Annotated in this window: 34 protein-coding genes; 10 read left to right on the forward strand and 24 right to left on the reverse strand. The window is 56.1% G+C overall.

Features of this window, described 5'->3' with window-relative positions; translation table 11 throughout:
- Positions 1-279 precede the first annotated feature (279 nt).
- The 5 genes from HMPREF3178_RS21675 to cysJ form a co-directional block, all read right to left on the reverse strand.
- The gene (locus HMPREF3178_RS21675) at positions 280-579 is read right to left on the reverse strand and encodes a hypothetical protein (protein ID WP_004104991.1); all 300 of its coding nucleotides are present in this window, start codon (positions 577-579) and stop codon (positions 280-282) included.
- A 132-nt stretch (positions 580-711) separates the two neighbouring features.
- Complete coding sequence (locus HMPREF3178_RS21680; RefSeq protein WP_017145481.1) at positions 712-1,098, reverse strand: hypothetical protein; 387 nt, start codon at positions 1,096-1,098, stop codon at positions 712-714.
- Positions 1,099-1,746: 648 nt separating this feature from the next.
- The gene (gene cysH, locus HMPREF3178_RS21685) at positions 1,747-2,481 is read right to left on the reverse strand and encodes a phosphoadenosine phosphosulfate reductase (RefSeq protein WP_004104993.1); all 735 of its coding nucleotides are present in this window, start codon (positions 2,479-2,481) and stop codon (positions 1,747-1,749) included.
- A 95-nt stretch (positions 2,482-2,576) separates the two neighbouring features.
- Positions 2,577-4,289 carry an assimilatory sulfite reductase (NADPH) hemoprotein subunit gene (gene cysI, locus HMPREF3178_RS21690; RefSeq protein WP_004104995.1) on the reverse strand — a complete coding sequence of 571 codons (1,713 nt, stop codon included), beginning with the start codon at positions 4,287-4,289 and terminating at the stop codon, positions 2,577-2,579.
- On the reverse strand, positions 4,289-6,088 hold the full coding sequence (cysJ, locus tag HMPREF3178_RS21695; RefSeq protein ID WP_017145480.1) for an NADPH-dependent assimilatory sulfite reductase flavoprotein subunit: 1,800 nt from the start codon (positions 6,086-6,088) through the stop codon (positions 4,289-4,291). The genes cysI and cysJ overlap by 1 nt, the downstream gene beginning before the upstream one ends.
- A 318-nt stretch (positions 6,089-6,406) precedes the next feature.
- Here cysJ and queD point away from each other — a divergent pair, with 318 nt between their 5' ends.
- The gene (gene queD, locus HMPREF3178_RS21700) at positions 6,407-6,769 is read left to right on the forward strand and encodes a 6-carboxytetrahydropterin synthase QueD (RefSeq protein WP_004104999.1); all 363 of its coding nucleotides are present in this window, start codon (positions 6,407-6,409) and stop codon (positions 6,767-6,769) included.
- Between the two features lie 90 nt (positions 6,770-6,859).
- Here the strand turns inward: queD and HMPREF3178_RS21705 are convergent, their stop codons facing one another.
- Together HMPREF3178_RS21705 and queE are read right to left on the reverse strand one after the other, a co-directional pair.
- Positions 6,860-7,648, reverse strand: coding sequence for an SDR family oxidoreductase (locus tag HMPREF3178_RS21705; protein ID WP_017145479.1), 789 nt, complete (start codon positions 7,646-7,648; stop codon positions 6,860-6,862).
- 188 nt (positions 7,649-7,836) lie between these two features.
- Positions 7,837-8,508: a 7-carboxy-7-deazaguanine synthase QueE gene (gene queE / locus HMPREF3178_RS21710; protein WP_004105003.1), complete on the reverse strand. Its 672-nt coding sequence runs from the start codon at positions 8,506-8,508 to the stop codon at positions 7,837-7,839.
- A gap of 460 nt (positions 8,509-8,968) precedes the next feature.
- Between queE and HMPREF3178_RS21715 the strand changes: the two genes are divergently transcribed.
- Positions 8,969-10,078 carry an SDR family oxidoreductase gene (locus HMPREF3178_RS21715; RefSeq protein ID WP_017145477.1) on the forward strand — a complete coding sequence of 370 codons (1,110 nt, stop codon included), beginning with the start codon at positions 8,969-8,971 and terminating at the stop codon, positions 10,076-10,078.
- 66 nt (positions 10,079-10,144) lie between these two features.
- Here the strand turns inward: HMPREF3178_RS21715 and eno are convergent, their stop codons facing one another.
- The 6 genes from eno to rlmD all read right to left on the reverse strand — a co-directional run bounded on the left by eno (position 10,145) and on the right by rlmD (position 18,327).
- Complete coding sequence (gene eno / locus HMPREF3178_RS21720; RefSeq protein WP_004105008.1) at positions 10,145-11,443, reverse strand: phosphopyruvate hydratase; 1,299 nt, start codon at positions 11,441-11,443, stop codon at positions 10,145-10,147.
- Between the two features lie 80 nt (positions 11,444-11,523).
- The gene (pyrG, locus tag HMPREF3178_RS21725; protein ID WP_004105009.1) at positions 11,524-13,161 is read right to left on the reverse strand and encodes a glutamine hydrolyzing CTP synthase; all 1,638 of its coding nucleotides are present in this window, start codon (positions 13,159-13,161) and stop codon (positions 11,524-11,526) included.
- Positions 13,162-13,388: 227 nt separating this feature from the next.
- Complete coding sequence (gene mazG, locus HMPREF3178_RS21730) at positions 13,389-14,189, reverse strand: nucleoside triphosphate pyrophosphohydrolase (RefSeq protein WP_004105011.1); 801 nt, start codon at positions 14,187-14,189, stop codon at positions 13,389-13,391.
- Positions 14,190-14,217: 28 nt separating this feature from the next.
- Entirely contained in the window at positions 14,218-14,550 is a 333-nt protein-coding gene (locus tag HMPREF3178_RS21735; RefSeq protein WP_004105013.1) for a hypothetical protein, read from the reverse strand.
- A gap of 98 nt (positions 14,551-14,648) precedes the next feature.
- The gene (gene relA / locus HMPREF3178_RS21740) at positions 14,649-16,886 is read right to left on the reverse strand and encodes a GTP diphosphokinase (RefSeq protein WP_004105015.1); all 2,238 of its coding nucleotides are present in this window, start codon (positions 16,884-16,886) and stop codon (positions 14,649-14,651) included.
- Positions 16,887-16,983: 97 nt separating this feature from the next.
- A complete protein-coding gene (rlmD, locus tag HMPREF3178_RS21745) occupies positions 16,984-18,327 on the reverse strand; it encodes a 23S rRNA (uracil(1939)-C(5))-methyltransferase RlmD (RefSeq protein ID WP_017145476.1) in 1,344 nt (447 codons plus the stop codon).
- Positions 18,328-18,451: 124 nt separating this feature from the next.
- Here rlmD and barA point away from each other — a divergent pair, with 124 nt between their 5' ends.
- Positions 18,452-21,205, forward strand: coding sequence for a two-component sensor histidine kinase BarA (gene barA, locus HMPREF3178_RS21750; protein WP_004105019.1), 2,754 nt, complete (start codon positions 18,452-18,454; stop codon positions 21,203-21,205).
- 40 nt (positions 21,206-21,245) lie between these two features.
- Here the strand turns inward: barA and HMPREF3178_RS21755 are convergent, their stop codons facing one another.
- The 8 genes from HMPREF3178_RS21755 to syd form a co-directional block, all read right to left on the reverse strand.
- Positions 21,246-22,385, reverse strand: a complete 1,140-nt coding sequence (locus tag HMPREF3178_RS21755) for a glycerate kinase (RefSeq protein ID WP_004105021.1) — start codon at positions 22,383-22,385, stop codon at positions 21,246-21,248.
- 71 nt (positions 22,386-22,456) lie between these two features.
- Positions 22,457-23,797: a glucarate dehydratase gene (gudD, locus tag HMPREF3178_RS21760; protein WP_016807599.1), complete on the reverse strand. Its 1,341-nt coding sequence runs from the start codon at positions 23,795-23,797 to the stop codon at positions 22,457-22,459.
- A 19-nt stretch (positions 23,798-23,816) separates the two neighbouring features.
- Positions 23,817-25,157: an enolase C-terminal domain-like protein gene (locus HMPREF3178_RS21765; RefSeq protein WP_017145475.1), complete on the reverse strand. Its 1,341-nt coding sequence runs from the start codon at positions 25,155-25,157 to the stop codon at positions 23,817-23,819.
- Positions 25,154-26,512, reverse strand: coding sequence for a galactarate/glucarate/glycerate transporter GudP (gene gudP / locus HMPREF3178_RS21770; RefSeq protein ID WP_004105031.1), 1,359 nt, complete (start codon positions 26,510-26,512; stop codon positions 25,154-25,156). The genes HMPREF3178_RS21765 and gudP overlap by 4 nt, the downstream gene beginning before the upstream one ends.
- Positions 26,513-27,090: 578 nt before the next feature.
- Positions 27,091-27,534: a flavodoxin gene (locus HMPREF3178_RS21775; protein WP_004105033.1), complete on the reverse strand. Its 444-nt coding sequence runs from the start codon at positions 27,532-27,534 to the stop codon at positions 27,091-27,093.
- Positions 27,535-27,536: 2 nt separating this feature from the next.
- Positions 27,537-28,331: a tRNA pseudouridine(65) synthase TruC gene (truC, locus tag HMPREF3178_RS21780; protein ID WP_016807600.1), complete on the reverse strand. Its 795-nt coding sequence runs from the start codon at positions 28,329-28,331 to the stop codon at positions 27,537-27,539.
- A complete protein-coding gene (locus HMPREF3178_RS21785) occupies positions 28,331-28,660 on the reverse strand; it encodes a YqcC family protein (protein ID WP_017145474.1) in 330 nt (109 codons plus the stop codon). The genes truC and HMPREF3178_RS21785 overlap by 1 nt, the downstream gene beginning before the upstream one ends.
- A 631-nt stretch (positions 28,661-29,291) precedes the next feature.
- A complete protein-coding gene (syd, locus tag HMPREF3178_RS21790) occupies positions 29,292-29,837 on the reverse strand; it encodes a SecY-interacting protein (protein ID WP_004105039.1) in 546 nt (181 codons plus the stop codon).
- A 69-nt stretch (positions 29,838-29,906) separates the two neighbouring features.
- Between syd and queF the strand changes: the two genes are divergently transcribed.
- The 5 genes from queF to HMPREF3178_RS21815 all read left to right on the forward strand — a co-directional run bounded on the left by queF (position 29,907) and on the right by HMPREF3178_RS21815 (position 36,568).
- On the forward strand, positions 29,907-30,752 hold the full coding sequence (gene queF / locus HMPREF3178_RS21795) for an NADPH-dependent 7-cyano-7-deazaguanine reductase QueF (RefSeq protein WP_004114939.1): 846 nt from the start codon (positions 29,907-29,909) through the stop codon (positions 30,750-30,752).
- Between the two features lie 111 nt (positions 30,753-30,863).
- A complete protein-coding gene (ppnN, locus tag HMPREF3178_RS21800) occupies positions 30,864-32,231 on the forward strand; it encodes a nucleotide 5'-monophosphate nucleosidase PpnN (RefSeq protein ID WP_004105045.1) in 1,368 nt (455 codons plus the stop codon).
- A gap of 541 nt (positions 32,232-32,772) precedes the next feature.
- Positions 32,773-34,062, forward strand: coding sequence for an HAAAP family serine/threonine permease (locus tag HMPREF3178_RS21805; RefSeq protein WP_004105047.1), 1,290 nt, complete (start codon positions 32,773-32,775; stop codon positions 34,060-34,062).
- Between the two features lie 50 nt (positions 34,063-34,112).
- A complete protein-coding gene (locus HMPREF3178_RS21810) occupies positions 34,113-35,480 on the forward strand; it encodes an L-serine ammonia-lyase (RefSeq protein WP_004105050.1) in 1,368 nt (455 codons plus the stop codon).
- 146 nt (positions 35,481-35,626) lie between these two features.
- Positions 35,627-36,568, forward strand: a complete 942-nt coding sequence (locus HMPREF3178_RS21815; protein WP_016809760.1) for a sulfonate ABC transporter substrate-binding protein — start codon at positions 35,627-35,629, stop codon at positions 36,566-36,568.
- A 164-nt stretch (positions 36,569-36,732) separates the two neighbouring features.
- Here the strand turns inward: HMPREF3178_RS21815 and HMPREF3178_RS21820 are convergent, their stop codons facing one another.
- The 3 genes from HMPREF3178_RS21820 to ssuD all read right to left on the reverse strand — a co-directional run bounded on the left by HMPREF3178_RS21820 (position 36,733) and on the right by ssuD (position 40,826).
- Positions 36,733-38,139, reverse strand: a complete 1,407-nt coding sequence (locus HMPREF3178_RS21820) for an LLM class flavin-dependent oxidoreductase (protein WP_004105053.1) — start codon at positions 38,137-38,139, stop codon at positions 36,733-36,735.
- A 75-nt stretch (positions 38,140-38,214) separates the two neighbouring features.
- Positions 38,215-39,612 carry an FAD/NAD(P)-binding protein gene (locus tag HMPREF3178_RS21825; protein ID WP_053064387.1) on the reverse strand — a complete coding sequence of 466 codons (1,398 nt, stop codon included), beginning with the start codon at positions 39,610-39,612 and terminating at the stop codon, positions 38,215-38,217.
- A 41-nt stretch (positions 39,613-39,653) separates the two neighbouring features.
- Positions 39,654-40,826 (reverse strand): FMNH2-dependent alkanesulfonate monooxygenase, encoded by a 1,173-nt coding sequence (gene ssuD / locus HMPREF3178_RS21830; protein WP_053064388.1) that lies wholly within the window; start codon positions 40,824-40,826, stop codon positions 39,654-39,656.
- A 271-nt stretch (positions 40,827-41,097) separates the two neighbouring features.
- On the opposite strand from ssuD, the gene HMPREF3178_RS21835 reads away from it, so the two are divergent.
- Together HMPREF3178_RS21835 and xni are read left to right on the forward strand one after the other, a co-directional pair.
- Positions 41,098-43,041: a sigma-54-dependent Fis family transcriptional regulator gene (locus HMPREF3178_RS21835; RefSeq protein ID WP_023329995.1), complete on the forward strand. Its 1,944-nt coding sequence runs from the start codon at positions 41,098-41,100 to the stop codon at positions 43,039-43,041.
- 244 nt (positions 43,042-43,285) lie between these two features.
- Complete coding sequence (xni, locus tag HMPREF3178_RS21840) at positions 43,286-44,041, forward strand: flap endonuclease Xni (RefSeq protein ID WP_004105061.1); 756 nt, start codon at positions 43,286-43,288, stop codon at positions 44,039-44,041.
- Positions 44,042-44,098: the final 57 nt, after the last annotated feature.

Raw genomic sequence — 44,098 nt, forward strand, 5'->3', positions numbered from 1 at the left:
TAAAAAACATAACAGCGGCACTGCTTTAACTATTTCCTGCATAGTACGAACTCCGTTTCATGTCATACCTATCCCGTGTGTATCCTTTACCGTCTCCACGGCTTACATCCGCCAGAAAAGATCCTTCTGCCATTGCAGAAGCGCCAGTCATAATTGCGCTTGCTGGCCAACCTGCAGGTGAGAAAGGGCATTTACTGTCCCTCTGGCAGGGCTGCGTACCCTTCTCTGGCCAATGAAAGCACGCCACGACAATCCACGTAACCGATCCGGTGGGTTTTGTTAGTACGATTCGAAAAAATCTTTAGATATGCCCGGAAAGCTCATCCCTGACAGTATCCACCCCGCCGCCGAAAATAACATGCGCAGCAAACGTTTTACGCAATAACCAGAGAGCAAATAGCTCGGAAAAACCGGATGCAGATGGTAAATCAATAAAACGCGCGCAGGCATTGTATGCCGCTGGAAATGCGTCTGGAACCAAAACGCAGTGACGGTAGAGCGAACTGCAGAAGCGGTGATAGTTGTAGCGTGATGGTTCAGGTAAATCATATTTATATCCATTTCCTGTGAGGCAGCCATACGATCTGCCTGGGTAGTCGATATCGCACTGCGTTCCATTTTTAATAATCAGTAACCTTTCCGCGCTATTCTTAAGTTTCTCGTTTATGTTTTCGACGGCCCAATTTTTCCTGGTTCACTCGTAAATAATCATTAATTTATCGCGTATGATGAGAGAACATTCCTTCTTAATCCCTTCAATTTACGCAGAAAATTGTTCTGTCGTTTGCTTTTCTGATGTCTTCTCGGTTGAGGGAAAGTGCTGCTTTCTTGAGAACAGGCAGTTCCCGGTTCATCTACCAGAATGCCGCAAAAAAGTTTGAAAATTCTTTGATATTTACTGATAAGGTTTGTTCTGAAAGAAACTGCATCAGATAGTGTGTCGAATGCAAACTCGTCCGTACCAGATTGCTGAATGAAATGTTCATCTTCGAGATATATACATCGTTTACCGGCACTTTTGGCGTAACAGCGTTCAATTAACCCTTCAAGGGAGATATAATAATTGTCTTTTGTAACTATTTCCTTTTCAAAGAACATGACGCTACCTTGCGCTTTATTTAAGATAAATATCCCCAGCAGACATAAATACAGAGAGGCATAAGCAAGGCGTTCAGAAAAACATTACGGTATTCATATGGTGCAAGAAAATGTGAAATTTATTCGTTCTGTATTCGCCCTGAAGGAAAAAATATAAATATAATTCGTAGTCTGTGTCAAGCCGGGAAGAAACAAGAAATTAGCGCGTAGCGGATAATTATTAGATAAGCTCGTAATAAAACATGAATCACTTACGTTGTTCATCCATGCCGGCTACACAACTAACAATAAGAATATATGAATCAATAATGAATTCATAAAATGAGATTCTTAGTTGCAGCAAAACCCAGGAAAGCCCAGGCTTGTGTTGAACACGGGCCGCAGAAAATTGAGTCGAATCCCGGCAGCTTATCTTTCGGCCTTCCCATGCCAGTTTCAGCACCCGGTTGTGTTGAAGGAGCTACGGTTATGCCTAAAATACGGTGCTGCTCAGCCGATTAAGCGATCGCAGCACCATCTTACTGTTGATTTTTCGGGATGGCAGAAGCCAGGAGCGTGATGGCCATCATGCCCTGGCCACCGCTAAACAGAGCTCTGCTATTTTACCCCGCTTTTATGGGAATACGCAGGGCAGCGCCGGGACTCATATTAACCTTCGTGCAACCCGCACTCTCTTTTCAGGCCAAAGAAGCGCGTTTCTTCCTCCGCCATCCCCGGCTCCCATTTGCGCGTGGTGTGGGTATCTCCTACCGACAAATAGCCCTGATCCCAAAGCGGATGATATTTCAGGCCGTGCTTTTGCAGATACTGGTAAACCGTGCGGTTATCCCAGTCGATGATCGGCAGCACCTTAAACACGCCACGCTGGATCGCCAGCACCGGTAAGTGGGCGCGACTGCCGGATTGCTCGCGGCGCAGGCCCGCAAACCAGGTTTGCGCGTTCAGCTCTTGCAGTGCCCGGTTCATCGGCTCAACCTTGTTGATGTCATTATATTTTTCAATGCCCTCAACGCCCTGCTCCCACAGTTTACCGTAGCGCGCTTCCTGCCAGGCGGAGCTCTCCTTCGCCCGATAGACCTTCAGGTTCAGGTTGAGTTTGTCCGTTAACTCATCGATAAACTGGTAGGTTTCGGGGAACAGATAGCCGGTATCGGTCAGAATAACCGGGATATCCGGGCGCACCTGATTGACCAGATGCAGGCTCACCGCCGCCTGAATACCAAAGCTCGAAGAGAGCACGTATTCCCCCGGCAGATTTTCCAGCGCCCACGCAACGCGCGCTTCCGCGCTCAGCTTTTCCAGCTGACTATTGGTTTCCGCTAGCTGTAAAACGCGATCGACCTTCGGTAATGCGTTCAGCGCGTTTAAATCGAGTACGGACATAAGAACCTCATTTGCCTGTTTTTGCCGGGGCCCTGCGTTTACCCGGTCGACAAGACCGCAGGCCCGGTAAGCGAAACGCCACCGGGCAGCGGGTGTTATTCCCAGAAATCCCGGGCTGGATCGAGCACCGGACGAATAATGCCCGCACGCACCGTAAAGTCGCCGAAGCCTTCACCCGCTTCGCGCTCTTTCGCCCAGCGCCCTACCAGTTCGTCGATTGAATCGAGAATTTCCGACTCGGTAATGTTTTCCCGGTACATGCGCGGAATCCGCGTCCCGCTACGGTTGCCGCCAAGGTGCAGGTTGTAGCGGCCCGGCGCTTTACCCACCAGGCCCACTTCCGCCAGCATCGCGCGACCGCAGCCGTTCGGGCAACCGGTGACACGGGTAACGATATGCTCGTCGCCAACGCCATGTTTGCTCATCACCGCCTCGACTTTATCGATGAATGACGGGAGGAAGCGCTCGGCTTCCGCCATCGCCAGCGGGCAGGTCGGGAATGAGACGCAAGCCATCGAATTTTCGCGCTGCGGCGTAACGGCGTTCATCAGGCCGTGCTCGCGGGCCAGCTTCTCGATCTTCGCCTTCTGATCTTCCGGTACGCTGGCAATAATCAGATTCTGATTTGCCGTAATACGGAATTCGCCCTTATGGATCTTCGCGATCTTCAGCAGACCCGTTTTCAGCGGGCGGCCCGGATAATCAAGGATACGTCCGTTTTCAATAAACAGCGTCAGATGCCAGTTATTGTCGATACCTTTCACCCAGCCGATACGATCGCCGCGGCCGGTGAACTCGTATGGACGAATCGGTTCAAACTTGATGCCCGCCCGACGCTCCACTTCTGCTTTAAAGGTCTCAACGCCAACGCGCTCCAGGGTGTATTTGGTTTTCGCATTTTTACGGTCGGTACGGTTGCCCCAGTCGCGCTGGGTCGTCACCACCGCTTCCGCTACCGCCAGGGTATGCTCCAGCGGCAGATAGCCAAACTCGCTCGCCGTACGAGCGTAGGTTTTCTTATTGCCGTGCTCAATCGATAAACCGCCGCCCACCAGCAGATTAAAGCCCACCAGCTTGCCGTTTTCAGCAATAGCCACGAAGTTCATATCGTTCGCGTGCAGATCGATATCGTTCTGCGGCGGGATCACCACGGTCGTTTTAAACTTACGCGGCAGATAGGTCTGGCCGAGGATCGGTTCTTCATCGGTGGTGGCGACTTTCTTTTGATCCAGCCAGATCTCGGCATAGGCGCGAGTGCGCGGCAGCAGGTGCTCGGAGATCTTCTTCGCCCATTCATAAGCTTCGGCGTGCAGCTGAGACTCGTTCGGGTTGGACGTACAGAGCACGTTACGGTTCATGTCATTAGCGGTGGCCAACGCATCCAGTCCGACCGAATGCAGCATCTGGTGCACCGGCTTGACGTTCTTCTTCAGAATGCCGTGAAACTGGAAGGTCTGACGGTTGGTCAGACGGATACTGCCGTAGATGGTGTTATCGGCGGCGAATTTATCGATCGCCTGCCACTGTTTGGTGGTGATCACCCCGCCCGGCAGGCGGCAGCGCAGCAGCATCGCGTGACGCGGCTCCAGCTTCTGCGCCGCACGTTCGGCGCGGATATCGCGGTCATCCTGCTGATACATACCGTGAAAACGGATCAGCAGAAAGTTATCGCCTTTAAAACCGCCGGTCAGGCCGTCATTCAAATCTTCCGCAATGGTGCCGCGCAGGTAGTTGCTTTCGAGCTTCATGCGCTCGGCGTCAGTCAGTTTACCTTCGACCACCAGCGGGCCTGGATGTTTTTCGCTCATTAGTAGACATCTCGCTGATAACGGCGCTCTACGCGCAGCTCACTTAAAAATTCGTCCGCCGCTTCGGCGTCCATCGCGCCGTATTCGGCAATCACTTCCAGTAACGTCTGCTCAACGTCTTTTGCCATACGATTGGCATCGCCGCAGACATAAATATGGGCACCGTCGTTAATCCAGCGCCACAGTTCGGCTCCCTGCTCGCGCAGTTTGTCCTGAACGTAGACTTTTTGTTGTTGATCGCGGGACCAGGCCAGGTCGATGCGGCTCAGCACGCCTTCTTTGACGTAGCTCTGCCACTCCACCTGATAGAGGAAATCTTCAGTAAAGTGCGGGTTGCCGAAGAACAGCCAGTTCTTACCCTCTGCGCCTTCCGCCGCGCGCTGCTGCATAAACGCGCGGAAAGGCGCGATGCCGGTACCGGGACCAATCATGATCACCGGCGTTTCCGGGTTCGCAGGCAAACGGAAGTTATCGTTATGCTCGATAAAAACGCGAACTTCGCCGTCTTCTTCGACGCGGTCGGCCAGGAAACTGGAAGCGCCGCCGGCACGAGCGCGACCTTCAATATCATAACGCACTACGCCAACGGTGACGTGGACTTCGCTTTCCACTTCCGCCTGCGAAGAGGCGATCGAGTAGAGCCGCGGCGTCAACGGGCGCAGCAGGTCAACCAGCGCCTGGGCATCCAGCTGCGCCGGCGAGAAACGCACCATGTCGACGATCGGCGTGGTTGCGGCGTAGTGCTGAAGCTGTGCCTTATCGCCCACCAGCGGCAGTAAAGACTCGCTGCGGGTTAAGGTGGCGTAGTTTTCCACGATATTGGCGGTGTTGACCGTCAGCTCAAAATGCCATTCCAGCGCTTCAGCAAGCGGTAGCGTTTTGCCGTCGACCGTGACCGGTTCCGTACCTGTTAGCCAGAGCAGCTCCACCAGCTCCTTCACCAGCGCCGGATCGTTCTGATACCAGACGCCCAGCGCATCGCCCGGCTGATAGCGCAGGCCGGAGTCGCCGAGGTCGATTTCAATATGGCGCACATCCTTTTCTGAATCACGGCCGGTGATTTTCTGATTCACCGCCAGCGTCGCAGTCAGAGGCGCCTCTTTGGTATACGGGCTGGTGTGGATTTCATTCACCGCCCCGCTGGTAACCAGCTGAGACGGAGAAGCAGCGGGCGCGCGCGCTTTCAGCACCTCAACCACGCGGGCGCGCCATTCGGCAGCGGCGCTCTGATACTCCACATCAGCGTCAACCCGATCCAGCAGGCGTTCACCGCCCAGCTCGGCCAGCTTGTTATCAAAATCCTTGCCGGACTGGCAGAAGAATTCATAGGAGGTATCACCGAGGCCAAACACGGCAAATGCCGTATCGGTTAGCTTCGGCGCTTTCTTCGAGAACAGGAACTTATGCAGTGCGACGGCTTCTTCCGGCGGCTCACCCTCGCCTTGTGTTGACGTCACGACGACCAGCAGTTTCTCGGCGGCAATTTGTTTAAATTTATAGTCGCCTGCGTTAATCAGCTTCACATTCAGCTGCGCCGCCTGTAGATCGTCACGCAGCGCTTCAGCGATGCGGCGGGCATTGCCGGTTTGCGAGGCCGAAATCAGCGTGATGGACGGCACTTCAGCCGCCTGGGCTGGCGCAACAACCGCCGCGCCGGGCTGCTGATTCAGCATCCCCCAAAAATAGCCGGAAACCCAGGCTAGCTGGGTAGGCGTGAAGTCAGTCGTGGCCGCCTGAAGGCGCGCCATTTGCTCCGGACTCAGCGGTAGCAAATTGGAAGGTGGGGCCTGTGTCGTCATGCGTCGTTATGTTCCAGTAAGCAAAGCTGTGATTCACGCCCTGTCAACGTGATAAAACAGAAGAGAATAGAAGGTTAACGGCGCAGATAGTAACAATTAAAGAAGGGATGGAAATAACAAATAACCAAATGGACTAACCTGTTTTAGTTATAGTTATTAACAACAAAATCGATTAAATAAGTTGCTGTAATATAAAGATATAATTCCCATAAACCGCATGGATATGTCCATTTTGTGTTCAGGACCGTTTTAGTTAATGATAAAAAATGTACTTTCCGGTACCCTACGGCGGTTTTTTTGCCATATTGAGAATAAAAGATGTCCACCACGCTGTTTAAAGATTTCACTTTCGAAGCCGCTCACCGCCTGCCGCACGTACCGGAAGGCCACAAGTGCGGACGCCTGCACGGTCACTCTTTTATGGTACGCCTGGAGATTACCGGTGAAGTCGATCCCCATACCGGGTGGATCATGGATTTCGCCGAGCTGAAAGCCGCATTCAAACCCACCTACGATCGCCTGGATCACTACTATCTGAACGATATTCCGGGACTTTCCAATCCTACCAGCGAAGTCCTGGCAAAATGGATCTGGGAGCAGATGAAGCCTTTGGTTCCGCTACTCAGCGCGGTGATGATCAAAGAAACCTGCACGGCGGGCTGCGTCTATCGCGGCGAGTGATCCCTTTCGCCATCGCGTAGGTCGCCTGTTAGCGGCGCGATGGCCTTTTCACCTCTCGCCGTTTCCCGCCTCGCCTGGGCTAGTTCGCGGCTAGCGCACCAGATAACCGCCATCTACCGCCAGGATATGGCCATTCACGTAATCCGAGGCCCGGCTGGCCAGGAAGACGACTGCGCCCATCAGATCCTGCGCCTCACCCCAGCGGCCGGCCGGAATATGCGCCAGGACGCGCCTGTTTTCCTTAGGCGTGTTGCGGACGATCGCCGTCATGTCGGTCTCATAATAGCCGGGGGCAATACCGTTAACCTGAATGTTATATGGAGCGAGCTCTTCACAATAGGCTTTGGTTAACCCCGCGAGGGCATGTTTGGTTGCTGCATAAGCCGGCGACCAGCTGCCGCCTAAATAAGAAAACACCGAACAGATATTGATGATTTTGCCACAGCGGCGGGGAACCATTATTTTCGCCGCCTCATGGCTGAGCTCGAAAGCCGCCGTCAAGTTGGTCTCAATCATCGGGTCCCAGTCGGCGCGGCCAAAGCGCAGGACCTTATTCAAACGACAAATACCGGCATTGTTCACCAGGATATCGACCGTGCCGAAACGCTGGCAGCAGGCGGCGATAATGCGCTGCGGCATGCCGTTGTCGGTAATATCCGCCAGCATGAACTCCACTTCAGCGCCCTGCTGCTCAATGCGTTCACAGGTTTGGGCATTATCGACGCGTCGTCCGGGAATAAACAGATTGGCTCCCGCCGTGGCCAGAGCAAGGGCAAGAGCCTGCCCCAGTCCGCTATTCCCCCCGGTGACAATGGCGGTTTTCCCTTTGAGGGAGAAGAACTCCATAGAAAAAGCATGGGATGGCTCAATTGGCTGCATGTTTAACTCGATCCTTAAGTCAACATATCGACAGCGCGCCGGGGCGGCTGATGTACGAATCGATTATACCACCGCAGGTATGAGCGGGAATCTTAACTAGTACGCTGAAGCGAGGGGGCTTGATGAATTCATATATGAATAAAGTGCTTGCCGGACAGCTATCAGCCAGCCCGGCAAAAAAGAAGGGATCAGGCGATGTTCAGATACTTATGCGTCTGCATAGATAAACGCCAGTTGCGCGCGATGCAGGTTTCGATGCACAGGCGCGTCGCGTCCTCTTTCTGGCTAATTGGCTGCAGCGCGATGATGCGCGGCTTGTCGTCAGCCAGCGTCTCCAGCAGTTCATCGAGCGCTTCGATATCGCGCACGCGTCCAACAGGATGTTTTATTTCATCAGCTCGCTGCAGCGCCTGAGAAAGGACATCATAGCCGCCGCGCATATTCACCTTCGGCGATACCGTCACCCAGGTATGAGGCGTACAGCGAACTTCGTGAGTGCCGCTGGTTTCAATCTGGCAGCTAAAGCCGTTTTGCTCCAGCAGCGAGGTCAGCGGCGTTAAATCATGAATACAGGGCTCGCCACCGGTAATCACCACGTGTCGAGCAGTCCAGCCCTGACGCCCGATGATGGCCAGCAGATCTTCGCTACTTGCCGGGCCCCATTTATCGCTCTCTTTGGTTTTTGCCAGAATGCTGAACAGAGAGACTTCTCGATCGGCAAGTTTATCCCAGGTATGTTTGGTATCGCACCAGGCGCAACCAACCGGGCATCCCTGTAAACGAATAAAAATGGCGGGAACGCCGGTGAAGTAACCTTCGCCTTGCAAGGTCTGGAACATCTCGTTAATCGGGTACTGCATAATCATCTCTGTATTGGGTTAAGAGCGCGCATTATCGCAGATTTACTCGCGCAGATCTTGTCCTGCGCTGCGCCGCGTGGTGGCTAAGCCTAATCCTTATTGATAAAGGTCCGTCAGTTGGTCGATATCCCTATCCAGGGGCGGCTGATTTAACTAGCCTGATAATAATAAGGCTACTATTAAGCAGCATAGCTGAAATTTTTGGTGTAACAAAACATGTATCACCCTGAAAGCCAAAAATAAAAATAACAAATTTAAAAATAATAAATTTCAATGATGTACAAATGGATACACGAAATAATGAATTTATTGCCATAGCGAAGGGTCAAATTCGATCCACGACGTAAAACAACCTTAAAATAACCTTAATAAACCGTACGTTATGATCTTCACCCATTTAATATCCGTTTAATTTTTCGCGCCTAGAATCCAGTCCACCAACCATAATGAGACTGCATTCATGAATACATTATTAATTACTGGCGCGACCGGATTTCTCGGTGGAGCAGTGTTAGAAAGCATTCTGAATAAAAAGAATGCGCCTAATCTATTACTGTTAGTTCGTGCAGATAATAGTGTAGCTGCCGTAGAGCGGGTAAAGGAAAATCTGCGAAAATTCAATATTAGCGAAGAGAGACTAACGCCCCTGACGCCAGGCAACATTCTGCTGGGGGATCTGGCCAATCCGCAGCCCTTTCTCGACGACCCGCGCCTGAATCAGGTTACCCACGTGCTCAACTGCGCTGCCGTCGCCTCATTTGGTAACAACCCGCTTATCTGGAAGGTCAACGTCGAAGGTACGCTGCAGTTTGCCCGGCGGATGGCTCAGGTCAGCCGCCTTGAGCGCTTTCTGCACGTCGGCACCGCGATGTCCTGCTCGCCAGATCCCGATTCTCTGGTAGCGGAAAGCACAGCGTTTCGTGAACGCGCTGCGCATCTGGTCGAGTACACGCACTCTAAATCAATGATTGAGCGTCTCATGCGGCAGGAATGCTCAACCCTACCGCTGGCGATCGCCCGTCCCTCTATTGTTGTTGGCCACACTCATCACGGCTGTCAGCCCTCCAGCAGTATTTTCTGGGTATTCAGCATGGGGCTGATGCTGCAAAAATTTATGTGTTCGATGGAAGACCGCATTGATGTGATCCCCGTCGATTACTGTGCCGATGCGCTGCTGATGCTGCTTGTCAGCCCGCTGGCGCGCGGAGAAGTGGTGCATATTTCTGCGGGGGAAGAAAACAGCGTAAGGTTTGCGGATATCGATAACGCAATGGCCTCCGCCCTCGAACAGGCGCCGGTCGGCGATAAATACGCGCAGGTCAGCTATGAAACGCTGGTCAAAATGCGTCGTGAGCTGAAGGCTATTTTTGGCCCCTGCAACGAACGGCTGATGCTAAAAGCCATGCGCCTTTACGGCGCCTTCGCCACGCTCAACGTACGATTCAGCAACGACAAGCTGCTCAGCATGGGTATGCCAAAACCGCCGCGCTTTACCGATTACATTGACCGCTGCGTACAGACCACGCGCGGGCTTTCTATCCCGCAGCAAATGGCGGTAGATTTTAAGTAGCCACTTTTGTAGAGATAAAAAAAGCCAGCCCGTAGGCTGGCTTTTTCATATCAGATTAAGACAGGCTTATGCCTGACCTTTGATCTCTTTACGACCGTTGTACGGCGCTTTTTCACCCAGCGCTTCTTCGATACGAATCAGCTGGTTGTATTTAGCAACGCGGTCAGAACGGCTCATAGAACCAGTTTTGATCTGGCCTGCAGCGGTACCAACAGCCAGGTCAGCAATGGTAGCGTCTTCAGTTTCGCCAGAACGGTGAGAGATAACGGCAGTGTAGCCAGCGTCTTTCGCCATTTTGATCGCAGCCAGAGTTTCGGTCAGAGAACCGATCTGGTTGAATTTGATCAGGATGGAGTTAACGATGCCTTTCTCGATACCTTCTTTCAGGATCTTGGTGTTGGTTACGAACAGATCGTCACCAACCAGCTGGATTTTGTCGCCCAGTACTTTAGTCTGGTATGCGAAACCGTCCCAATCAGATTCGTCCAGACCGTCTTCGATAGAAACGATCGGGTACTGTTTGGTCAGCTCTTCCAGGAAGTGAGTGAACTCTTCGGAAGTGAACGCTTTGTTGCCTTCGCCGGCCAGAACGTATTTACCGTCTTTGTAGAATTCAGAAGCCGCGCAGTCCATCGCCAGAGTGATGTCTTTGCCCAGCTCGTAGCCAGCGGCTTTAACGGCTTCAGCGATAACAGCCAGCGCTTCAGCGTTGGAACCCAGGTTCGGCGCGTAGCCACCTTCGTCACCAACAGCAGTGTTCATGCCTTTAGCTTTCAGAACTTTAGCCAGGTTGTGGAACACTTCAGAACCCATACGTACGGCTTCTTTCAGGGATTTAGCGCCTACCGGCTGAATCATAAATTCCTGGATGTCGACGTTGTTGTCAGCGTGCTCGCCGCCGTTGATGATGTTCATCATCGGAACCGGCATGGAGTATTTGCCCGGGGTGCCGTTCAGCTCAGCGATGTGCTCGTACAGCGGCTGACCTTTAGAAGCAGCGGCAGCTTTGGCGTTAGCCAGAGAGACGGCCAGGATAGCGTTCGCACCGAAGTTAGATTTGTTTTCAGTACCGTCCAGGTCGATCATGATTTTGTCGATGCCAGCCTGATCTTTGGCATCTTTGCCCAGGATTGCCTGAGCGATCGGGCCGTTTACCGCAGCAACAGCTTTCAGTACGCCTTTACCCATGAAACGGGACTTGTCGCCATCGCGCAGTTCCAGCGCTTCGCGGGAGCCAGTAGAAGCACCTGACGGAGCAGCTGCCATACCGACGAAACCACCTTCCAGGTGTACTTCGGCTTCAACAGTCGGGTTACCACGGGAGTCGATGATTTCACGACCGATGACTTTAACGATTTTGGACATTAGGTTTTCCTCAGTACAAGTTAAACTAAAACTCCAGACAAACAATGCACCCGGATGGGTGCATTGCCGTTCTAACTCTTTTACTTCGCCTGACGCTTCTGGTACTCGCCAGCGGCTTTCACAAAGCCGGCAAACAGCGGGTGACCATCACGCGGCGTCGAAGTAAACTCCGGATGGAACTGACAGGCGACGAACCACGGATGGTTAGGCACCTCGATGATCTCGACCAACTGATCATCCCCGGAACGGCCCGCAATGCGCAGGCCCGCATTTTCAATCGGCTTCAACAGCATGTTGTTGACTTCGTAGCGGTGACGATGGCGCTCAGTAATGGTTGGTTCGCCATACAGCTGGCGCACCAGGCTATCTTCAGCCAGCTGGCACTGCTGTGCGCCGAGGCGCATCGTGCCGCCGAGATCGCTCTTATCAGAGCGAACTTCGACATTACCGTCTTCATCACGCCATTCGGTAATCAGGGCCACGACCGGGTACTTACAGTCTGGCACAAATTCCGTTGAGTTGGCGTTTTCCATCCCCGCTACGTTGCGCGCAAACTCAATCAGCGCAACCTGCATACCCAGGCAAATACCCAGATATGGAATGTTGTTTTCACGCGCATAGCGCGCGGTAGCGATCTTACCTTCGACGCCGCGATAGCCGAAGCCGCCAGGAATCAGGATAGCGTCTAAATTCTTCAGAATTTCGACGCCGCGCGTTTCCACATCCTGCGAATCAATCAGCTTGATGTTGACGGTAACGCGATTTTTCAGACCGCCGTGTTTCAGCGCTTCAATCACTGATTTATAGGCATCCGGCAGTTCAATGTACTTGCCGACCATACCGATAGTGACTTCGCCTGCCGGGTTCGCTTCTTCGTAGATAACCTGTTCCCATTCGGCCAGGTTCGCTTCCGGACAGTTTAAGCTGAATCGTTTACAAATATAATCGTCCAGCCCCTGAGATTTCAACAGGCCCGGAATTTTATAAATGGAATCGACGTCTTTCATCGAAATAACGGCTTTTTCTGGCACATTGCAGAACAAAGCAATTTTGGCGCGTTCGTTCGCCGGAATGGCGCGATCGGAGCGGCAAACCAGAATGTCTGGCTGAATACCGATGGAGAGCAGCTCTTTTACGGAGTGCTGGGTCGGTTTGGTTTTGACTTCGCCCGCGGCGGCCATGTATGGCACCAGGGTCAAATGCATAAACAGGGCGTTTTCACGACCGATATCCACCGCCAGCTGCCGAATCGCTTCAAGGAACGGCAGCGACTCGATATCGCCTACGGTACCGCCGATTTCAACCAGCACCACATCATGACCTTCGCCGCCCGCCAGCACGCGCTCTTTAATCGCGTTGGTGATGTGCGGGATCACCTGCACGGTCGCGCCCAGATAGTCGCCACGACGCTCTTTGCGCAGGACATCAGAGTAGATACGGCCGGTGGTGAAGTTGTTGCGACGAGTCATCTTGGTGCGAATGAAGCGCTCGTAGTGACCTAAGTCCAGATCGGTTTCAGCGCCGTCTTCGGTAACGAACACTTCCCCGTGTTGGATTGGGCTCATGGTACCCGGATCGACGTTGATGTACGGATCCAGTTTCATCATGGTCACGTTAAGCCCACGGGCTTCAAGAATGGCTGCGAGGGAAGCTGCGGCAATGCCTTTACCCAGAGAGGATACGACCCCGCCGGTCACAAAAATATAGTTCGTTGTCATGCTGAACCTGAGAAGTTAGGTTTAAAAGACGATGGAATAACCAGGACGGGAAAGCAGTATACCCGATCATGACTGACGCCACAAACTTTCATTATCCCTCCTTTTCATCAGGCCCACACAAACGCGGGGAGTGAGAAAATAGCCGCTTTTGGCGAAATGTTTTTGACGTAAATCAAGCGCTTGTTATTTAAAAAATCACACAAATAGCGCTTGATCACGAAAACTCTTTAGAGATCAGTTTCCTGGCGTTTTACTTCCTGCCACACCTGCTCCATAGTATCGAGGTCGACGCCGGTCATTTCCAGGCCGCGCGCGGCGACAATCCGCTCAACTTCACGGAAGCGACGTTCAAATTTGAGATTGGCTTTTTGCAACGCAACCTCGGCTTTGACGCCTAAATGGCGGGATAAATTGACCGTTGCAAACAGCAGGTCGCCAACTTCCTCCTCCAGTTTAGCTTCATCCACCACGGCCTGCTGCGCTTCATGCATCACTTCATCTATTTCTTCATGAACTTTATCCAGCACCGGTCCGAGAGAGGTCCAGTCAAAACCCACCGCCGAGCAGCGTTTTTGGATTTTATGCGCGCGCATCAACGCCGGAAGGCTATGCGGAATATCGTCCAGCGCGGAGTGCTGGGACTTTTCCGCTCGCTCAGCGCTTTTGATCTGCTCCCAGCGGGCCAGCGCTTCGCTGCTGCTACCGGCGGAGGCATCGCCGAAAATATGTGGGTGGCGGCGCTCAAGCTTGTCGCTGATAGCGGCGCAGATATCGCTGAAATCAAAGCGCCCCTCTTCCTGCGCCATTTGAGCGTAGAAGACAACCTGGAACAGCAGATCGCCCAACTCGCCGCGCAAATCGTCAAAATCTTCGCGGGAGATGGCGTCGAGCACTTCATAGGTTTCTTCAAGCGTATAGGGAGCGATGGTGGCAAACGTCTGCTCTTTGTCCCACGGACAGCCGTTTTCCGGATCGCGTAGCCGCTGCATAATGCCGAGCAGCCGTTCCATCTCATTATTTGCCTTCATAGTTATTGATCCTGCACTTTTCATCATTTCAGTCACGCCATTCGCGTTTCGGTTTTGGCAAGCCGCCGCGTATTACAAAAACATAAACTATGCCGTGCAGCACGATAAATACCAACGCCAGCATGCGCACCGGGTCGTCAATATAGCGGATTTGCGACGAAAGCATGTTAAAAGGAAACTCCCCTTTCACCGTCACGCAAAGCTGCACAAACATGGCAAGGGCATTTGCAGCGCGGCATATCAGGTGTGAACTCAAGGATCCGTCTGGCGAATAAACGATAAAAAACAGCCAGATTTGCACAGCGATCAGCGTGAGGGATGAGAGGAGATAAAGAATAAAGAAACTTAAGCTCAAATCCATTGAAGCCTATCCAGTAAGCCAGCGCCCGTCGGGGAGCTCCATGGCTATCAGGGTAAAAACGCAGCTGTTAGCTGAGCTGCGTTTTTACCGTTTTCCTTTTACCCGCCGTGCAGGCGACGGGCGTCGATGACGTCCGGAACCTGATTCAGCTTGCCAAGTACCCGGCCCAGAACCTGCAGGTTGTAGATCTCAATGGTCATATCGATGGTTGCCATCTGCTGCTTCGTATCGCTGCGGCTGGCAACGCCCAGCACGTTGACCTTCTCATTGGCGAGAATAGTAGTGATATCGCGCAGCAGGCCGCTACGATCGTTGGCCTGGACCCGCACCACCAGCGAGTAGCCCGCCGAGTAGCTCTCTCCCCACACTGCGTCAACGATGCGCTCCGGAGCATGAGACTGTAGCTCCGCGAGCTGATCGCAATCCGCCCGGTGCACCGAGATCCCTCGGCCCTGGGTGATAAAGCCCACAATCTCGTCGCCGGGGATCGGCTGGCAGCAGCGCGCAATGTGGTGCATCAGATTGCCGACGCCTTCCACCACCACGCGACCATTGTCTTTGCTGCGATTCTGCGGAGTATAGGTTTTCTGCTGCAGCTGCTTAAGTGCTGCCGCATCCTGCTCCGCCGCGCTGGGCTTATTAAACTGCGCCTGCAGGAAATTAACCATCTGGTTGAGGCGAATATCGCCGCCGCCAATCGCCGCCAGCAGTTCGTCCTGCTCATTAAAGTTGTAGCGCGGCAGCAGATACTTTTCCGCATCCTTCAGGCTGATGCCCAGATGCTCCAGCTCATCATCGAGGATCTGCCGTCCGGCAAGAATATTCTTGTCGCGATCCTGCTTGCGGAACCAGGCATGAATTTTAGAACGCCCGCGGCTGGTAGTGACGTAGCCAAGGTTCGGATTCAGCCAGTCACGGCTTGGGTTAGGCTGCTTTTGAGTGATGATTTCAATCTGGTCGCCCATCTGCAGCTGATAGGTGAACGGCACAATACGTCCGCTGATTTTCGCCCCGATGCAGCGGTGACCGACATCGCTGTGAATATGGTAGGCAAAATCGAGCGGAGTCGAACCCGAAGGTAAATCCACTACGTCACCCTTCGGCGTAAAGACATAAACCCGGTCGTCAAAGACCTGGCTACGCACTTCATCCAGCATCTCGCCGGAATCGGCCATCTCTTCCTGCCAGGCGATCAGTTTACGCAGCCATGCAATGCGATCTTCATAGCCGCGTCCGCCGCTGGCCCCCGCGCTGGCGCCCTCTTTGTACTTCCAGTGCGCAGCCACGCCCAGCTCGGCATCTTCATGCATCTGGCGGGTACGGATCTGAATTTCGATCGTCTTGCCGCCGGGACCAAGCACGACGGTATGAATGGACTGGTAGCCATTGGGCTTAGGGTTGGCGACGTAATCATCAAACTCATCCGGCAGATGGCGGTAGTGAGTATGCACTATCCCCAGCGCGGCATAGCAGTCCTGCAGGCGCTCGGCGACAATCCGCACCGCCCGCACGTCAAACAGCTCGTCGAAAGCGAGATGTTTTTTCTGCATTTTGCGCCAGATGCTATAGATATGCTTAGGACGACCGTAAACCTCAGCCTTGACGCCCTCAGTTTTCATTTCCGTGCGTAAGTGGCTGACGAACTCGTCAATGTAATGTTCACGATCGATGCGCCGCTCGTGCAACAGCTTAGCGATGCGTTTATATTCCGCCGGGTGCAGATAGCGGAAGCAGTAATCTTCAAGCTCCCACTTAAGCTGGCCGATCCCCAGACGGTTGGCCAGCGGCGCGTAAATATTGGTGCACTCTTTCGCCGCCAGCACGCGCTCATCTTCCGGCGCATCTTTCACTTCACGCAGATGGGCAATACGCTCGGCGATTTTAATCACCACGCAGCGGAAGTCATCAACCATCGCCAGCAGCATGCGGCGAATGTTGTCCACCTGTTCAGAGGAGACCGAATCCGTATGGGTGGCTTTAAGCTGACGTATCGCGGCCATATCCCGCACGCCGTGGATCAGGGTGACGACGGATTTCCCGACGCTCTCCTGCATGATTTCTTCGCTGACGACGTTGCCATCCGCCAGCGGGAATAGCATCGCCGCTCGCAGCGTATCGATGTCCATACTGAGCATGGAGAGAATTTCTACCATCTCCACGCCGCGCCATAGCAGGAGATCGGCCTGCGGGTGTCCCTGCGTTTTCTCTCGACAATAATCCCAGGTTTCGGCTAAGCGTTCACACGACTGCTGGCTGGAAATTCCCAGACTCGCGATCCATTTCTTCGGGTCAAATTCACCAGCTTTATTTAAATGTGCACTTCTTACCGCAACCATTGTCCTCTCCTTAAGGGACCGCCTGCCGAAGTCGGCAAGCCTCAACTTTTACACTTCATCCTTCAAACCGCATCAACGTTGGCGTTCGTCTTTTATCTCAGTCGCCTGCGCCTGTGGATGCCGCTGCACTGCGATTTGAATGATTCTTGTGCTCAAACAACACCATTGATTCCAGATGACCGGTATGCGGGAACATATCCAGCATCGCCAGGCGTTGAATGGTATATCCCGCCTGCAATAAAACGTCGCTATCGCGCGCCAGAGTCGCCGGATTACAAGAAACATACACCACCCGACGCGGCGCTAATTTAATTATATGTAACATAACGCCCGCCGCACCGGCGCGCGCCGGGTCGAGCAGAACTTTATCAAAACCGTGCTTCGCCCACGCCTGGCGGGTGACGTCCTCTTCAAGATTTTCATGAAAGAACGTCACATTATGCAACGCGTTCAGCGCCGCGTTTTCTTGCCCCTTCGCCACCAGCGCCGGAACACCTTCAACCCCCACGACCTGCGCCGCGCGCTTTGCCAGCGGCAGGGTAAAGTTGCCCATGCCGCAAAAGAGATCCAGCACGCGATCCTGAGGCTGGATATCCAGCCATTCCAGCGCCGTATGCACCATGAGCTGGTTTACGCCGTCGTTGACCTGAATAAAGTCGCGCGGACTGAACACTAAGCGTAGACCGTCGGACGTATACCAGGGCGCTTCCCCGCGAATCTGTTCCAGTATCTCGCTTTGCGGGGCGAGATACAGTGAAAGACCGTGAGATTGCGAAAAACGTTCCAGCTTTTCTTTATCTGCAGCCGGAAGGGCCGCGGTATGGCGTAAAACCATCAGCGGGCCGTTGTCAGCCTGCACCAGCTCCACGTGGCCAAGCTGACGCAGCGATTGCAATCCGCTGAGACATTCTCGTACCGCGGGCAGTAGCGCACCAAGAGTGGGCACCAAAACAGGGCACTGCACCACATCAACAATTTCGCTGGAGTTGGCCTTCCGGAAGCCTATCTGTAATTGTTGGGTCTTTGGCTGATAATTCAAGCTCAGACGCGCCCGGCGGCGATAGCCCCACGGCGAAGCGGCTATAATGTCATCAACCTCGCGCTTCATTAACCGCGCGAGGGCGGCGCGTTTGCTCTGCTGCTGCAGCTCAACGCTGGCGTGCTGCTGCTGACATCCGCCGCAGATACCAAAATGCGGACAGCGCGGCGCCTGCCGCTGCGGGCTGTCGCTAAGACGGCGTTTAACCTGCGCGCGGGCATACTGTTTTTTATCCTCGACCAGGACCACTTCGGCCTGCTCCTGCGGTAATAAACCGCTAACAAACAGCGCCTTACCCTGGTGACGCGCAACGCCCTGCCCAAAGGGATCAAGGTCATTTACTGTAACGGTTATGATCTGGCGCGTCGTCACACGCCGTTTTGCAGAGTAGAATTGCGCCATCGTAGAGATTTGTCTCAATTAAATATACTGACTCTATACACGAGTTCTTTCAGGGTGAGCCAGCGTAACCAATGCCTCAGCAGCCTGTAAGGATGATGTATATATTCTCCCATAATGGAACCGCATGACCAACTACAGCCTTCGTGCCCGCATGATGATTCTTATTCTGGCGCCAACCGTTCTGATCGGTCTGCTGCTCAGTATATTCTTCGTCGCACACCGCTATAACGACCTACAGCGCCAGCTGGAAGATGCCGGAGCCAGTATCATCGAACCGCTGGCGGTCTCCAGTGAATATGGCATGAATTTGCAAAACCGCGAGTCAATCGGGCAGCTGATCAGCGTGCTGCATCGCCGCCATTCCGATATTGTGCGCGCCATTTCCATCTATGACTCGCACAACAGGCTGTTTGTCACCTCCAACTTTCAGCTCGATCCCGGCGAACTTCAGCTACCAAAAGGGGCGCCTTTTCCCCGCCGTTTAAGCGTGATTCGTCACGGCGATTTGATGATTTTGCGCACCCCAATTATTTCAGAAAGCTATTCACCGGATGAATCACCGGGAAGCGATGCCAAGATGCCGGACAATATGCTGGGCTACGTGGCGCTGGAGCTGGATCTCAAATCGGTGCGGCTGCAGCAGTACAAAGAGATCTTCATCTCCAGCGTGATGATGCTGTTCTGCATCGGCATCGCGCTGATCTTTGGCTGGCGACTGATGCGCGACGTGACCGGGCCGATTCGCAACATGGTGAATACCGTTGACCGCATCCGCCGGGGCCAGCTTGATAGCCGCGTGGAAGGTTTTATGCTCGGCGAACTGGATATGCTGAAAAACGGGATCAACTCCATGGCGATGTCGTTGGCGGCGTATCATGAAGAGATGCAGCATAACGTCGATCAGGCCACCTCCGACCTGCGTGAAACGCTTGAACAGATGGAAATCCAGAACGTTGAGCTGGACCTGGCGAAAAAACGCGCGCAGGAAGCGGCGCGAATCAAATCCGAATTCCTCGCCAATATGTCCCACGAGCTGCGCACTCCGCTTAACGGCGTCATTGGCTTTACCCGCCTGACGCTGAAAACCGATTTAAATACCACCCAGCGCGATCATCTGACCACCATTGAGCGTTCAGCGAACAATCTGCTGGCCATCATTAATGATGTTCTGGACTTCTCTAAGCTCGAAGCCGGGAAGCTCATTCTGGAGAGCATTCCGTTCCTGCTGCGAAATTCGCTCGACGAGGTGGTCACGCTGTTGGCGCATTCGGCGCACGATAAGGGGCTGGAGCTGACCCTGAACATCAAAAACGATGTGCCGGATAACGTGATTGGCGACCCGCTGCGCCTGCAGCAAATTATTACTAACCTGATGGGCAACGCCATTAAATTCACCGAACATGGCAACATTGACGTGCTGGTGGAACAGCGCGCTATCAGCAATTCAAGAGTGCAAATCGAAGTTCAGATCCACGATACCGGCATCGGTATTCCCGAGCGCGACCAGTCGCGTCTGTTTCAGGCTTTCCGCCAGGCAGACGCCAGTATTTCCCGTCGCCACGGCGGAACCGGGCTGGGGCTGGTTATCACCCAGCGGCTGGTAAAAGAGATGGGCGGCGATATTTCCTTCCATAGCCAGCCTAATCGCGGCTCGACGTTCTGGTTCCATATCAGCCTCGATCTCAACCCTAACGCGGTACCCGACAGCGTACCGACCCAATGTCTGGCGGGTAAAAAGCTGGCCTACATTGAGGCTAACGCAGCGGCGGCGCAGTGCACCATGGAGCTGCTGGCGACAACGCCGCTGGAGGTGGTCTACAGTCCGACGATGACTGCCCTACCGGATGCCCATTACGATATCCTGCTGGCGGGCATTCCGGTGTCGATACGCGATCTGAACCAGCATCGCGATAAGCTGGCCAGAGCCCGTAAGCTTGCCGATCATCTGCTGCTGGCGCTACCGTGCCACGCCCAGGTGAGCGCCGAAACGCTTAAACACGACGGTATCGCAGCCTGTCTGCTTAAGCCTCTGACCTCAACGCGCTTGCTTCCGGCGCTGACGGCCACCTGCCAGACCCAGCCGACGCTCCTGCTGCCGCGCTCCGGTAGTACAAAGCTGCCCATGACGGTAATGGCCGTCGATGACAATCCGGCGAATCTTAAGCTCATCGGCGCTCTGCTTGAAGATTTAGTCCAGCATGTCATCCTCTGCGACAGCGGCCAGAACGCCGTCGAACGAGCCAGAGAAATGCAGCAGGATCTGATTCTGATGGATATTCAAATGCCGGAAATGGACGGCATCCGCGCCTGCGAATTGATCCATCAGCTCCCTCATCAACAGCAAACGCCGGTGATCGCCGTGACGGCCCATGCTCTGGAAGGGCAGCGAGAGAAATTGCTCAGCGCGGGGATGAACGATTATCTGGCGAAGCCCATTGAGGAAGATAAGCTCTACAATCTGCTGCTGCGCTACCAGCCGGGACAGGCCGCTGCGCCGCAGGCCGCGGCGGAGCCGGTTGACCTACCGGTTAACCATGACATCACCCTCGACTGGCAGCTGGCGCTACGCCAGGCGGCGATGAAACCGGATCTGGCGCGGGAAATGCTGCAGATGCTGCTCGCTTTTATGCCGGAAGTGCGTAACAAGGTGGAAGAACAGCTGGTGGGAGAGCAGCCGGAAGGCCTGCTGGATCTCATTCATAAGCTGCACGGCAGCTGTAGCTACAGCGGTGTGCCGCGCCTGAAGAAACTCTGCCACACTCTCGAGAGCCAGCTGCGCGCGGGCACCGCCGCCGAGGAGCTGGAGCCGGAGCTTCTGGAACTGCTGGATGAAATGGACAACGTCGCGCGGGAAGCCTGTAAGCTGCAGGGAATCTAAAACGCCTGCCCCGGCTCGCGCACTGCGACCGGGGGAGAATCTATAATACCTGGCCCATTTTCAGCACGGCGGCGACGTTTCTCGCCGTCATGCGCACATTTTCGGCGGCATTTTCCAGCGCCTCATCCAGGGTGCAAATGGAATAAATAACGCTGAATACCGCATCCAGCCCGTGCTCATGGACTACGCCGACGTCCGCCGTCAGGCTCCCGGCAATCGCGATAACCGGCAGATTATAGCGTTTTGCCACCCGCGCCACGCCAACCGGCACTTTGCCGTGAATCGTCTGGCTGTCGATGCGCCCTTCGCCGGTGATCACCAGATCCGCATCCGCCACGATATCGGCAAGATGCAAAGCGTCGGTCACGATCTCAATGCCCGGCCGCAGCTTAGCCCCGCAAAAGGCATACAGGCCCGCGCCCATGCCGCCCGCCGCGCCGCCGCCTTCAAGATGCAACACATCAAGCTCTAAGTCGCGATGGATAATCTCAGCAAAATGGGCCAGCGCCTTATCGAGGCTGGCGATCATCTCCGCCGTCGCCCCTTTCTGCGGGCCAAATACTGCCGTCGCGCCCTGCGGGCCCGTCAGCGGATTGGTGACATCGCAAGCGACGTCAATGCGGCATCCGGCGAGGCGCTTATCTAACTCGCTCACGTCGATGCGCACGAGGCTCTCCAGCGCTTGTCCGCCGGCGCCAATCTGCTGGTTATCCCGGGTCAGCAGTTTCGCCCCCAGCGCCTGCACCATCCCGGCGCCGCCATCGTTAGTCGCGCTGCCGCCGATGCCGATAATAATTTGCCTGACGCCCGCGTCCAGCGCATGGCGAATCAGCTCGCCGGTACCCCATGAAGTCGTCAGAAGAGGGTTACGTCGCGCCGGCGGTACGCTCTCCAGACCGCTTGCCGCCGCCATTTCAATAAACGCGCACTGCTTATCGCCCGAAAGACCAAAAAAAGCCTCTACGGGCTCGCCGAGCGGACCGGTGACGGTGACCGCTATCCGGCATCCCTGGGTCGCGGCAACCATGGCTTCAACGGTTCCTTCGCCACCGTCGGCGACCGGCAGTTTGACGTACTCCGCATCGGAATAAACTTCCCGAAAACCTTGCTCTATCGCGGTTGCAACATCCAGCGCACTCAGGCTCTCCTTGTATGAATCCGGTGCGATCACTATCTTCATATGCTGTCCTTAAAATGAACGATTACCCGACGCCGTGCAGGAAACCGGCCCCCGAAGGGACCGGCATCTCCTTAGCGCACCATGCACGGACGCTTGTTATCAAACGTCCAGTTCGGGATCAAATACTGCATTCCCATCGCATCATCGCGCGCGCCCAGACCGTGTTTCTGATACAGCTCATGGGCTTTCATCACCTGATCCATATCGAGCTCCACGCCCAGCCCCGGTTTCGCCGGTACCTGTACCATCCCGCCTTTAATTTCAAACGGTTCTTTGGTCAGGCGCTGGTTGCCTTCCTGCCAGATCCAGTGCGTATCAATAGCGGTAATTTTACCCGGCGCGGCTGCCGCCACGTGGGTAAACATCGCCAGCGAGATATCAAAGTGGTTGTTAGAGTGCGAGCCCCAGGTCAGGCCGAACTCGTGGCACATCTGCGCCACGCGGACGGAGCCCTGCATGGTCCAGAAGTGCGGATCCGCCAGCGGAATATCCACGGACTGCAGCGACAGCGTGTGGCCCATCTGACGCCAGTCGGTCGCGATCATATTGGTCGCCGTCGGCAGACCGGTGGCGCGGCGGAACTCCGCCATCACTTCACGCCCGGAGAAGCCCTGCTCGGCGCCGCACGGATCTTCCGCATAGGCCAGAGATCCTTTCAGGTATTTACCAATTTTGATCGCTTCATCCAGCGACCACGCGCCGTTCGGATCGAGGGTCACGCGCGCCTGCGGGAAGCGCTTAGCCAGCGCGACGATAGACTCTGCTTCCTCTTCCCCGGCCAGTACGCCGCCTTTCAGTTTAAAATCGTTAAAACCATATTTCTCATATGCGGCTTCCGCCAGACGCACCACCGCATCCGGGGTCATCGCCTCATCATGACGCAGGCGATACCAGTCGCACGGGTCATCCGGCTGGCTCTGATAAGGCAGCGGTGTAGCTTTACGATTGCCGACGAAGAACAGATAGCCCAGCATTTCCACTTCGCTGCGCTGCTGTCCATCGCCCAGCAGAGACGCCACGTTCACGCCCAGATGCTGGCCCAGCAGGTCAAGCATCGCCGCTTCGATCCCGGTCACTACGTGAATTGTGGTACGCAGATCGAAGGTCTGCAAACCGCGTCCGCCGGCATCCCGATCGGCGAAAGTATTGCGTACGGCGGTCAGCACGTTTTTATATTCACCCAGCGTTTTACCGACCACCAGCGGGATCGCGTCCTCAAGGGTCTTGCGGATTTTCTCTCCGCCGGGAATTTCGCCGACGCCGGTATGGCCGGAATTATCTTTGATTACCACGATATTACGCGTGAAGAACGGGGCGTGCGCGCCGCTCAGGTTCATCAGCATGCTGTCGTGACCCGCGACCGGAATGACCTGCATAGAAGAAACAACGGGGGTCGAAAATTGTGCGCTCATAATTTAGTCCTTATTCAAATCAGTGACGGCCGAAAACGGGGCGTTTACGGTCAAAAGTCCATCCGGGGATCAGGTACTGCATTGGGCCTGCGTCATTACGCGCGCCGCCGGGCAGCTTTTTATACGCCTCATGCGCTTTCTGCACCTGATCCCAGTCCAGCTCGACGCCGAGTCCAGGCGCGTCCGGAACAGCAATTTTTCCGTGCTTAATCTCCAGCGGATTTTTGGTCAGGCGGCAATCTCCCTCCTGCCAAATCCAGTGGGTATCGATGGCCGTGGGGTTACCCGGCGCCGCTGCGCCGACGTGGGTGAACATGGCCAGTGAAATATCAAAGTGGTTATTGGAATGGCAGCCCCAGGTCAGACCCCAGTCATCGCACAGCTGCGCCACGCGCACCGCGCCGGAAAGGGTCCAGAAGTGCGGATCGGCCAGCGGAATATCCACGGCATTCAGCATCACCGCGTGGCCCATTTCGCGCCAGTTAGTGGCGATCATATTGGTTGCCACCGGCAGACCCGTGGCGCGGCGAAACTCCGCCATCACTTCACGGCCAGAGAAGCCCTGTTCGGCGCCGCAGGGGTCTTCCGCGTAGGTCAGCACCTCGTTCAGCCCTTTACACAGGGCGATGGCTTCATCCAGCAGCCAGGCGCCGTTGGGATCAACCGTAATACGCGCATCGGGAAAACGCTTTTTCAACGCGCGGGCGGTTTCGATCTCCTGCTCGCCGGGCAGCACGCCGCCTTTCAGTTTAAAATCTTTAAAGCCGTAGCGGTCCTGTGAGGCCTCCGCCAGGCGCACCACCGCCTCGCTGTTCAGCGCTTCCTGATGGCGTAGACGATACCACTCATGGTTGCCTGGCGTGCTTTCCAGATAGGGCAGATCGGTTTTGGTGCGATCGCCCACGTAGAACAGATAGCCCAGCACGGTCACCTCATCGCGCTGCTTGCCCGGCCCCAGCAGCTCGCAAACCGGCACGTTGAGCGCCTTGCCCAGCAGATCCAGCAGCGCAGCCTCCAGCGCCGCCACCGCGTTCACCCGCAGCTCGAATGTCCAGGCGCCTTTACCAAAAGTATCAAAGTCCGCGGCCTGGTTGCCTTTATGCACCTGCTGAACCACTTTGTTCAGGCGGGCGACTTCCTGGCCTAATACCGTCGGGATGGCATCCACCAGCGTCTGATAAATCACTTCGCCGCCCGGTGCTTCGCCGACCCCGGTATTGCCGGCGTTATCGGTCAGCACCACAATATTGCGGGTAAAGTACGCATTATGCGCGCCGCCGATGTTAAGCAGCATACTGTCCTGCCCGGCCACCGGGATAACCTTCATATCGGTGATAATAGGGCTCGATTGCGTTGTCATGATGATTTTCCTGCGACAGGTTTCAGTTCGATACGTTTAATATCGCCCACCAGTACCAGATAGCTCAGCACCGCCACCAGCGCATGAACGCCCACATAAATCAGCGCGCCGTTAAACGAACCGGTGGTGCCAACGATGTAGCCGATAGCAATGGGCGTCACGATACCGGAGATATTGCCGAACATGTTGAACAGACCGCCGCTCAGGCCGCTGATCTCTTTCGGCGCCGTATCCGCCATAACCGCCCAGCCCAGCGCACCGATGCCTTTACCGAAGAAGGCCAGCGCCATGAAGCCGATAATCATCCACTCCACGTTGACGTAGTTACAGAACACCATCACCATCGACAGCAGCATCCCCATGACGATAGGCGTTTTACGTGCGATGTTCAGCGAGCCGGTACGACGCATCAGCCAGTCGGAAATAATCCCGCCGAGAACCCCGCCCGCGAAACCGCAGATCGCCGGAACCGACGCGACAAAACCGGCCTTCAGGATCGACATGCCGCGCGCCTGCACCAGATAAACCGGGAACCAGGTGATAAAGAAATAGGTCAAAGCGTTAATGCAGTACTGGCCGATATAGACGCCAATCATCATGCGAGAACCCAGCAGCTGCTTGATTTGCCCCCATTTTACGCTAAACGGCACCTTAGCTTTGGCCGCCGCCTGATCCATATTGATCAGCGCGCCGCCTGCGGCGATGTAATCGAGCTCTTTTTGGTTTACACCCGGATGCTGGTTAGGTTCATGAATCACCTTCAGCCAGACAAAGCTGATGATAATGCCGAGACCGCCCATAAAGAAGAACACGTGCGACCAGCCCACCTCATGCGTCAGCCAACCCATGATCGGCGCAAAAATAACGGTGGCAAAATATTGCGCGGAGTTAAAGATAGCCACCGCCGTGCCCCTCTCCTGCGCCGGGAACCACGCCGCGACGATCCGGCTGTTGCCGGGGAAGGAAGGCGCTTCGGCCAGGCCGACAAGAAAACGCAGGGTGAACAGCGCGACGATAATGCCGAAGCCGCTAAAAATATCGACGAAACCCTGCAGCAGGGTAAACATGGACCAGATAAAAATGGACCAGAAGTAGACGCGTTTAGAACCGAAGCGGTCAAGCAGCCAGCCGCCCGGGATCTGGCCGATCACGTAGGCCCAGGAGAACGCGGAAAAGACGTAGCCCATGCCAACGGCATCAAGACCAATATCTTTGGCCATCTCCGAACCGGCAATGGATAAGGTGGCGCGGTCGCCGTAGTTGAAGGATGTGACGATAAACAACATCACCACTATCCAGTAGCGAGCATTGGTGCGCTTTTCCGCGCCGCCTGCCGCCTGACTTAATGAACTCATTGTTGCACTCCTGAATCATAGCGTTAGCTACGTTCATTCTGAACAGCACAACCTGTAGGGTACTCAGAATGACGTGTTAGTGTTTTTCATAATTTTCGTTATATCTGGCACTGCATTTTTAACTGGCAGGAAAAGTATAAAAAGAGGGGCTGACGGGCTCACCGTGCAAATACACAGCTTTCGCCGCCTGAGTAAATCTGATTTATGGCTTATGCCTAATGAGATGGGGGATGGTTCACGGAAATGAAAAGCCGCGCCCGTTCATAGACGCAAAGCGCGGTGCAAAAGACAGGAGTGTGAATCAACTCTCTTGACCCCGTGAAATAGCCCGGTAAAGACCATGGCATTACACAGGTTTTAAGGCAAATGCCCGAAGCCGTGCGCCTGAAGAATTGCTACGATGATTTTGGCCGTTTATCTGGCCACTGGCATTTAACATCAGTAAAGAAAGGGGCGCCCTCTAGTGTAGGGAGAGGGCGAAACTTTTAGGAGCTGTGCCGCCAGGGTATTAGCCAAACAGTCTGAGCACCGCCCGAGGGCAAAATGGCAAACAAAATAGCCCTGATGGAATTAGGTTGTTAATCAAGCAGCGACGCCCACTGCGCTACCCATGGGTTAGCAACGCTTTCAGGTTCCGGATCTTCGCTGGCATCGATCGTCAGCATATCGCCAACGCGCGTGCCGCCCTGTTCCTGCAATAACGCATCAAACTTCAAACCGCCGCCGCAGAAGTTAGCGTAGGTGCTATCGCCCAGGGCAATAATTCCATAGCGCAAATGCGGCTGATACATATCTTTGATGCCTTCGTATAAAGGCACAATGCTGTCCGGTAAATCGCCCTGCCCGGTGGTCGATGTCACCACCAGCGCATATTTTCCGGTATACGACTCCCAGTCTTTGACTTCGGGATCTTCAAAGACTTTCGCCTGATGCCCCAGTCCGCTCAAAATAGCCTGCGCCTCTTCGGCGACCAGGAGCGAATTTCCATACATCGTACCGACAAAAATTCCGACTTCTGCCATGACTATCTCCCTGAAGTGACCTGTATCTCTTCATCCTGACCGCAGTCGTCGGCAAACTCAACCCTTTCATTTAACGGGAGAAGGCCGCGCCAGCCAAACTGCGACAGCGCGCGCATCCAGACGTCGTCAAGGCCAGCGCGAATAACCAGCGGTACACCGGTAAAAGGATGCGTTAACGATAGCTGGCTGGCATGAAGCATTAGCCGATCGCAGCCAAAGTGTTCGGCCGCGCTGCGATTCTGCCGCAGATCGCCGTGTTTACTGTCGCCGATAATCGGATGGCGAAGATGGGCAAGATGACGGCGCAGCTGGTGCTTACGTCCGGTTTTCGGTTCCAGCTCCACCAGGCTATAGCGGGTGGTAGGATAACGTCCGGTCGCCACCGGCATTTCTATCGTCGCCAGGCCGCGATAATGGGTGACCGCCGGCTGCGGATCTTTATTTTCGCGGGCGAACTTATCGGCAATTTTATCCAGCTCCTCAACCAGAGGATAATCAAGCTCCGCTTCTTCGCTCAACCAGCCGCGGGCTATCGCATGATAGCGTTTCTGCATTTGATGCTGCTCGAACTGCTGCGACAACAGTCTTCCCGCTTCGCTCGACAGTCCCATTAGCAGCACGCCGGAAGTCGGCCTGTCGAGGCGGTGAGCGGTGAACACGTGCTGGCCTATCTGGTCGCGCACGGTCTGCATCACCACCACTTTTTCATCACGATCCAGCCAGCTACGATGCACCAGCCAGCCCGAAGGCTTGTTCACCGCTACCAGCCACGGGTCCTGATATAAAATCTCCAGCATCAGGCGTCGCCGCCGGCAAACAGCGCATCCAGCAGAAGCAGCTCGGTAAGCACCCGCTCGCGCACGGGATGAGCATTATCCAGGGCCATCTCATAGTAGGGGGCAACGGCGAAATTTTGCGGCAGCGGCATGCCGCTTTCCAGAAGCTGATGCATGCGCGGTATTAATACCCACTGCAGCCATTCAAGCGGCTCCATGGTGTCGAGGCAAAACGGCTGTTCGCTGGCAAACGCGCGGCTGTCGGGAGCGCTATCCTGCCAGTGTTCCGTTTCGCGCAGCAGCGCTTCAATGGCGAGCAGGCGCTCGCGCACGCGATGGTCAAGAGTCATGGGAAACCTCGATGAGTTGAAAACCGGCGCAGAATAGCAAATTCAGAAGAGAAATAAAAAAAGGGAGCACTGTATAAACAGTGCTCCCGGTTCGTTTTGCAGCAATCCAGCTACATTGGTGCTCCCTGCTCGTCCTTGAAAACTTTTCCTGAGGTCTCCTGACCATGTTCATCCGTAAACTGTTGCATCCTGCTTTCACACCACCCCGATGTGAAATAACTCATCCGTAAGTCTATCCCGATCTTCCTGATCCACCGGGCATCCTGACCGGCTCTCTTTCTCCTTCCTGGAGGTGTCCTTTACGCAATCCTGCGCTATCCTGTGCTTCATCCTGAAGCCTGTCCTTGCGACGCCGTCCTGGCGGGTCCTCTCGAAGCGTCATCATCCTGATGTTCACTTCATTTATCGACTCCCTGTCGACGTGTATAGAATCCCTGATTCCGCCCCGTCTTACAACCCTTGTTAAGACAATATCTTAAGATTTATCGTCTTCATGATGAATCATAAAACCATTAACCATTTGAAATTAATGTATTTTATTGAAATAGTATTTGCAGGGGATCGCCTCAAATGATGACGATCTCTTACAGGTCTTGTAAGAGATCTCTCACAAAAGCTCAGGAACTTTAGATTACAGAACGGGCTTAAGGGAATTAAGGAAACTCGCAAGCGAGGGAGAAAGGGTCGTACGTTTACGGGTCCCGAGCGTTTCTTTGATCACTTCGCCGCTCATATTACAGACCGAAATGACGTCCAGTTCGCTGTCCAGCGTGGCGATAAACAGCGTGGGAGACAGCTTCAAACGCTTTTGCACCAGCAGATGGCCAATCAGATTTTCCTGCACCCGCTGGAAGTCGTCCGGACTCCAGGTTTGCAGCAGCGTCATGCTCTCATCGGCAAAACGTGCCTGCATATCGCCGGCAAACTGAGTGGTATAATAAGCATGAAGCGGTTGTTGTACCACAATCTCCAGCGCCCGTTCAACCGCGTTAATGTTTTGTTCTAAAGAAAACGGCTGCGGCTGCCAGAAAACGCCATCATCATCCGTGGCGCTGATGCACGGCGACGGAATGCCGTAAAGCTCTTCGCTACGCGGCAGGCTGGAGCGCTGCTGCTGCCACGCCTCACAATAACGTTGGGTAAATGCTTGTAGCGCTTCTGCGGTTTGCTGATCCACCGGTTTCTCTCTTCACGTTAGACAGGATACACTTGGCATATAGTGTAACCGCTTTAACTATGGTGAAACATGTCTTCTTACGATAACCACCAGGCGCTCGCCGGCCTGACGCTCGGTAAATCAACCGATTACCGCGATACTTACGACGCCAGCCTGCTTCAGGGCGTACCGCGCAGCCTGAACCGCGATCCGCTGGGCCTGCACGCCGATAGCCTGCCGTTTCACGGCGCCGATATCTGGACGCTGTATGAACTCTCCTGGCTGAATGCGAAAGGCCTGCCGCAGGTTGCCGTGGGCCACGTTGAGCTCAGCGACACGACCGTGAATCTGGTGGAATCAAAAAGCTTTAAGCTCTATCTCAATAGCTTTAACCAGACGCGTTTTGCCGACTGGCAGGAGGTCGAGGCGACGCTGGCGCGCGATCTCAGCGCCTGTGCGCAAGGGGAAGTCAAGGTGTCGCTGTATCGCCTCGATGAACTCGAAGGCCAGCCGGTGGCGCATCTGCACGGCACCTGTATTGACGATCAGGATATTGAAATTGATAACTATCAGTTCAGCGCTGATTACCTGCAGGATGCCGCTGGCGGTAAAGTGGTTGAAGAGACGCTGGTCAGCCATTTACTGAAATCCAACTGCCTGATTACCCACCAGCCCGACTGGGGTTCGGTACAGATCCGCTATCGCGGGGCAAAAATCGATCGCGAAAAGCTGCTGCGCTATCTGGTTTCGTTCCGCCATCACAACGAATTCCACGAACAGTGCGTAGAGCGCATCTTCAGCGATATTCAGCGTTTCTGCCAGCCGGAAGCCCTTTCCGTTTATGCGCGCTATACGCGGCGCGGCGGCCTGGACATCAACCCGTGGCGCAGCAACACCGATTTTGTTCCGGCCATCGGCCGCCTCGCTCGCCAATAGTAAACATTTTCACAATTTGCGTGCGTTAACCCGCGCGCAAGGTTGTGAAAACGCCATCAGCAGGGCTATTGTAATCACAGGAAGACGATAATCGTCCTGTAAGGAGTTCACTTGATTACACATGTTAGCCCGCTTGGTTCAATGGATATGCTGTCGCAGCTGGAAGTGGATATGCTTAAACGCACCGCCAGCAGTGACCTGTATCAACTCTTTCGTAACTGCTCGCTTGCTGTGCTCAACTCGGGGAGCCTGACCGATAACAGCAAGGAGCTCCTGTCTCGTTTTGAAAACTTCGATATTAACGTGCTGCGTCGCGAACGCGGCGTGAAGCTGGAACTGATTAACCCGCCGGAAGATGCTTTCGTTGACGGGCGTATTATCCGTTCCCTGCAGGCCAACCTGTTTGCCGTACTGCGCGATATCCTGTTTGTCTACGGCCAGATCCATAACACCGTCCGCTTCCCGAATCTCGATCTTGAAAGCTCGGTGCATATCACCAACCTGGTGTTCTCTATTTTGCGCAACGCCCGCGCCCTGCACGTCGGCGAAGCGCCAAATATGATTGTCTGCTGGGGCGGCCACTCGATTAACGAAAACGAATATCTCTACGCTCGCCGCGTCGGCACTCAGCTGGGCCTGCGTGAGCTGAATATCTGTACCGGCTGCGGGCCGGGCGCCATGGAAGCGCCGATGAAAGGCGCAGCCGTCGGCCACGCGCAGCAGCGCTACAGAGACAGCCGCTTTATCGGCATGACCGAGCCGTCCATTATCGCCGCCGAGCCGCCTAACCCGCTGGTCAACGAGCTGATCATCATGCCGGATATCGAGAAACGTCTGGAAGCCTTCGTGCGCATCGCTCACGGCATTATCATCTTCCCGGGCGGCGTAGGTACAGCGGAAGAGCTGCTCTATCTGCTGGGCATTTTGATGCATCCGTCGAACAAGTCGCAGGTTCTGCCGCTGATTCTTACCGGGCCAAAAGAGAGCGCCGATTATTTCCGCGTGCTGGATGAGTTTATCGTCCATACGCTGGGCGAATCCGCCCGTCGCCACTATCGCATTATCGTTGACGACGCCGCTGAAGTAGCCCGCCAGATGAAAAAAGCAATGCCGATGGTGAAAGAGAATCGTCGCGAGACCGGCGATGCTTACAGCTTCAACTGGTCGATGCGCATTGCTCCGGATCTGCAGATGCCGTTCGATCCTACCCATGAGAATATGGCCAATCTCAAACTCTATCCGGACCAGCCGGTAGAAGTGCTGGCAGCGGATCTCCGCCGCGCCTTCTCCGGTATCGTCGCTGGTAACGTCAAAGAGGTGGGCATCCAGGCTATCGAAAAATTCGGTCCGTATAAAATTCACGGCGACCCGGCAATGATGCGCCGCATGGACGATCTGCTGCAGGGCTTCGTCGCTCAGCATCGTATGAAGCTGCCGGGCGGCACCGCCTATATCCCCTGCTACGAAATCTGTTCCTGAGTTCTCTTCTGTTCTTCTCCCGGGCAGCGGTTCGCGCTCTGCCCGGGCAACGCTTCCTCGCCAGGCCACAGTACTGCTGCCTCGCTCATCACTCAGCGCGTATTATTTCCAAATGATTCATTTACTTTGTGAATTTTCCAGATGCATTTTTACAAAGCCAATCGTTTGCGTTTCCAAATACAGCAATAAATATCACCAGGAAAAACGCCTTTTAACGTAAAAATGTCGATAACATCGCATTTTTACAGTAAAAACCTCGTTATTACGTCACACCACTATTATCTCATATGCTGAAAATGATAGCCTCCGCACCACAATTCTCTGGCTGATCACCAGAAACAGGCTGTTGGACTAAAAATACGCACATTAAAAGTGGATTATTGCATTTGGGATCGCGATCACTGATGCATTCACCATATAAATGTATCTTCCCGCACCAATTGTTACGGAGAAAATGCCTAAAAAACCGTACACAAACGAATTTCATATTATTTAGTCGTTTTTTTTCATTAGATTTTGTTGCTTCCTCCAGGAGATACAGATGGAAACCACTCAAACCAGCACCATCGTTACGGATGCTACCCGTAGCGGTTGGCGTAAGACGGACACCATGTGGATGCTGGGCCTGTACGGCACGGCTATCGGCGCGGGCGTACTGTTCCTGCCGATCAACGCCGGCGTCGGCGGTATGATCCCGCTGATCATCATGGCGATTCTGGCCTTTCCGATGACCTTCTTCGCCCACCGCGGAATGACCCGTTTCGTGCTGTCCGGTAAGAACCCGGGCGAAGACATCACCGAAGTCGTCGAGGAGCACTTCGGCGTCGGCGCAGGTAAACTGATTACCCTGCTTTACTTTTTCGCCATCTACCCGATTCTGCTGGTATACAGCGTGGCGATCACCAATACCGTCGAAAGCTTTATGGCGCACCAGTTGCACATAACGCCGCCGCCGCGCGCCATTCTTTCCCTGATTCTGATTGTCGGCATGATGACTATCGTGCGCTTCGGCGAGCAGATGATCGTCAAAGCGATGAGCGTGCTGGTATTCCCGTTCGTGGTCGCGCTGATGATTCTGGCTCTGTACCTGATCCCGCAGTGGAACGGCGCGGCGCTGGAAACCCTCTCCCTGAGTAGCGCTACCGCCACCGGCAACGGCCTGTGGATGACCCTGTGGCTGGCAATACCGGTGATGGTATTCTCTTTTAACCACTCGCCGATCATCTCCTCCTTCGCCGTTGCTAAACGCGAAGAGTACGGCGAAGGCGCTGAGAAAAAATGCTCCAGCATTCTGGCCCGCGCGCACATTATGATGGTACTGACCGTTATGTTCTTCGTCTTCAGCTGCGTACTGAGCCTCTCCCCGGCGGATCTGGCGGCGGCAAAAGAGCAGAACATCTCGATTCTGTCTTACCTGGCGAACCACTTTAACGCGCCAATCATCGCCTGGATGGCGCCGATCATCGCGATGATCGCCATCACTAAATCCTTCCTCGGCCACTATCTGGGCGCTCGCGAAGGCTTTAACGGCATGGTGATTAAATCCCTGCGCGGTAAAGGCAAGTCCATCGAAATCAACAAACTGAACAAAATCACTGCCCTGTTCATGCTGGTCACCACCTGGATTGTGGCAACGCTGAACCCAAGCATCCTCGGGATGATCGAAACCCTGGGCGGCCCGATCATTGCGATGATTCTGTTTCTGATGCCGATGTACGCCATTCAGAAAGTCCCGGCTATGCGCAAATACAGCGGCCACGTCAGCAACGTTTTCGTGGTGATTATGGGCCTGATTGCTATCTCCGCGATTTTCTACTCTCTGTTTAGCTAATATCCCCGCGCCGCCTGACGGCGGCGCTCCCCGACAGCACTGGATGCATCATGATCAGCGTATTCGATATTTTTAAAATCGGCATTGGCCCTTCCAGCTCCCACACCGTTGGACCGATGAAAGCGGGCAAACAATTCACGGACGATCTTATTGAGCGCGGGCTGCTCTCCGAGGTGACCAAAGTCATCGTCGATGTCTACGGCTCCCTTTCCCTGACCGGTAAAGGCCACCATACCGACATCGCGATTATTATGGGCCTGGCGGGCAACCTGCCGGATACCGTCGACATTGACGCTATCCCCAGTTTTATCCAGGACGTCAACACCCATGGCCGCCTGATGCTGGCAAACGGCCAGCAGGAAGTGGCGTTCCCGGTCGATCAGTGCATGAATTTCCATGCCGACAATCTGTCGCTGCATGAGAACGGCATGCGAATTACCGCCCTCGCCGGCGACCAGGTTCTCTACAGCCAGACGTACTACTCCATCGGCGGCGGGTTTATCGTCGACGAAGCGCATTTCGGCGTCACCCGCGAAGCGCCGGTCGCCGTACCTTTTCCATATAAAAACGCCGCCGACCTCCAGCGCCACTGCCGTGAAAGCGGGCTGTCGCTTTCCGGTCTGATGATGCAAAACGAGCTGGCGCTGCACAGTAAAGAAGCGCTGGAACAGCACTTTGCCGCCGTCTGGGAAGTGATGAGCAGCGGCATTGAACGCGGCATCACCACCGAGGGCGTTCTGCCGGGCAAGCTGCGGGTTCCCCGCCGCGCCGCCGCGCTGCGCCGGATGCTGGTAAGCCAGGACAACACCAGCAGCGACCCGATGGCGGTCGTTGACTGGATTAATATGTTCGCCCTGGCGGTTAACGAAGAGAACGCCGCCGGCGGACGCGTCGTGACCGCACCAACCAACGGCGCCTGCGGCATCGTGCCTGCGGTACTGGCCTACTACGACAAATTTATCCGCAAAGTGAACGCCAACTCGCTGGCGCGCTATATGCTGGTCGCCAGCGCCATTGGCTCACTTTATAAGATGAACGCCTCGATTTCCGGCGCTGAAGTGGGCTGCCAGGGCGAAGTCGGCGTTGCCTGTTCAATGGCTGCAGCCGGACTGGCGGAACTGCTGGGCGGCAGCCCGGGCCAGGTGTGCATCGCCGCCGAAATCGGTATGGAGCACAACCTCGGTCTGACCTGCGACCCGGTCGCCGGTCAGGTGCAGGTGCCGTGCATCGAGCGTAACGCTATCGCTGCGGTTAAAGCGGTCAACGCCGCGCGCATGGCGCTGCGCCGCACCAGCGAGCCGCGGGTGTGCCTCGATAAAGTCATCGAGACCATGTACGAAACGGGCAAAGATATGAATGCCAAATATCGTGAAACCTCACGCGGCGGCCTGGCCATGAAGATTGTCGCCTGCGATTAACACCCCCTCCCGGTATGCTGCGGCATGCCGGGTTTCCTTCCCCTGCCCTCCCCCTTCATTTATGTTATATAAATGATAATTTAGTTATTTATTAGTTATAAAGACGATTTGTTACCTTACGGTAAACCGCTCAAGGAGAACAAATCATGCTCAGACTGTCTCGTCCGGCGCTGCTGCTCATGCTGGCTGGCGTATCCGCTTCCGCGCTGGCGAAAACGCCGGAAACCGTCAATATCGGCTATCAGAAAGCCAATATCTTCGCGCTGCTGAAATATCGCGGCACCCTCGATGAAACGTTTAAAAAGCAGGGCATCGCCGTGCGCTGGATTGAATTCCCCGCCGGGCCGCAAATGCTGGAAGGGCTGAACGTCGGCAGCATCGACCTCGCCGCAACCGGCGATGCGCCGCCGGCCTTTGCCCAGGCGGCGAAGGCAGATCTGGTCTACTTAGCCCACTCGCCGGCGAATCCAAAAACCGAGGCCATCGTAGTGGCGGAAAACTCGGCGATTAAGAGCGTGGCCGACCTTAAGGGCAAGCGCGTGGGGCTCAACAAAGGCTCCGACGTAAACTACCTGCTGGTGGCTGCGCTGGAGAAAGCCGGATTAAGCTATAAAGATATCACTCCGGTCTATTTGCCGCCTGCCGACGCCCGCGCCGCCTTCCAGCGCGGCGCGATTGACGCATGGGTTATCTGGGATCCGTTCCTCGCCGAGGTGGAAACAAACGCCAAAGCCCGACAGATCCGCAATGCCGAAGGGCTGGTACCGCACTATACCTTCTACCTGGCCAGCCGCAAATTTGCCGACGCTTATCCTGAAACCGCGAAGCAGGTGGTCGATGAACTGGGTAAACTGAGCGAATGGGCCAACAGCCATCAGGACGATGCCGCCGGGATCCTCTCGGCTTCTACCGGGCTGGATAAGGCTATCTGGCTGAAGACGCTGGCGCGCCTGCCCTATGGCGCCGAGCGGATGACGCCTGCAGTCTATAACGAGCAGCAGGCGCTGGCGGACACTTTCACCCGCATCGGTCTGCTACCGGTGAAGGTGGACGTCCGCAGCGCGACCTGGTCGCTGGATAAGCAGTAAGCTTTCCCTTCCCGGGTCCGGCGCCAGCGCCTTACCCGGGCTATCGATCCGCAGACATCGGTGGACCCGTAGCCCGGACAGGCGCGTCAAGCGCCGCCTCCGGGAAAAACCTACCGCCCCACAGTTCAGTCCCCCGCCCTTCGGGGAGAGGGGGACCAGCAAAATTAACTCACCTTCTCTTCGCTCCCGACCGCCACCCGCGCGCCGTGGCGATAGCCTGCACCCGGATGCGGCGCAGCCAGCCGCGGGCCGGCGCCGAACAGCTTCTCGCGCAGGGTTCCTTCGCGATACTCCTGCTTAAACACGCCGCGCTTTTGCAGCTCCGGGACCAGTAAATCCACCACGTCGCGGAAGGTTTCGTGGGTCACCGCATAGGCGAGATTAAACCCATCGACGTCGGTCTCTTCGACCCAGGACTGCAGCTCATCGGCGACCGTCTGTGGACTGCCGACCACCAGCGGCCCGAAGCCGCCAATCCCCGCCCAGTCCGCCAGCTTCTGCACGGTCCACTGGCTGTTCGGATCGGCAGTGGAAAACGCCTCCACCATCGACTGAATCGCATTGGTATGCAGATACTCCAGCACCTGGTCCGGCTGATACTGGCCAAGGTCGATACCGGTCCAGCCGGAGAGCAGCGCCAGCGCCCCTTCGTAGCTGACGTACGGTTTATACTCCTGCCATTTAGCCTGGGCTTCACGGTCGGTTTCGCCGACGATGACCGTCTGCATATTGAAGATCAGGATGCTGCGCGGATCGCGCCCGGCTTCCTCGGCGCGACGGCGAATATCCGCCACCGTCTTTTTCAGCAGTACCTTCGACGGCGCGCCGACAAATACGCACTCCGCGTGGCCGGCGGCGAACTGCTTGCCGCGGCTGGAGGCGCCCGCCTGATAGAGCACCGGCGTACGCTGCGGCGACGGCTCACAAAGGTGGATCCCCGGTACCGAGAAGAAGTTCCCCTGATGGTTGATCGGATGAATTTTTCGCGGATCGCTGAAGATCTTGCGCTCCCTGTCGCGCAGCACCGCGCCGTCTTCCCAGCTGCCTTCCAGCAGTTTATAGACCACCTCCAGGTATTCATCGGCGTAGTCGTAGCGGGCGTCATGGTCGGTCTGCGCTTTTTGCCCAATGTTCCGCGCCCCGCTCTCCAGATAGGAAGTCACGATATTCCAGCCCACCCGCCCCTTCGTCAGATGGTCGAGGGTCGAAAGACGGCGGGCGAACGGATAGGGATGCTCAAAGGAGAGCGAAGCGGTCAGGCCGAATCCCAGATGCTCCGTCACCAGCGCCATCGGCGTAATCAGCGCCAGCGGATCGTTGACCGGCACCTGCGCCGCCTGGCGGATCGCCGCATCGCCGTTGCCGTTCAGCACATCATAAACGCCCAGCACATCGGCGATAAATAGCCCGTCAAACTTGCCGCGCTCCAGCAGACGCGCCAGGTCGACCCAATACTCGAGATCTTTATACTGCCAGGAGCGGTCGCGCGGATGGGCCCACAGCCCCGGCGACTGATGGCCGACGCAGTTCATATCAAAAGCGTTCAGACGAATTTCACGTTGTGATGACATAGCGCTTCTCCACGGCGCGCCCCGCTGTCGGGCCGCGCGCATAATCAGTTAAGGGAATCAGGGGATAAAAGGCGTTCAGAACGCCGGACATCGGACGGATTGTTTGACGCCCAGAGTCTGCAGCGCTTCGGCGGCCACGTCAGCGGCATGGTCAGCCACCTGCGGTAGCCCCATCAGCTCTCCGAAGCGGGCCCGCGCGGCAGGGCCGGAAACCAGTAGTTTGGGATTAGCTCGCCCTTCCCGGCCAATGGCCCGCGAGCGAAGATCGACGTCCAGGCCGAGGCCGAACGCGTCGGCGCGAATCAGCCCATCCTGGCTTAGCTGGCGCAGCAGCGGCTGGCTATCGGTCAGCGCCCCGTGCGCCGGGCCGGTGGTTAAAATAACGTGGTCAGCGCTCACCCGCTGTGCTTCACCGTACCGGAGCGCCAGGGTTAACGTCAGCCTTTGCGCATCGCCTTCCAGCGCCGTCAGCCGGGCCGCCAGTACTCGCAGGCTGCCGTCGCGCTGGCGCTGCTCAAGGACCCCGGCGACCTGCGGAGCGATACGGTAGCGGTGAACGTCCCAGTAGCTGCGCAAATGACGCAAGAAGCGCTGGCGATCGGCGACCGTCAACCCCTGCCAGATGCGTTGTCCCTGATTACGTACCGCGTCCATCACCACCTGCCAGGCCAGCCCCTGCTGCTCCGCGCGAGCGATATCCTCGCGGATCTGCCGCAGCCGCTGGCGCAGCGATCCGCGATCGTATTCGCCAGGCCAGGGGTCACCGCTGCCGCTCAGGTTGCTGCGGGACAGCAGCCCGCGGCGTGAAAATGCGGTTATCGGCCCCCGATGGCCCAGCCGCGTCAGGGTGGCAACGGTATCCGCCATCGTCAGGCCGGTGCCCACGATCGAGACGCTCGCTTCCGGTGCGATAGCTTCCAGCACGCCCGCTCGCCAGGGATTAGCAATGAGCGCCGGATGAGTCGCAAACGGCATCGTCAGCGTCGGCAGAGAGGGGGGCGGATGGCTAATGGCCAGCACCAGTAGATCGGCCGACAGTCGCCGACCGCTGTCGGTAACGACCTCGCCATGATGAATGCTCAGCGCCTGCTCGCGCAGATGCGTCAGCCGCCCTGCGCTGGCGCGCGCCTCCTCAGCGAAACGCTGGGCGACGTAGCGGCCAAACTGGCCGCGCTGCGGATAAACCGCGCCATCCTCCAGCAGCGCCTGCGGATCTTCTGCAAAAGCAGGCTGGCTGCGGTACCAGCGATCGAACGCGCCCTCCTCTTCACCGGCAAGCTGCATTCGCGCGGCGGGAACGTTGATTCTGTGGCTCGGTTCGGTCGTGGAGTAGGCCACGCCCGCGCCGGGCACCTCGCGCGGCTCCAGCAGCGTGACCCGCACGCCAACCGGCGCCAGGCGCAGGAGATGAATCGCCACCGCCGCGCCGCTAAATCCGCCGCCGACAATCACCACGTGCGGTTCAGTTTGCATAGCCCACCGCCTTCAGAAACCTGTGCAACATACGGTCCCCCTCAGCTTGCGCTCACCTGTTTCACCGGACGTTTATCGCCGCCGATAGTTTCGCCGAACGGGCCGGTATTGACGCTACGCGCCTTCGGCTGCTCATGGCCTGCCAGCGGCAATAACGGCATGACCAGGTCGGCAAAGCGATGGGCCTCTTCCAGATGCGGATAGCCGGAGAAGATAAAGTTGGTGATACCGAGCGCCTGATATTCACGGATGCGTTCTGCTACCTGCTGCGGATTGCCAACCAGCGCCGTTCCGGCCCCGCCGCGCACCAGCCCCACGCCCGCCCACAGATTCGGGGCAATACGCAGATTGTCGCGCGATCCTTTATGCAGCGAACTCATTCGCGCCTGGCCGGTAGAGTCCATACGGGCAAAAATTTTCTGCGCCTGGGCGATAGTCTCGTCGTCAAGATGAGAAATCAGCCGATCGGCGGCGGCCCACGCCTCTTCTTCGGTTTCGCGAACAATCACGTGCAAACGAATCCCGTACTGCAGCGTACGGCCCCGGGCGGCGGCGCGCTCGCGCACCATAGCCAGCTTTTCGGCCACCAGCGCCGGCGGCTCGCCCCAGGTCAGGTAGGTATCAATTTGATCGGCGGCGACGTCGATGGCCTCCTCGGACGATCCGCCAAAGTAAAGCGGCGGGCCGTTTTCCTGCACCGGTGGAAACAGCACTTCAGCGCCTTCCACGTGGATATGCTCACCGCGATAGTCCACCTTTTCACCTTGCAGCAGGCGCGAGTAGACGTCGAGAAATTCGCGGGTCACCTGATAGCGTTCGCCGTGGCTGAGGAAAATGCCGTCGCCTTTGTTCTCCACCGGATCGCCACCGGTAACGACGTTAATCAGCAGCCGGCCGCCCGACAGGCGATCGAGCGTCGCCGCCATTCTCGCCGCCAGCGTTGGCGGCTGCAGGCCAGGACGAACGGCCACCAGATAGCGCAGGCGGCGGGTCAGCGGCGCCAGGGCCGATGCCACCAGCCATGAGTCTTCACAGCTTTTCCCCGTCGGGATCAGCACCCCGTAGTAGCCGAGACTGTCGGCCGCCAGCGCCACCTGCTGCAGGTAAGGCAGGTCAACCGGGCGGCCGCCTTCTGCGGTACCCAGATAGCGGCCATCGCCGTGGGTAGGCAGAAACCAGAACACATTGATTTTATCGTCGGTTTTTTGCGTCATTATCCATTTCCTATATAACCATATCCGATATTTATCGAAGAGATGTTTTAATTTGGTTATATGAGTGTTAGCGATAATCATGCCAATGGTGAATAAAAAATTTACATATTTAAATCATGGAGTTAAATAAAAGTTAGTTTTATAACGCTGTCGCAAATGCAGCAGCCAATGCGTTCAGGCTGCCGCCTTTGCAGCAGCACGACAGGTTTGCCCTCTGGTTTCCGTCTCCGGCACAGGATAAGTTCAGGACATCACATACCGGAGGTCACCCATGCTGAATCCGCAAACCCCAGCCGCCACGCCCGCGCTCATCGATCCGGCGTCAAAAGCCTTTCAGAGCCTGCTGGATAAACTGGCCCCCACCGAAGCGACCGTGCTGATCGTCGGCGAAACCGGTACTGGTAAAGAGGTTGTCGCCCGCTATCTGCATCATCATAGTCCGCGTCGTCAGCGGCCGTTTCTCGCCGTTAACTGCGGCGCGCTCAGCGAAAGCCTGGCGGAAGCGGAGCTGTTCGGCCATGAAAAAGGCGCGTTTACCGGCGCGGTGCAAAGCCATCCCGGCTGGTTCGAAGCGGCAGACGGCGGCACGCTGCTGCTGGATGAAATCGGCGAACTTAGCCTGGCGCTCCAGGTGAAGCTCTTGCGCGTCCTGCAGGAACGCGAAATTACCCGCGTCGGCTCGCGTAAAGCGATTAAGGTCGATGTCCGGGTGATCGCCGCCACCCATGTAGACCTGATGCAGGCTATCCGCGAGCGTCGTTTCCGCGAAGACCTCTACTATCGCCTGAATATCGCCATCGTCCCGCTGCCGCCGCTGCGCCAGCGCCGCCAGGATATTCCCGTTCTGGCGGACCATTTCCTTACGCTCTACGCCCGCCGCCTGGGTCGGCCGGTTCGTCGTCTGGCCCCGGAGACGCTGGCAAGGCTGATGGAGTACCCCTGGCCGGGCAATATTCGCGAACTTGAGAACACTCTGCATAATGCGGTATTGCTGAGTAAAGAAGAGGAGATCGCCCCCGCTCAGCTCCGGTTAACCACCCTAAGCGACGCCTCACCGGCGGTAAGCGATAACGAACTGGACGACTTTATTCGTCATCAACTCTCCCTGCCGGGCGAGCCGCTGTGGGAAAGGGTCACCGGGGCGTTGATTCGCGGCGCGATGGCGCAATGCGACGATAACCAAAGCCAGGCCGCAGCGCTGCTCGGCATTAGCCGCCACACGCTGCGCACGCAGCTGGCCAATTTTGGCATCATTAAAAGCCGCCGCCGCCAGGAACCCCTCTTCGGAGCGGCGGTCAATAACGTTTCTCGCGATCGGGAACTGCGCATCGGCTTCCAGCGTTTTGGCAATCTTGGCATTCTGAAGGCGCGGCAAAGTCTGGAGAAAGCCTTTGCCAGCCGCGGCGTCAGCGTGCTGTGGAGCGAGTTTCCCGCCGGGCCGCAGCTCCTGCACGCGCTGGCCTGCGATGAAATCGACTTTGGCACCACCGGCGAAGCACCGCCGGTTTTCGCTCAGGCCAATAATAGCGAGCTGGTCTACGTCGCCTGGGAACCGCCCGCGCCGCAAAGCGTGGCCATGGTCGTCCCACAGCACAGCGACATTCGCACCATTGCCGACCTGCGCGGCAAGCGTATCGCGCTGAATAAAGGTTCGAACGTGCACTGGCTGCTGCTGCATATTCTGGAAGAGGCTGGGCTGGGATTAAACGACGTTAAAGTGGTCTATATTCCGCCGAAATATCCGCTGACCGCCAGCGACTACCTGGCGGTAGACGCCTGGATGATGTGGGATCCGCTGCTTAGCGACGCGGAAGATAGCGGCGAATTACGGGTAGTAGCCAGCGGCGAGGGGCGCGTCAACAACCATCAGTTCTATCTGTCGCGCCGCGACTACGCCAGCCGCAATAGCGATATTATGCAGCGGCTATTCGCCGAGCTGGCGCAGACCGGGCAGTTTATCGACCAGCATCGGGAAGAAGCCGCGGAGCTGCTCTCCGCCGAGCTGGGTCTTAACGCCGCTTCTCTGACGCGAGCCCTGGCGCGCCGCAGCCATCGCCCGCGCACAATGGACCTTAAAGTGATTCGCGCCCAGCAAAGTATCGCCGATCGGTTTTACGCGCTGGGCCTTATCAACAAACCGGTTTCAGTGCGCGAAGCCGTATGGTACGGCGAAGCCACCAATAGCGATCTCGGCCTGCTGATGCACGTCGATTAGCCGGAAACTGCGAGTCATCTTCCTGATTTTCCAGGCGCCAATAGCCTCATCCGCGCGGCGATGTTACCCTAAAAAGCATTGAGAACAGGAACCTAACCCACCAGGCATCATCGTTGCAGACAGTTTGGCCCGAAGAGCGTGCAGAAGCCGGAGCGTAGAGGTAGTACGTGAGGCTTTTGCGCACTGTCCGGCGTCAAACCAGCAAATAAAATAGCCTGATGGGCCAGGTTTTAAGGGGAGAATCGTGGCCGTTCATTTACTCATCGTCGACGCACTTAATCTGATTCGCCGCATCCACGCGGTGCAGGGTTCACCCTGCGTCGATACCTGCTTACATGCCCTCGAGCAGCTGGTGCTCCATAGCCAGCCGACCCACGTGGTGGCGGTATTTGATGACGAAGATCGCGGCCACGGCTGGCGGCACCAGCGCCTGCCCGATTATAAAGCCGGGCGCGCGCCGATGCCGGAAACCCTCGAGGCGGAAATGCCGGCGCTGCGGGCGGCATTTGAGCAGCGCGGGTTTCGTTGCTGGGCGCTCAGCGGCAGCGAAGCCGACGATCTTGCCGCGACTCTGGCGGTTAAGGTGGCGCAGGCCGGGCACCAGGCGACCATCGTTTCAACCGACAAAGGCTACTGCCAGCTACTGTCGCCGACGATCCGCATCCGCGACTATTTCCAGAAGCGCTGGCTCGACGCGCCGTTTATCGCCAAAGAGTTCGGCGTGACGCCGGAGCAGCTACCCGACTACTGGGGGCTGGCGGGCATCAGCAGCTCCAGGGTTCCCGGCGTGGCGGGCATTGGGCCCAAAAGCGCAGCCCAGTTATTAACCGATTTTCAGGATCTGGAAGGGATCTACGCCCGGCTGGCGGACGTGCCGGAGAAGTGGCGTAAAAAGCTGGAAGAACACAAAGAGATGGCCTTCACCTGCCGGGAAATCGCGCGCCTGCAAACCGATTTACAGCTGGATGGCAACCTGCAGCAGCTGCGGCTGGCACGATAGCATCAGGCTACGGAGCGTCCAGCTTCCCGGAGGCGATGCTGCGCATCTGTCCGGGCT

Source organism: Klebsiella sp. HMSC09D12 (assembly GCF_001808475.1).
GTDB lineage: Bacteria > Pseudomonadota > Gammaproteobacteria > Enterobacterales > Enterobacteriaceae > Klebsiella > Klebsiella oxytoca.

Coding starts and splice junctions, on each gene's coding strand:
- HMPREF3178_RS21675 (WP_004104991.1), bottom strand. CDS start 579: ATGGCTGCCTCACAGGAAATGGATATAAATATGATTTACCTGAACCAT.
- HMPREF3178_RS21680 (WP_017145481.1), bottom strand. CDS start 1,098: ATGTTCTTTGAAAAGGAAATAGTTACAAAAGACAATTATTATATCTCC.
- cysH (WP_004104993.1), bottom strand. CDS start 2,481: ATGTCCGTACTCGATTTAAACGCGCTGAACGCATTACCGAAGGTCGAT.
- cysI (WP_004104995.1), bottom strand. CDS start 4,289: ATGAGCGAAAAACATCCAGGCCCGCTGGTGGTCGAAGGTAAACTGACT.
- cysJ (WP_017145480.1), bottom strand. CDS start 6,088: ATGACGACACAGGCCCCACCTTCCAATTTGCTACCGCTGAGTCCGGAG.
- queD (WP_004104999.1), top strand. CDS start 6,407: ATGTCCACCACGCTGTTTAAAGATTTCACTTTCGAAGCCGCTCACCGC.
- HMPREF3178_RS21705 (WP_017145479.1), bottom strand. CDS start 7,648: ATGCAGCCAATTGAGCCATCCCATGCTTTTTCTATGGAGTTCTTCTCC.
- queE (WP_004105003.1), bottom strand. CDS start 8,508: ATGCAGTACCCGATTAACGAGATGTTCCAGACCTTGCAAGGCGAAGGT.
- HMPREF3178_RS21715 (WP_017145477.1), top strand. CDS start 8,969: ATGAATACATTATTAATTACTGGCGCGACCGGATTTCTCGGTGGAGCA.
- eno (WP_004105008.1), bottom strand. CDS start 11,443: ATGTCCAAAATCGTTAAAGTCATCGGTCGTGAAATCATCGACTCCCGT.
- pyrG (WP_004105009.1), bottom strand. CDS start 13,161: ATGACAACGAACTATATTTTTGTGACCGGCGGGGTCGTATCCTCTCTG.
- mazG (WP_004105011.1), bottom strand. CDS start 14,189: ATGAAGGCAAATAATGAGATGGAACGGCTGCTCGGCATTATGCAGCGG.
- HMPREF3178_RS21735 (WP_004105013.1), bottom strand. CDS start 14,550: ATGGATTTGAGCTTAAGTTTCTTTATTCTTTATCTCCTCTCATCCCTC.
- relA (WP_004105015.1), bottom strand. CDS start 16,886: ATGGTTGCGGTAAGAAGTGCACATTTAAATAAAGCTGGTGAATTTGAC.
- rlmD (WP_017145476.1), bottom strand. CDS start 18,327: ATGGCGCAATTCTACTCTGCAAAACGGCGTGTGACGACGCGCCAGATC.
- barA (WP_004105019.1), top strand. CDS start 18,452: ATGACCAACTACAGCCTTCGTGCCCGCATGATGATTCTTATTCTGGCG.
- HMPREF3178_RS21755 (WP_004105021.1), bottom strand. CDS start 22,385: ATGAAGATAGTGATCGCACCGGATTCATACAAGGAGAGCCTGAGTGCG.
- gudD (WP_016807599.1), bottom strand. CDS start 23,797: ATGAGCGCACAATTTTCGACCCCCGTTGTTTCTTCTATGCAGGTCATT.
- HMPREF3178_RS21765 (WP_017145475.1), bottom strand. CDS start 25,157: ATGACAACGCAATCGAGCCCTATTATCACCGATATGAAGGTTATCCCG.
- gudP (WP_004105031.1), bottom strand. CDS start 26,512: ATGAGTTCATTAAGTCAGGCGGCAGGCGGCGCGGAAAAGCGCACCAAT.
- HMPREF3178_RS21775 (WP_004105033.1), bottom strand. CDS start 27,534: ATGGCAGAAGTCGGAATTTTTGTCGGTACGATGTATGGAAATTCGCTC.
- truC (WP_016807600.1), bottom strand. CDS start 28,331: ATGCTGGAGATTTTATATCAGGACCCGTGGCTGGTAGCGGTGAACAAG.
- HMPREF3178_RS21785 (WP_017145474.1), bottom strand. CDS start 28,660: ATGACTCTTGACCATCGCGTGCGCGAGCGCCTGCTCGCCATTGAAGCG.
- queF (WP_004114939.1), top strand. CDS start 29,907: ATGTCTTCTTACGATAACCACCAGGCGCTCGCCGGCCTGACGCTCGGT.
- HMPREF3178_RS21805 (WP_004105047.1), top strand. CDS start 32,773: ATGGAAACCACTCAAACCAGCACCATCGTTACGGATGCTACCCGTAGC.
- HMPREF3178_RS21810 (WP_004105050.1), top strand. CDS start 34,113: ATGATCAGCGTATTCGATATTTTTAAAATCGGCATTGGCCCTTCCAGC.
- HMPREF3178_RS21815 (WP_016809760.1), top strand. CDS start 35,627: ATGCTCAGACTGTCTCGTCCGGCGCTGCTGCTCATGCTGGCTGGCGTA.
- HMPREF3178_RS21820 (WP_004105053.1), bottom strand. CDS start 38,139: ATGTCATCACAACGTGAAATTCGTCTGAACGCTTTTGATATGAACTGC.
- HMPREF3178_RS21825 (WP_053064387.1), bottom strand. CDS start 39,612: ATGCAAACTGAACCGCACGTGGTGATTGTCGGCGGCGGATTTAGCGGC.
- ssuD (WP_053064388.1), bottom strand. CDS start 40,826: ATGACGCAAAAAACCGACGATAAAATCAATGTGTTCTGGTTTCTGCCT.
- HMPREF3178_RS21835 (WP_023329995.1), top strand. CDS start 41,098: ATGCTGAATCCGCAAACCCCAGCCGCCACGCCCGCGCTCATCGATCCG.